Genomic DNA, 57,671 nt, shown 5'->3' with positions numbered 1-57,671 from the left:
CTTTCAAAAGCAGGTAACGTACCGTCTGGCAAGGGCACAAACCCTAAAAACAACCAATACCCTATTAAAATAAATGCAACTATACGCGCTAAAACTTTCCACTTAAAATTAAGGTATAACCATGAGGTTATAAAAAACACAACACCAATACGCTGCAAAACACCCGGAATACGTACTGTCTCCAGAGTTTCTATAAAAGGAGGTATTGGCGTAAACAGGTTTAAAAATAGTCCTAACCCTATTAGCTTTAAACTTCTAACAGCAATTTTCCTATAGGTAAGCCTGGTGGCTATTTTATTTTTATAGGCATAATAAATCGAAATCCCTACGATAAAAAGAAAAAACGGAAAGATTAAATCTGTAGGCGTTAAACCATGCCATTCCGCATGTAATAAAGGCGTATATACACTCCCCCAGTCGCCGGGTGTATTTACAAGTATCATAGCTGCAATGGTTATACCTCGTAAAAGATCTACAGACGCTATCCGTTGTTTCATTTCTTATAACTTAGGCTGTTTTCAATCCTATTTTGCGACCATAAACGGCAAAAAACAGAATAATTAAATAACACGGAATTAAAATCCAGTACCCCGAAGTTGCCGCATTAGCCATAGCTGTAGCTTGTTCTACACCCTCAGCCAATAACTCTTCTTTTTTAGAATCGACCAAAGCGCCATACAGTGGAGGTATAATTGCACCCCCAGAAATCGCCATGATAAGAAGCGCCGAAGCCGTCTTAGTAAATTTTCCCATCCCGTTTAAAGCCAGAGGCCATATGGCCGGCCATACTAAAGCATTGGAAATCCCTAAAGCCGCTACAAAAAGCACCGAAGTAAAACCTGTGGTAAACAATACACAAAGTGCAAAAATGACCCCTAGCACAGCACTTAATTTTAAAGCCAGCACCTGACTTATATATTTTGGAATTAAAAATACACCTAGAGCATAAGTGGCGACCATAGCCATTAAGGTCATTAAAGTAAACGATTTGGCCTGCTCGCCAGGCATACCTAAAGACAGTCCGTAAGAAATAATTGTGTCTCCCGCTATAACCTCAACACCAACATAAACAAAAAGTGCCAGCACACCCAACCACAAATGTGGAAACTGAAATATACTGGTCTTCTTGGTCTGTTCATCTTTAGCTGCTGTATCATCTTCAAGCGATTCGGCTTCAACATGCGGTAACGGAGCTTTAGTGATTAGAAAAGCAAGAATGAATAAAACAACCGCCATAATAATATAAGGCATTACTACACTATCGGCCATTTCGTTAAGCAAACTATTTTTTTCTTCTAGAGAAACCGAAGCCAACTGCTCCTGAATATCATCGATTCCGGATAATAATATAGCCCCAAAAATTAAAGACCCTAGGGCTCCGGCAACTTTATTTGCAATCCCCATAATGGCAATACGCTTTGCTGCACTTTCAAGTGGTCCTAAAATAGTTATATAAGGATTAGATGCCGTTTGTAATAAAGTCATTCCCAACCCTTGAATAAAGATACCGGTAAGAAACAAACCATACGTTCTGGCTTCTGCTGCAGGAATAAAAACTAATGCTCCTATCCCCATAATAGCTAAACCTATGGACATTCCTTTTCTATAGCCTACTTTTCCAATAATAAAGGAAGCCGGCAAAGCCATTACCACGAAAGAAATATAGGAAGCCGAAGCTACGAGATAAGACTGGGCATCGGTTAATTCGTTTATCGTTTTCATGAACGGAATTAGGGCGCCGTTTATCCAGGTTACAAAACCAAAAATAAAGAACAATCCGGCAATAATAAGTATGGGCACAAAAGCACTTTGCTTCTGTACCATCTGAGCTTCTAAAGTTTTAGACATGATGATTTAGTAAATAATGATTAAAAAATTGATTGGGTTATTTAAGTTTGAATATCTTCATTTTTAAAAATGCGCTCGCGTGTAAGCTTCACATAATTCCGTCCTATCGGGATTTTCCTGTTGGCAATTTCAACCATATTACCTTCTACAGAATTTACTTTATTTATGGAGATTGTGTACGAACGATGAACACGTAAAAAATTGGATTGTGGCAATTCTTCAGAAATGGCGGTCAGGGATTTGTGCACCACATAATCGCCCAATGTGGTTATAACTTTAATATAATCCTTAAGACTTTCAATAAAAAGAATGTCGTTTAAATTTACTTTTACCAGCTTCTTCCCTACTTTTAAAAAAATGTGGGGTTCCTGCTGAAATCCGAAATCGGCCGAAGCATTGTTAACATAAACCTGCTGATATACTTTATTTATGGTTTTTAAAAAGCGATTAAACGGAATGGGTTTTACCAGATAATCAAGTACATTCAATTCAAAACTTTTTACAGCATATTCGCGATAAGCCGTGGTTATAACAATTAAGGGCTTGTAACTTAAATTTTCTATAAAAGCAAAACCACTTAGTTGCGGCATATTAATATCCAGAAATATTACATCTATTTTTTCTTGTTCTAAAATGCCGTAAGCCTTGAGTGGATTGTTAAATGTAGCCACCACTTCTATATGGTCGAAGTTCTTTAAATGATCCTCAATAACCTTTATCGCTAAAGATTCATCGTCTATTATAACACACTTAATTTTCATCGAATGGGGATTTTTAAAAACAAGTTATACAGATTGTCTACGATATTTGTCTCCAATTTATAATCGTTAGAAAATAATAAATTTAACCTACGTTTGGTGTTAGACAGTCCTATACCTTCCTGATTCGTAATATTGGACTCCGGATTAAAACTATTACTTAAGCTAAACTCCAGATATTCTTTATTTACAATTTCAAAATTCATCTTAACCTTTACATGTTCACTATCCTTTAACCCGTGTTTAAAGCAATTTTCTATAAAGGTTAAAAATAATAAAGGCGGCACTTCTACATCTTCAATATCTCCCGTAATATTCATTTCGCAATCTATGGATTCATTAAAGCGCAGTCGGGCAATATCTATAAAGTTGTTAAGGTAATTAATTTCTTCTAACAAGTCGGCCTTGGAACTGTTAACCTCATAGAGCACATACTGCATCATATCAGAAATTTTAATAACCAGTTGCGGTGCATTATCAGACTTTGTTAGGGTTAAAGCATATAAATTATTTAAGGTGTTAAAAAAGAAGTGCGGCTGAATCTGGGTGCGTAAATATTTTAATTCGGTACTTAACTGTAGTTTCGCGAGTTCTTCGTTTCGGTGTTTTTCTATACTCCAGTCGATTAACAGTTTGATAGCAGATACAAATCCTATAACATATAACTCACCTAAAACCACGGCGATAATATGGTTTAATTCTAAAAATTTCCCGGCATTTTCTGCTTCCGGCCAGATATCTTTGGTTACCAACACATAGTTTAAACCCGTTCTTACCAGATATACCAAAGCCAGCATCGATATTAAAGCCAATAAATACTGTACATAGCGTTTTCGCAATACCAGTCGGGGTATTAAATAGTACACATTGATATATACTACTATTATATGAATAGGAAACTCTACCAGATTAGACTTTACCGAATACCAGTAGTCGTTAAAGTAACTCCCCCAGCGCAATACATTAAACAAAAAATATCCAAGCCAGAACAAGACATGATACTTTACTGATATAGACTGCTTTATATTAAATTTTAACAAGGAAAAAGATTTAAGTTATCGCAATGATTAAAGCAAAACACTAATAATAATTAAGCAATTTTAATAATATATTCATTAATTAACAATTAATTTACCTAATGTTTATTTTACAAAAAACGCTTATCGAAACCTCAATGTTATTTATATGTTAAATCATGTCGTTTAGATATTTTTTTTTAAAAGAAAATTATTTCGAAATATACTTGAATCAAATAACGAGACTAAACAATCAAATTATGAAACACTATTTAAGAATGACTTTCTTATGTTCTTTTCTGTTTTTTAGCGTGCAGCTGATGTTCGCTCAGGAAAAGGAAATTAAGGGAACTGTTACCTCTGTAGCCGACGGCATGCCACTTGCAGGGGTAAATGTGTTGGTAACAGGAACTACCAACGGTACACTTACAGATTTCGATGGAAATTACAGCATTTCTGCCAGTGTAGGCGATGTACTAACATTTTCGTACTTAGGTATGACCACCGTAAATGTTACCATTGCTGATTCCAGTATTTACAATGTACAACTTGCTGAAGACAGCGAGCAATTAAACGAGGTTGTAGTAACAGCCTTAGGGATTAAAAAGGAAAAGAAAGCCCTAACCTACTCTGCTCAGGAAGTTGGTGGCGACGAACTTACCCGTGTTAAACAAACCAACCCTATTAACAGTTTATCTGGTAAATCGGCAGGTTTAACAATCTCCAGAAGTTCTTCTGGTTTAGGAGGTGCTACAAAAGTAGTTTTAAGGGGAAATACCTCTACCACTAATAACGACCCGCTGTATGTAATAGACGGAATCCCGATGTTAAACAGTGGAAACGGTTCCAATGGGAATGAACCTGGCACCGACATTTTTGGAAGCCAGACTGGTAACCGTGACGGTGGAGACGCCATGTCTATGATTAACCCGGACGATATTGAAAGCATGACGGTTTTAAAAGGAGCATCTGCTTCTGCATTATACGGAAGCCAGGGGGCCAACGGGGTTATATTAATTACCACTAAAAAAGGTAAAGATGGCGCTCTTGCCGTTAACTTCAATTCCAGTTTTACGGTAGACAATGTTATGTCTTTACCTAAATTACAATCGGAATACCAGAGTGTTTCTGTTGGACAGCCTATCGCCGAAAATGGTCGTGTGGTTGACGCTAAATCCTGGGGTGCAAAAACAGATGGTTTAAGCAACGATGCCAAAGATTTTTTCCAGACAGGTTACACCTCTATTAATGCTTTATCCCTAACCGCGGGTAATGCAAAAGCACAAACCTATTTTTCTTATGCGAATACTATAGGCGAAGGCGTTATCCCGGAAAACCGTTTAACACGTAACAACCTTACCTTAAGAGAAACCGCAAAATTCTTAGATGATAAAATTGATGTTTCTGCAAGTATTAACTTATCAGACCAGCGTATCTGGAATCGTCCTACAAACGGTTTATACTCCAACCCGTTAACAGCTGTGTATTTACACCCTGTAGGCATAAGCAGGGATACCTATAAAGACAATTTCGAGTATTTTAATACCGAATTAAACCAGATGGATCAGTATGCTACGTCTTTCGACGAAAACATTCAGCAAAACCCATATTGGTTAATTTATCGCAGTCCTAGTAAAGATATCGCTCAACGTGTTTTTGCCAATGTTAATTTCAAATATCAAATTACCGAAGCTTTCTCTTTACAATCCAGAGGAAGTTTTGATAAAACATTCTTTACTTTCGACAAAAGACAATACGCCGGTACAGACCCTGTAAACTCGGGTGATAACGGACGTTACATTCTGGAAAAAACAGAAAACACGCAACAGTATTTAGACTTAATTGCCTCTTACAACACTAATTTCTCTGAAGACTTTACATTCTCTGCCTTATTAGGTACGAGTTTAACAAAATATAAAATTGGAGATCAGACCTACTTAGATTCTGGTCGTGATGGTGCTGGTTTAATTTACCCTAATGTATTTAACATTGCCAACTTTACTACAACTAACAACATAAGACAATCTGTTGGTAACAGAGAAGTACAATCTGTTTTCGGATCGTTGGATTTTGGATATAAAGACATGTTATTCTTAGATGTTACAGGTCGTTCCGACTGGTCTTCAACTTTAGTAAATACCGATTCTAAATCATTCTTCTACCCGTCTGCAGGTTTAACCGCAGTACTAACAGAAATGTTCGATATGGGAGATGGTATTTCATTTGCGAAAATTAGAGGATCTTACGCCGAGGTAGGTAAAGATATTCCGGTATACGCCACTATTCCCTTAAACACAATTAATAACACTAATACCGGTATAGGAACAGCTCCTTTTGCACCACTTGAAGGAGAAACTCTGGAGCCAGAAAAACAAAAAGGGTTTGAAATTGGTACGGAATGGCGCTTCTTCGGAAACCGTTTAGGATTAGATTTCACGTATTACAACACCAATACCTACAACCAGATTTTCTATATTCAAGCAGAACCAAACCCTAACGGATACGCTCAAAATATTGTAAATGCAGGAGAAATTTCCAGTAACGGTATCGAATTAGTAGTAAATGCGAAACCTGTGGTTACCGACAATTTCATCTGGGACACGGCAATCAACTTTGCACAAAACGACAACAAGGTAATTGCTGTACATCCATCATTACAGGACGGAGAAGCTATAGTTACCGCTCGCGGGGTAAACGGATACGAATATTCTTTAATTGAAGGCGAAGACTTTGGTAGTATTAAGGCCCGCTCTGTAGTTAGAGACGACAACGGTACGCCTGTAATTAATTCTTCTGGAACTTTAATGTCTACAGAATTTGAAACAGTAGCACACGCACAACCAGATTTTACTTTAGGCTGGAATAACAGTTTCGAAATTGGTGACTTCCATTTCAACTTCTTAATCGATGGAAAATTTGGCGGAGATGTGATGAGTGTTACCGAAGCTGTAAACGATAAATACGGTGTTTCTAAAGCAACTGCTAAAGCCAGAAATACTAATGGAGGAATGATTAATGTAGTTGATGAAAACGGAACAGCCGCTCAAATGGATGCTCAATCCTACTACAATGCTATTGGAGGTAGAGATGGTATGTTAGGAGAATATGTTTACGATGCTACAAACGTAAGTTTAAGAGAAGTTTCCATAGGCTACAGACTGGATTTAGGAAGCAGTGAATTTGTAGACAACATTAACTTCTCCTTAATCGCTAACAACCTGTTCTTTTTCTACAAAGATGCTCCATTCGACCCGAATATTGCTGCCAGTACAGGTATGGGATTACAAGGAGTAGATATTTATAACCAACCTTCTACAAGAAGTATCGGGTTAAACATTAACGTAAATTTCTAAGAAAGATGAAACATTTATTTAAATATACACTGGCTTCGGTTGTAGCCATAGGCTTAACAAACTGTACCGGAGATTTCGAAGATATTAACACCAATCCTTACGGAATTTCACAGGAAAGTTTAACACAGCAAAACAACCATATAGGCTCTCGATTTTCGCCATTGTTTTCGAACGTCATTCGAGTGGAACCTGCCTGGAACTACCAGTTACAGCAAAACCTAAACGCCGATGTATTTTCTGGATACATGACCGCTCCAACCCCTTTTGCAGGTAATATAAACAACCAGACTTATGCTTTGGTTAACGGATGGAACGGATTTATATGGAGTGATGCTTACGACTCTAATGATGGAAACGGGGTTATGCCTTATGCCAGAGAAATTAAGCAGCAAGTGGAATTATCTGGAGACGAAAACGGAATGAAGTTCGTGTATTTAGCCAACATCATTAAAGTTATGGCCATGCATCGTATTTCAGATGTGTTCGGACCAATTCGTTACTCCAAATACAACGACTACGATACTACAGGAGAATACGATTCGCAAGAAACAGCATATAAAGCATTTTTTACCGATTTAGACAATGCTATTTCCGGCCTGGAAGCATTTACTGAAGACACGCAGTTTGTGCCTTTCGACCAATCCAGTCTGGGAGGCGATATTGCACAATGGAGAGCTTTTGCTAATTCGCTTCGTTTACGTTTAGCCATTCGTGTGTCTAAGGTAGATCCTGCCTTAGCAAAAACCGAAGGAGAAAAGGCACTTGCCAGTAATGCCGGTTTACTAGACGCTACAAACATGCTGGTAGATATGGGTGGTTTCGTGCACCCAATTTTAACCATAAGCACCGTATGGGGCGATGTATGTATGAGTGCTGAAATGGAATCCATTTTAAAAGGATTTAACGACAACAGAATCTCTAAGTTCTTTAAGGCTCCTGCCGACCCTGCTCTGGGTGATTACAAAGGTGTGCGCATGGGAATAAAAATTGAAGCAAAATCAGAATACGGAAGCCATTCTTTTATTGGTGAAGCTGTAGAAGGCACCGATAAAATCTGGATGACCGCTGCCGAAGTTAATTTCTTAAAAGCAGAAGCTGCCCTTAGAGACTGGGCTGGCGCCGGAGATGCCAAAACAAATTACGAAGCTGGAGTACGTGCTTCCTTTGCTCAGTTCGGCGCTGGTGGTGTAGAAGCTTATCTGGCAGATAGCACGAGTTCACCTAACGATTTTGTGGACGCACTTAACCCCGCAAACAATTTTGTTTACCCTAGCAATGTTACAATTGCCTTTAACGACGCTGGCAGTAAAGAAGAGCAGCTAGAACAAATAATCACGCAAAAGTGGATTGCTATGTTCCCTGATGGTCAGGAGGCCTGGAGCGAATTCAGACGCACAGGATACCCAAGAGTGTTCCCTGTGGTTGTTAACAACAGCGGCGGCGAAATTGACACCGAAACACAAATTCGCAGAATCAATTTTGTAGACGTAGAAAAAAACACCAACGGTGCCAACGTAGATACAGCTATTGGCATGTTAAAAGGACCAGATAATGGTGGTACGAGACTTTGGTGGGACACTGGAGCATCTAATTTCTAAAACAGTATTCAGTTAGTTTTCAAACCAAATAAGTATTTGATTAGTTACCAAAGTAAACGGGATGACACGTCCCGTTTGCTTTATCAAAACCAATAAAAATGAGAGTGGATCAAACGGATTATAAAAGTATAGCCTATAAAGAGGCTGGAAAATTTGAAGAAACACGCTTCGAAAAAATTCACAATGTCATTTTCGATTCTTCAAATGAAGCATCAATTATCGTTGCTCAGGAAATTGCAACTTTAATCCAAGAGAAAGAGAAATTAAACAAACCCTGTGTTTTAGGGTTGGCTACCGGGTCTTCTCCTATAAAAGTTTACGAAGAACTGGTTAGAATGCATAAAGAAGAAGGCTTAAGCTTTTCCAATGTCGTAACCTTTAACCTGGACGAATACTACCCTATGGGCAAAGATAATATCCAGAGTTATTTTTACTTCATGCACGAGCATTTGTTCAACCATGTGGATATACTTCCGGAAAATATTAATATACCTAACGGTATGGTAAGTGCAGACGATTTATACCAGTATTGTATTGATTACGAAATGAAAATTAAATCGTACGGCGGACTGGATTTTCAATTATTAGGAATCGGCCGTACCGGGCATATCGGGTTTAACGAACCCGGTTCGCATTTAAATTCCGGCACCCGAAGTATAACTCTGGACCATTTAACCCGTGTAGATGCCGCTCCTGCCTTTTTAGGCATAGACAATGTTCCGCGAAAAGCCATTACCATGGGCATTGGTACTGTAAAAAGTGCCAAACGTATTGTTTTATTGGGTTGGGGATTGAATAAAGCCAAAATTTTAAAGAAGGCAATTGAAGGAGAAATGACATCTAACGTTCCTGCAACCTATTTACAGGAACACGACAATACCACCTTTGTTATAGACAGTGAAGCCTCATCGGAATTAACACGAGTAAAAACACCATGGTTAGTGACATCCTGTTTTTGGACTGAGCCTTTAAAATTAAAAGCGGTAGTCTGGCTTAGCGAATTACTGGGAAAACCCATTTTAAAATTAACCGATAAAGATTATAACGACAATGGTATGTCTGGCCTTTTAACTGAGGAAGGCACTGCTTACGACTTAAACATAAAAATGTTTAACAAAATGCAGCACACCATTACCGGCTGGCCTGGCGGAAAACCAAATGCCGACGATGGGTATCGTCCGGAACGTGCTACTCCAGCAAAAAAGCGTGTTATTATTTTTAGTCCGCATCCAGATGACGATGTTATTTCCATGGGAGGCACCTTCGACCGCCTGGTAGAACAAGGTCACGATGTACATATTGCTTACCAGACTTCGGGAAATATTGCCGTGTCTGATGAAGAAGCTTTAAAATTTGCTGAAATCAGCCTTAAACTTAACCCCAACGCTACCGAAGCTAAAAATATTATCGAATTTTTTCAAAACAAGACTGATAAGGATATTGACTCTGTAGAAGTTCGAAAACTAAAAGGTTTAATAAGACGAAGTGAATCTCTTGCCGCAACGCGGTATATGGGACTAAAAGATGAAAATGTTCACTTTTTAGATTTACCGTTTTACGAAACCGGTACCATTAAAAAAGGAAATCTTACTGAGACCGATATAGCCATTATCTGCGACCTGATAGACACTGTTAAACCTCACCAGATTTATGCTGCTGGAGATCTTGCAGATCCTCACGGCACACATAAAGTCTGTTTAGACGCTTTATTTAAAGCTTTAGACATCCTAAAACCAAAGGCCTATATGGATGACTGCTGGGTGTGGTTGTACCGTGGCGCCTGGCACGAATGGGAGTCTTATGAAATTGAAATGGCCGTACCTATGAGCCCTGACCAGGTACTTAAAAAACGACATGCTATTTTTTATCACCAATCTCAAAAAGACGGCGTGATGTTTCAGGGTGACGATTCCAGAGAATTCTGGGTGCGTGCTGAAGACCGCAATCGCTTAACAGCAAAAAAATACAATGATTTAGGCCTGGCAGATTACGCCGCTATTGAAGCCTTTAAACGCTATCATTTTTAATAGATGAAACACTTCTTCATATTCATATTTAGCTTGGTTGCATTAAGTTGCTGGTCTCAGAATATTTCTGAGGCCTTCAACCTGATGCCCTGGCCCAAAAACATTACTCAAAACAATCAGCCTTTTATTCTTAACGAAGCGTTTACGGTTTCGCTGGACGGTCCAGATTCTGAGCGTCTGAAATCTACCAGCGTTAATTTTTTAAGACGATTATCCGGAAGAACCGGCATATTTTTAAAAGCAGGATTTCCAGTTTCAGCCAAACAAAATAAGACTGCTGCTTTAAAAATTTCGTATAACGACATTGCTTCTTTAAATATTAACACAATCGAGGCTTATATTCTCGAGGTTTCCCCGGACCAAATTAGTATTAAAGCACAAACAGATATTGGCGCCTTAAGAGGGCTTGAAACAGTATTGCAATTAATCGACTTTAACGAATCGACCTACTTTATCCCCGGAGTTTCGATCACCGATGAGCCACGATTTGTATGGCGAGGACTCATGATTGACGTCTCCAGACACTTCCACCCAGTACATGTTATAAAACGCAATTTAGACGCCATGGCTGCCGTAAAAATGAATGTATTTCACTGGCATCTGGTGGACGACCAAGGTTTTAGAATTCAATCTAAAGTTTATCCGCAGTTAACAAAACTGGCTTCAGACGGGCTATTTTACACTCAGGAGCAAATACGCGATGTAGTGAATTACGCTTCTAACTTAGGAATACGCGTAATTCCTGAAATCGATGTCCCAGGGCATGCTTCTGCTATTTTAACAGCTTTTCCTAACCTTGGCAGTAAATCTGGTTACGAATATAGTGTTGAACGCAATTCCGGAGTGTTCGATCCTACTCTAGACCCAACAAACGACGACACTTATGTATTTTTAGAGAAGCTGTTTACTGAAATCGTCACCTTATTTCCCGATGACTATTTTCATATTGGAGGCGATGAAAACGAAGGCAGACACTGGGATGAGAATAAAGACATCCAAAAATTCAAAAAAGAACATAACTTAAAAACCAATCACGATCTTCAGACTTATTTCAATATTAAAGTTGAAAAGATTTTAAATAAACTGGGTAAAAAATTAGTTGGCTGGGACGAAATTTTAACCCCAAATATGCCCACTACAGCAGTAATACATTCCTGGAGAGGAGAAAACGAAGGACTTCCAAAAGGAGGCACTTTAATTGAAGCTGCTAAAAAAGGGTATAACACTATTTTATCTAACGGATTTTATATCGACCGTATGGAATCTATTGAAAAACATTATCTCACTGAGCCAATTGGCAACGTAAGTCTAACCGAAGCTGAACGCTCAAGAATACTAGGAGGCGAAGCTACAATGTGGAGCGAACTTACCACGCCATTAACCATAGATTCGAGAATCTGGCCAAGAACTATAGCCATTGCCGAACGTTTGTGGTCTGACAAATCTGTAAATGATGTGGCCAGTATGTTAAAACGCATTGCATCGGTTAGTTTCAGACTGGAAGAACTGGGGATTACACACATTAAAAACAGAGATGTTATTTTAAGAAATATGAGTAATAATCAAGATATTTCGTCTTTAATTACCCTACAGCAAATCTGCGAACCCTTAAAAATTTATGCGAGAAATAAAGATGGCATAGAATATCAAACGTACTCACCATTTACTCTTTTTGCTGATGCCTGTGTTGTAGACGCCTTAGACGCTGTACATTTTAATGCCTTGGTACGAATGCAGCAAACTAAACCTTCGCAGGAAAATCAGGCAAAAATTAAAAACTATCTGGAAAAATGGAGTAAAAATCATGAGCAGTTTTTAAAATTAACGCCAAGTCCCATTTTAACAGAGTTGACACCCTTATCGAAAAATCTATCTGAAGCCAGCAGCATTCTTTTAGAAAAATTAAATCAAAATAAAATTTCCAGCGCTTCGCAAGAACAGCTGGATAAAAACCTAAAGGTTTTAAAGCAAGACCATGTAGACGTAGAAGTCGCCATAATACAGGCTTTAGAAACTTTAGCTCACTAATTTTTAGTTAGTAATTTAATACGTTTGTTTGTGATTAAGCCCCGTACTTTTTTGTATTGGGCTTTTTCTTTTGAAGCCTGTTACAAAACTGGCGCCTTTATGTCACTTTCATTAATTACAGCATCATAAGATGCTTTTAAGGTTTTAACAACTGTTTTAATTTCCACCTCTTCTAGATGTCCAAACCCGAAACGTATGGCACAGGTATCTCTATCCTGATACAATATGGTTTTAGGAATAAATACGTCCTTAATTTCGGCAACTTCTGCCAGTTTAACCAGTGGAATTTCCGGTTTAAACCTTAACCAGATTGCGAGTCCGCCAGAAGGCACGTCCCATTGTATCGCATCTCCAAAACAGATCTTTAGTTCCTCACACAAACAATCGCGACGCTGTTTATAAACCAGACTGTTCTTTTTAATTAATCTATAAATTTCACCTTCCGAGATTAATTCAGCAAACATTTGCTTCTGAATTAAATCACCTTGCTGATCTAATAGTTGTAAATAATTTTTAGCCTCAGAAATAAGCGAATCTGGAGCCACTACAAAACCCGTCTGAAAACTTGGAAACAAAGACTGACCGAGTTTACCCAGATATATTACATGTCCACTAGCATCGGCACTGGCCAAAGGTAATTTAGCTGAACCTTCGTACTGAAAATCATAATCAAAATCATCTTCTATAACCGCAAACCCAAACGTTTTGGCCAACTGCAAAAGTTTTAACCGACGATCTGCACTTAAGGTTACCGTGGTAGGATAATCGCGTTGTGCACATAAATACACACAGCGGACACCCCCCTTTATAAAATGTGTTTTAATATAATCTACATCTAATCCGTCACCATCTACAGGAACCGTTTTAATACTAGCGCCCGCTTGCTGAAAAATCATATTAGCGGTATAATTACTTAACTGCCCTACCAATACAACATCGCCAGGTTTCAGCAATAGTTGTGAAACTACGTACAAACTCATTTCTGTACTTCGCGTACTAAGAATATTCCCAGGTTTAATATGAAAGCCACGGGTAGCATTTAAATAATTTGAAAGTTGCGCTTCGAATACCGAAAAAAGTGATTCGTCTGTGCGGTTCCACTTTTTTATTAATGATTTACGTTTCATAGCCGCACTATACCAGCGTGAAAACTGGTAAGTTGGATGAAGTCTTAAATCGGGCTTTCCATCGTTGATAACATATTTTGCCTGAGTAGCCTGCGCCGTTGACGCTAGATGAAAGGTCTTCTGAAATGCAAAACCGGTTTCTTCAGGACAGGCAAAGCTGGTGCTAACTGGATAAGATGCAGCTTTAATCTTGGTAATATTCTGCTCCGGAAACAATACAAATGTTCCTTTATTAGGCTGAATTTCTACCCAGCCCTGTGAGGCCAGTTCGTCGTAAATGGCTACAGCTGTATTTCTATGCACCGCTAATACCTTGCTTAAAATACGGGTTCCGGGCAATAAGGTTCCCTTTGTTATATAACCGCGTTGTATTAAATTTATAATCTGCTGGGCCACCTGTACATATACAGGTTTAGCATTCGATTTATCGAATTCAATTAACTTTTTAAATAGGGCAGAAACCGGACTATTCATAGTTTTAAAACTGGACTAGCGTAATAGTCCGCGAAGTTACGAATTTTGCACCGTTTTAAATTAACAACTATGACACCAACCAGAGTAATCACTTTATTAAGTATATTAACAACTGCCTTAGGATTTGCACAGGAACCTGTTGCCGAAGAACAACTCGACGAAGTCATTGTAACCTCAAGCCGCATTGAACTTCCATTCTCTAAAAATTCAAGATCAATAAACATCATTACATCAGAAACCATAAAAGCGTCTGCTGCTACCAATGTTGCGGATTTACTTCAACAGGTAGCCGGAGTAGATATCAGACGTCGTGGCACCGCCGGTATGCAGGCCGACTTATACATTCGTGGCGGAAGTTTCGACCAGACCTTATTATTAATAGATGGTATTAAGGTAGACGATGCACAAACCGGTCATCACACCATGAATATGGCTTTACCGCTTGAAGTTATAGAACGTATCGAAATCATTTCGGGGCCTGCAGCAAGAGTATTTGGCCAGAATGCCTTTACTGGCGCCATTAATATTGTTACTAAAAAACACACAGATACTAAAGTGTCTTTAGCAACCCAGATTGGATCTTTCGGAACGCTTAACGGCGAAGTAAATGCAGGAGCAGACTTAGAAGATTCAAATCATCTTGTTCACGTGTCCAGAAATACATCCGAAGGCTACAGACATAATACCGATTACGACAACCAGAATTATTTTATAAAAAGCACCTTCAATAAAAACCAATTACCAATTCACTTATTAGCTGCATTTTCTGAACGTAAATTTGGGGCAAACGGATTTTACTCCACTCCTTCTGCAACCGAGCAGTACGAAGAAACCCAAACCAGTTTAATAGGATTTTCAACTAAAATTAAAAGTAACGACTGGATTATTAAACCTCAGATTTACTGGAGACGTAATCAGGATATGTACGTCTTTTTAAGGAATGATCCTTCCGTGTACAGAAATCTTCATATCACTAATAAAATCGGAGCGGAAGTTAATGCCTCTTACACCTCCAATCTGGGAATTACAGGTTTTGGTGTAGATGCTGCCAAAGTATATTTATCGAGTAATAATTTAGGAGACAGAGATCGCTTAATGACGACTCTATTTTTAGAACATCAGTTTAAATTTTTTAACGACAAATTCGATGTTACCCCTGGAGTTGCCATGACATATTTTTCTGATTTTAAATTTCATGCTTTTCCGGGCGTTGACCTAGGATATGAAATTAACGAGCACTTTAAACTCTATGGAAATATGGGATACACATACAGAATCCCTACCTACACCGATTTGTATTACAGCGACCCAACAACTCTGGGTAGTGAAAATCTGGATCCTGAAGAAGCCATCGCTGAAGAAATTGGCTTAAAATTTAAAACCACCAACTTTAACGCCTCAATAGCTTTTTTTAATCGCGATTCTGAAAACCTGATTGACTATGTAAAGAACAATGAGGAAGACTTATGGCAGGCTACAAATATTCGAGAACTTAACACCAAAGGAATAGATATTTACGCCAATTACAATTTTAAAATCGGAGAATACACTCAAGGTCTAAACGCTACCTATACGTATCTGGACGACGAAATAAAAGATCTGGATTTAGATTTTTCCAGATATTCCATAAACTCGTTAAAACACCATTTTGTTACACGATTCACGTCTCAGTTCTTTAAAAATCTATCGCACTCCATAATTTATAAATACGCAGAACGCACAGCGGGTGAAAGTTATTCTGTTGTAGATGCAAGTATAAATTACACCTTTAAAAGTTTAGAGTTTTCGTGTATAGCCAATAACATTTTTAATACAGAATATACGGAAACAAATTTAGTACCTATGCCAAAAGGGAATCTGTTATTCGGTGTTAAATACAACTTTAAATAATTCAGTTAACAACAATTTATTAAATTGCAGGTTTAATTGATATATAATTTGAAGTTAAACCTGCAAGATATTCCTCGTGTAAAAACCATTACCAAAGAGGCATTTATATCCGACTATTTTAAACCGCAAAAACCGGTTGTTATAGAACGTTTTATAGAAGACTGGCCGGCCTATTCCAAATGGAATTTGGATTATATAAAAACTGTTGCCGGAGATAAAACGGTTCCGCTATATGACGACAGACCGGTCGATTATAAAGAAGGCTTTAACGAACCTCACGCCAAAATGAAAATGAGTGCGTATATTGATTTGTTAAAAAAGGAACCTACAAAGTTTAGAATTTTCCTCTGGAATATTTTAAAAGAAGTCCCGGAACTACAAAAAGACTTTAACTTTCCCGACTTTGGCTTACGACTTATGAAAGGGCTTCCCATGCTGTTCTTTGGAGGTCGGGACTCGTATACCTTTATGCATTACGACATCGATCTGGCAAATATCTTTCACTTTCATTTCGATGGAAAAAAAGAAATTATTTTATTCGATCAGAGTCAGAACAAATACCTGTATAAAGTACCACACGCCTTAATAACCCGGGAAGATATCGACTTTAATAATCCTGACTTAAAAAAATGGCCTGCCTTAAAACACGCCAAGGGATATAAAACCGAATTAAATCATGGCGAAGTACTGTATATGCCCGAAGGTTACTGGCATTACATGCGCTACGTTACACCTGGTTTTTCCATGAGTTTAAGGGCTATAGCCAGACATCCTAAAAATTTAGGAAAAGCCATTTACAATGTTTTTATCATGCGTAATTTCGATAATATTATGCGCAGAATAAAAGGACAAAACTGGATAGAATGGAAAAATGAACAGGCTATAAAAAGAACGTTGAAACATCAATCTTAAATCTAATTTTACAATTATAAGTTTATATTTACGCTCTAAATCAACATTTCCATGAAACACGTATTAACAATAGCATTTTTATTTATTGTCACATTTGCCAACGCACAAGCCTTCTCTGGTAAAGGAGATCAGAAATTTCAAATAGGAGCCAGTTTCCAGAATAACGGTAATGGCATTACCGGATCTTACGATTTTGGAGTTGGCGAAAACATTTCTTTTGGATTTACATCAACTTATGTGTTAGGCGTTAATGAAGACATTAATGCCGAATTTGAAGATCGATTTGATATTAAAGCCCGATTTAATGCTAACTTATCAAGCGTTATAGGAATGAGCGAATTCGATTTATATCCGGGATTAAGTTTTAGCTTAAGAAATTTTGGTGCCCATGTAAGAGCGCGTTATTTCTTTACCAGTGGATTTGGTGTATTTGCCGAAGCCGGTTTACCAATTGCTAAATACGATACAGGACATTTAACACCTGCTGAAGAATTAAACAATCAGTTTGTATTTAATTTAGGAGCCTCTTTTAACCTGTAACAAAAGCTTGAGCTTAAATTTAAGTAGTATCTTTAATCCAAAATCAACTTATACATGAAAAGTTTATTTTGGATTTTTTTATGCTGTTTTATTTCAATAGCAAATGCTCAAGACGCTTTTAAAGGAAAAGGCGATAAGAAATACCAGATAGGAACAAGTCTTCAGGACAATGGACTAGGCCTCATGGGAACTTTTGATATTGGTATTTCAAACAAATTCTCTGTGGGCGCCTACTCCTCTTATATTTTTATCTTAAATAAGGATTTAAACGCCGATTTTCAAGACAGATTTTCATTCAAAGCACGTGTAAATCTACATCTGGCACCAATGATGAGAAACTACAATTTTGATTTATATCCCGGATTGAATATTGGTTTAAAAAATGTTGGAGCCCATCTTGGAGCGCGCTACCTCATTTCAGAAAAAACAGGTGTATTTTTCGAAGCCAGTTTACCCATAACCAAATTTAACACCAATGAATTAACCCCCGAAGAAACCTTAAACAATCAACCCATTCTAAATTTAGGAGTAACATTTGACATCAGTTACTTATGGCATTAATGCCGTAACTTTTTCGTAAACCAGATTAGACTCCCAGCCTCTGTACAATAAAAAATCAGCTAATTTTTTCCTTTTTTTATATTTGTCAGACTCAGTAATTGTTTCAAATTTACGTTCTGCCAGGCTATCAAAAACACCGTAGTAATCTAATTCCTCCAATTCTTTAAGCGCTGTAGTAATATTAAATTTACTTATTTGCCTCCGCTTCAACTCCTGAGTTAGACGATTTCTACCCCAATTTTTATTTTTAAATTTCCCGCGAACATAAGCCTTGGCAAAACGTTCTTCATTTAAAAAATTGTGCTGTAATAAATGTAGAATCACCTCATCCACAGCTTCAGGTATCATTCGCATTTGGCGCAATTTATCTTGTACTTCCTGATGGCATCGTTCCTGATACACACAATAGCGTTCTAAAGTACGTTTCGCTTCTTCCAGAGTATATGTTTTATACGTGCTCATACGTATTTTTATGTAAAATATTGATTTTTAGCCAATTAACAAATAATGTTTCGTAACTTGAATTTCCCTAAAAACGAGGTCTAAATTACAATTAAAATTATGTCGACAAAAAAATCAGCTATTTTATCTCTATTTCTTTTACTTAGCTGTATTGGTTACGGACAATGTTTAAGCGACAATTTTAATATAGATTATGGCAACTGGACTGCTCTGGACACGTATTTAAACACAACTGCCGGTTTATCAGGTAATGGCGTGGGATTTAACACAGAAGATGACCAGCTTACAACCACAGCACCATTAACTAATCCCGAAACGATAAGCTTCTGGCTTAAACGCTCTTCCAGTTTATCTAACCGAACTCTAAGTATTCAATATGCCGAAACACTTACAGGTAGCTGGACGACCCAAAAAGACATTCTGGTAAGCGATGTTACCGAAACGCATCAGGAATTCACTATTCCCTTACAATTAACAGGTTTGTATTACATCCGGATTATTATGACACAACGCACTGCCGGTTCTTATTATCTGGACGATGTAAATATTTATTGCAATATTACAAACTCCCCAGAGCTACAACTCACCGATGACAATGGAGAAAATCAAAATTGTGGATATTTAATTTCCTTTGAAAGCATACCCGTTGGAAGCAACACAACTGAGCAATTTCTAATTAAAAATACGGGGGATATCGACTTAAGCATTTCTACAATCAACACATCGGGCGAATTCTCAATTCTTGATACCAGCTTTCCCTTGGATATCCCAGCCAGTTCTCAACAAACATTTACAATTGAATTTCACCCTATAGCTGCCCAAAATATTGAAACATCTTTAAGCATTCTAAACTCCGATACCGACGAAAGCACTTGCTTAATTAATTTAACTGCAGAGGCTTTCATCCCCGAGCCTGAAATAGATATTGAACGGAACACCGAAGCCTCTATTCCCTCTGGTTCTGTACCAAATATTGGGTACAATACCATTTTTGCTTCTACCGCAATTGGAGAGACCTCGGCTAAAAAATTATATTATATACATAACGAAGGAACAGCCAATCTAAATATTAACACCATAGAAAATTCGAATCCATCTGAGTTTCAAATTTTATCTAACCCCGGAAATCTCACCCTGACACCTGATGAAAAAATTGCATTCGAAATGCAATTTGCTCCAACAACTACCGGAGAGAGATTAACTACAATCAGTATTCCTAATTCCGATTCAGATGAAAATCCATATATTTTTCAAATCAAAGGGACAGGAATATGCTCCAGCACAGACATGGATGTATCTCCAACAAGTGGCCCTGTAGGAACAACTATAACTGCTTTTGGCAGCGATTTTGGCACAGAAACTTCTGCTATTCTTAATGATATTTCTCTTACTCCAAATGTAATTTCAAGCACAAAAATAGAGTTCCTTATTCCTGAAAATGGCACTTCGGGAAATTTATCTATTACTAACGATTTGGGATGCTCCTACTCTACCAACTTTAATTTAATATCGAGTACCATGACCGCTTGTGAAGGACACTCAGGAAACTCGATGTCCAATTTATTTATAAGCGAAGTCACTAAACACACTTCAGGGTCTCATACTTATATAGAGATTTTTAACGGAACAGAGAATGATGTCAATCTAGAAAATTATTCCATTCAAATTCACAATAACGGAAATTCGACACCTCAACATATTATCAATTTAAGTGGGATAATAAACAAAAACGACGTCTTTGTTCTGGCTATAGGAGGATCCGATGCCGAAGAAGAGTTATCAGAACACGGATATGATCTAGCCAGTGCGATAACCGGTATAAATACAAATGATAATATCCGTCTATTTGAAGGCTCAAACTGGATAGATCTTTGGGGAGACACTTCGGGAGACGATTTTACTCTGGTTAATAAAGGCTATGTGTACAGAAGAAAAAACAAAGATATCAATTTACCCAGCACGACCTGGAATAGTAGTGACTGGATAAGCTTCGGCAATATCGATTACACTAACATAGGAACATTTGATTACTCTACAGGAATACTACCTACCATTACCTCCCAACCGGATAATTCAGGCATAACATGCAAGATTAAAACAAATTACAACATTTCTGCTGTAGAAGGTCTTTCTGGTTCCAGTTCTTTACATTTTCAATGGTATTTTAAAGCACCTGAAAGTACTGCTTGGGAAATCGCTTCAGACAATTCCAATATCACCGGAACCTCAACGTCTTCTTTACAAATTTTAAATACGCTTGCATTGGAAAATTATCAGTTTTACTGTCTGGTTCAGGAACCCAACCAAAACTGCGCCGTTGCTTCGAATGTCCTTGCTATCACACTTGAAAAACGTAGCTGGAATGGCTCTTCCTGGGAAAACAACACGAAACCCACTATCAATTCAATCATACTTTTAGAAGGCGATTATACAACTTCAAATCACGGCAACCTATCCTCCTGTAGTCTAAAAATTGAAAAGAACAGCACCCTAACCGTTAATGCCGAAAATTATGTTAGTCTTTTACAGGATTTATATGTAGAAGGGAAAATCTTGGTAAAAAACCAGGGATCTTTTGTTCAGGAAGACAACGCCTCTATAGTCTCAAATTCCGGAACTATAACAATTGAAAAAGAAACAGCTAATTTAAATGCCTGGTACGAATACACCTATTGGAGTACACCTGTAGGTAATGAAACATTCGACAACACTTTTAAAAACTCTAAAAGATTATTTTGGTTTGATGCCAGTAATTTTGTTGATGTCTACAAAGAAGAAAACAATAATAACAATCTGATACCGGGACAGGATGATGTGGACGATAATGGAGATGCCTGGCAACGCATACAGGAAGGCGAAACTATTACAAGAAATGACAATTTACAGCCTGGAATAGGATATGCCGCAACACATACAAATGCTGATTTTGAAGCAGCAAACAACTTCACTTATACATTTACCGGAGACTTTAATAATGGAATTATAGAAACCCCAGTTTATAGAAATGATGAATCTAAAGCAGATAACAACTGGAATTTAATTGGTAATCCTTACCCCTCAGCAATTAGTGTAGATGCTTTTTTCGATGTCAATGTGTATTCGGCATCCAATCCATCGCAACCACTCGAAGGCATTATTTATTTGTGGTCTCATGAAACACCACCATCAAAATATAATAATGGAAATGAAGCCTATAATTTCAGTCAGTCGGATTATGCAATTATTAATGGTTCGGGGTCTGTTGCTGCACAAGATGGGTCTGGTAAAAAACCCACACGCTTTATTCCTTCCTGTCAGGGCTTTTTCGTAAAGTATTCAGATGCACATTCCGAATCGAATGCCGTAGTAAAATTCAATAACGCTATGCGGGTTACTGCAGAAAACACTCAGTTTTTCCGTAATGAGAACACAAATAGAATCTGGTTAAATCTGACCACGGAAAACGGAATATTCAGTCAGACCCTAATTGCCTATTTACCTGAAGCTACAAACGACTTTGACGGAAGCTATTTCGATGCCAAAACCATGATTTCAAAAAGCCTGCCCGCAAAATTATTTTCCACAATTTCGGATATAGAAGCTCCCTTTGTTATTCAAGGCAGATCATTTTCCAGATTAACAGACTCTGAAGTCATTCCTTTAGGCTTCTACTCATCAATCCAAAAATCTACACTTTTCAAAATATCATTAGACGATTTTGAAGGCTCCTTTTTTAACCAGCAAAACATAATTCTTAAGGACAATCTATTAAACACATATCACGACCTAAAACAATCGGCATATGCCTTTACAACAGAAAAAGGTTTATATAAGAATCGGTTTGAAGTTGTATTTTCCAACAGTACCCTAAGCACCGACGATTTACAGCATCAAACCGAAATTCAATTTATTAAGATAGATACTGAGTGGATTTTATTGCAATCAAATGCGGCTCAGTTTAAAACTATGGAATTCTATGATTTTCGTGGCCGTTTAATTTACCAATTTAAAGACCTTTTATCTGGTTCTATAATTAATATTTCTAAACTAAACAGCGCTCCTTTTTTAGTTAAAGCCACCCTTAAAAACGGAAGCTCTCTAACTCAAAAAGTAATACTTCACTAAATAATTACAACGTATATTGTACAGCTATTATAAAGTTTCTACCCGCTGCCGAAATTCCCGAAGAATACGGTCTGTAACGCTGGTCGGTAATATTTTCTAAACTGGCAGTAAACCTAAACGCTTCAGAAAGCTGATACTGCGTTCTTAAATTAAGTGTATACCAGGAAGGCGAGTATGGATTTCCATTTTCGTCGATGGCATACATATAATCTTTTCCTGTTTCTGATGGCGCTAAATCTTCAAAAGCAATTTCTTCGTTGTAATTAGCAAAAACATCTACCAAAAACTTTCCATAATTCCACTTAAGGTGCGTATTTCCAAAATTTGGTGCCGCATGCCTTAATGGTAATTTTTCATCTTCTTCCGTCTCATATCCACCTAAAATATTGTATTGAGAAGTTAACTTTAAATGTTCTGTAAAATTCACTTCTATCCCAGCTTCAAAGCCATAAATTCTGGCATCGGCTGCATTCTGAATAGCCTGAACACGACTCATTTCTCCGTTATATTCTATTTCAGTTTCACCATTTAAACTAAAATCTCTTCGAACTAGAGCATGATCTAAAATAGTATAATATGTTGCCGCATCAAGAATAACCACATTACTAAAATTAAGTCTCACTCCTAAATCTCCGGTATAAGCATACTCCGGTTTAATTCCATTATTAGGTACAACTACAGCACCTGGCTCAGAATCAAAAACCTTACCTATATCGTCCATATTAGGGGCCCTGAATGCGGTTGACAAATTCAGTTTCCATTGCATAAATTCTGAAGGCAACCAGCTTACCCCTGCAGAACCTGTTAAGGCTCCGGTATTAATTTCGGCTTCATCAAAAGGCAAATTTAAATACACATTATTCTCTGTAAAATCTGCATTAGCCAATACATAATTATAACGTAAACCAGCCTGTAACACAAATTGCTTTGAAGGCTTGTATTTTAGATTTGTATAAGCCGCGATAGAAGACCAATCTGAACCGTTTGGATATCTAGACAATGCAGAAATACTGGTATTATCGATTACATTTTCTTCCTTACCTTCAGAATGGATTTTATTATACACATATTCTAAACCATAAAATAACTGTGTTTTTAAACTCATGCTTTTTTCGAAATCGAAATTAGCAGAAACAGCATCTACGTTCTCTTTTGTAACGCTTCTGGTATCGGAATTTAAATTTCTATCCATTCTGCTTTCTTGAAAATTCTGATAAGCTACATTCGCCTGAAATTTATCGAATATTAAAGAGCTTGTACTTAATTTTGTAAGTTTCACATTGGACATAAACCAGCGCTGCGGACCATAATTCCATTCTGCCGAACGCAAATTATCACCCCTGTAGCGTATTAATCTGTCATAGCGCGAATAATCTGAAGTTGTAGTGTAGTGTAATCCTAAATCTAAATTCAGATTGTCCTGAACCTCATAACGCACTTTCTGCGTTAAATTAATTTGATTATATCCCGTTGGTTTCTGAATTTTAGGATTACTGTTTGCCACTATATTATCTACACCATTTTCGGTAACAACATATTCCGGTCTCAGATATTCTTCCGGTCCGTAACTTCCCATCCTCAAATCGTCAAAATCGGAATAGCTCACACTGGTTAAAAATGCCCATTTCTTTAAACCTATATTAAAATCGACATGACCGGTTTTCTCCTTATTTGCCGTAGCGTATCTCAAGGTAGAATTTGCTTTAAACAGTGTTCCTTTATCACCTGCTACCTCCGGTTCTTTAGTGTAAAAACTCATTACCCCTCCAATAGCATCGCTACCATAAACTACAGAACCTGCACCTAAAATAACTTCGGTTTGCTGAATACTGAATGGATCGATAGAAATTACATTCTGAAGATTTCCGCCTCTAAAAATCGCATTATTCATTCGAACGCCATCTACCGCAATTAGCAAACGATTTGTTGCCAGACCACGAATCATAGGACTTCCTCCTCCTAACTGACTTTTCTGAATATAAACATTCCCTGTATTCCCTAGTAAATCTGCACTGGTTTGCGGAGTATCGAAAGCAATCTCATCTGCTGTTAAAGTGATTATTTTCTGAGGGATATCTGTTCTAATCTGTTCAAATTTAGAGGCAGAAAGTACGACTTCATCTAAACCTTGAGTTAAAGGATCGAGATATATTACTTTAAACCCTTTAATTTTCGACTTTTCAATATTGAATTCCTGATAGGCCAGATGTTTAAAATTAATAATTTCAGAAACGGAAAATCCGTAAAGATCTACTATCCCATTTAAATCGGAAATATCGCTTTTGGAATGTTCTGTATTAAAAACCGCAACACCGGAAATAGGTTCTTCCGTCTGGCGATTTAACAGCTGAACATTTTGAGCATAATTGGAAATTGTACACAATAGGCAGAGGCCTAAAAGTAATTTTAGCTTCATAAAGATTTAGTAAGAATGTGTTAGTTAAAAATCTGACTAAAAATGTCGAGCGATTTCGGCTTTTTAAAATGTCCTAAATGCAACTCGTAATACAACATGAGCATTTCCAGGAAATTTTTACGTTGCATTGAGCTTATTTTAATCGTCGCTAAGTCATCAAACTTAATGCCAAATAAGCTTTTTAAAACCACAAATTCTTCTCCGGACACCGAATAAACACTAGTACTCTGTGGCTCAAAACTTCCGGAAGTTAAATTGAAATATTTATATTGATTGGAATGGGTAAAATCTGGAAAAAAACCTAAATACCGGGTTAGTTGAAATAGAAAATAAAGATGAAAATTTGCCACATTTTCATTTTTATCTACCCAGTTTAAGCCTTCTGTTAAAAATTGAAACAATTCCTGATTGGCTTCTTCCTCTTTAAGCGACATAACCAATACCTCTGCCAGAAACATACTAATTGTGCTTTTCACAACCTGCGTATGCAACGAGATATAAAATTCGTTAATTTTTACGTCCTTAATGGTATGTAAAGTTCTATTAGGCTTGTAGTCTATTACAATTTGAATTTGGGAAAGCCATTGAAAATACGCCGTTTTAGCACTTCCTTTTTTACTTTTTAAAACCCCGCGCAACAAGAAGCTAAGCACTCCAAAATCTTCGGTATAACAACTTACTATTAAATCGTTATCACGATATTTTAATTTAGATAAAACAATTGCATTAGTGGTATAAAACATCACCTAACAACCATTACTTTTAGCACTTTAGTCTCGAAAGTATCCAGATCAGAAAGCATAATTAAATACACGCCAGATCTCACAATATTATTGGCTAAATTTTTGCCATTCCAGTAAGCGGTTCCTCCATCAATCTCCAGATTATAACCATTATATCTTAAATTGATATTAGACTGAGCTTCGGCCACCAAATTCCCTTCTACATCGGTTATCTTAATATTAACATTATCTGTTACGCCTTTTATTTTTACTTTATCTTCTGTTATATTAAAACCAGGCCTTACCGGATTAGGATACACAAAAGCATCTGTAAAATCATCTGTTGTTTTAGAACTTCCCGATTTAAAGGCTACCAAACCTCCTTCTGTAGCTATATATACTTTTCCGTTAGAACTGTCTATGCTTATATCTAAAATATCATTGGACGGTAAAGGTGAATTATCGGTAGTAAAGTGAAAAATGGTTTCCTGCCCGTCCGAAGAAAAATAAAATACCCCGGAACCTATTGTGCCTACCCATTTATTATTAGAGCCATCAACTTCTATATCGGTAATATACTGTTGCGCCAGTAATTCTTTAGGAATACCATCATCTAAAACAACAATCTCATTTACTTGTACATTGCTATCTGTAAAAAAACTAGACGTATTATAGAGCACTCGTAACCCTCTACCTGTGCCAATCCATAATTGATTTCTGTTGTCTAAAGTAAGCGCTGTTACATTATTTGAAGGCAAGTTATGTTCTTCATCTTCAATTTTCTTTACTGTGGAATTATTATATCCTATTAGTCCATTTTTACCACTACCTATAAATTTTGTTCCTTGTGCATCTATTAAAATATCACTAAACCCTAACTCATCTGTAAGCGGATCTGCTATTACTGGTTTAAAACTATATGAATTCCACTTACCATTTTCAAATTTATTTAATGGACTATCCACCCTTCCATTCATTACCCATAACGCACCATTTGTATCATAAGCACCTTGCAAGGTTAAATATAAATTTCCTGTAAATGGGACTAAACTACTATTCTCTTTATTATATAATGCTGTAATTTTATCGCTATTAAATTCAATCAACCCCGAATAGTAAGAAGACACAAACACTTGGGAGGTTTTTAATGGATTAACCGTAATTTTTGATAAATATAAAGGGTTCTTTATTTCTTTAGCTATAGAATCATAATAAATATTCTTCCAATTTCCACCTTTAAAATGACTTATACCTGACCTTCCCACTCCTCCATTAAAATTATAACTAGCCGAATACCCTCCAAAAACAGCCCAAATTTCATTTGGTGGCGTTTTTAGTGAAAAGATTTTATTTAAGAGAGGTCCATCTGGGTGAATTTCTAAAAAACTTATAGGATTACTTAATGATGTTTTTAACACACCATAACCAGGTCTTCCAACATTTAGTTGCCCTTGTGTTCCAATATAAACATTGTCTAATGTATCTATTATCCCTGAAGTAAATGTTGTTTTATACTCGCTATTACTTATTATCCCTTTTACAGTCAAACCTTCCGCATATACCTCGACTTTTGTTGTGGTTGTAACAATTAAATTATTGTTAGATAATTTAACATCAACTATATCTTCAGAATAACCAAACAAATCATAGACCGTATTATTTTCAATTTCGTAAATTCTATTTGTATTACTAAAGGCATACAGTTCGTTACCCAATTTTTCTACAGCTTTAAAATCGCCATTAGTAATGTTCTGCCATTCATTAGCATTTATTAAATTAGGGTTAGTAATTAAAGCTCTTTTCACACCATTACTATCACCACAAGCTGCATAAATATAATTATTGTATACCGTAGTTTGATTTACCCGTGCATAAGAATTACCATTACCTATAAAATACGAATCACCAAATTCTAATCTGCCAAGATTATAAATACTTATACCATAATCTGCAGAAATGTAAACTACGCCATCAACTTCGTTAAAATCATTGATTCCTTTTCTATCTGAAGGAATCGTTGTTTTGTTAAGTATGTCTACAACCGAATGTGTTTCATCATTTTGCAAAACCAATTCAATAAGGCCATTGGAGTAGCCCACCATTAAAACATCGTAAACTTCACTATAGTATATTGTTGAAATAATTCCACCCGAAAGCCCATTTACAGTAGAAATGGTTTCAAGTTCTTGCGTATTTATATCATAAATAAAAATAGAGTTTTCTGCTGCTGCATAAATCTTTTCATGTCCCAAAACCAAATCTTTAATATCTAAATAGGAAAAATAACTACTCCATGATGATGAGTAATCTTGAGAAAAAATCGAAATTGTAAATAACAAAAAAAAAGAATATAAACACTTTTTACAAATCTCCATAAACCATATATTCTATTTAAATTTAGAAATCAAAAATAACATAAATTTGTTGTACTTTGCAGGCTAAATTGAATTAGTTACATGTTATTTAGTAGCCCCATTTTTTTATTTCTTTTCCTTCCTCTTGCTCTAATTTCATATTATCTTATCCCTAAAAAACTAAAAAACTGCCACCTACTTTTACTAAGTATTTTTTTTTATACATGGGGAGAAAAAGAATTAATTATATTTTTAATTGCTTCAACTATAATTGATTTTTGCTCAGGCTTAATTATAAACAAGGGGTATAAAAAACTAGGATTAGCACTTTCTGTTATTTTTAATTTAAGCCTTCTAATTTATTTTAAGTATGCTCAATTTATTTATAACAATTTAACCGAATTACTACTAAACTTTAATATCTCAACAGAAAAAGCTACAACATTCTCTAATATAGTACTACCCTTAGGTATTAGCTTTTATACTTTTCAGACGATGTCTTATACTATAGATGTTTATAGAGGGCAAGTAAAAGCTACAAAAAATTTTATCGATTTTGCTACATACACTACACTTTTCCCTCAATTAGTTGCAGGACCAATTGTAAGATATAAATCTATTGAATCCGAGTTAAAACACAGAACAACAAACTTACAGCAAATTACAGCAGGTATATCCAGATTTGTTATTGGTCTAGCCAAAAAACTTATAATTTCAAACAATTGTGGCTTTCTTGCTGATAATATTTTTAGCTTACATAAAGAAGACCTTTCAAGCCCCCTTGCCTGGTTAGGGATAATTGCCTACAGCTTACAAATATATTTTGATTTTTCAGGGTATACAGACATGGCTATAGGTCTTGGCAAAATGTTTGGATTTAATTTCCCTGAAAACTTTAATATTCCATATTCCGCCAAAACAGTTAGAGAATTCTGGAAACGTTGGCATATTACTTTATCTCAATGGTTTAGAGATTACATTTATATTCCTTTAGGAGGAAATAGAACAAGTAATTTAAGAACGTATTTTAACCTGTTTATAGTATTTTTTCTAACAGGTTTATGGCATGGAGCAAACTGGACATTTATAATTTGGGGAATAATCCATGGCATTTTTATTATTAGCGAAAAATTAGGCTTAGCAACTTACTTGTCTAAATTACCTAATTTTGTAGCCCACATGTACTTACTCCTAATTGTTTTATTTTCTTGGGTATTTTTTAGAAGTGATACTATTAACGATGCCTTAAATTATATTAACGCTATGCTAAGTTTTAATACAAAAACGAATATGGCTTTTTTAAATTACTACCTAACCTTTGAGGTTGGTTTATCATTACTTTTAGCCATATTTTTTGCAACACCCTTACCTCAAAAACTTATCTTGAACATAAAAACATCAATTTCACAAAAAACGTATAACAGCGTTAAACTCTTTAGTCTAATCTCATTATACATACTTTGCTTTTTTTATATCTCCATAGATGCTTATAATCCTTTTATTTATTTTAGATTTTAATGCAAAAACAATTTAAAATACTCATTACTTTATTTGTACTTGTATTATTACTCCCTAATATTGTAATGATTTTAGGTATTGAAAAAGAGAACAATAATGAAAATAGAAAATTTAAATCCTTACCAGAATTTAATATTTCTACCCCAAAAAAATCTATTAAAGACTTAAAACAATATTACGAAGAAAACTACGGCCTTAAACAATCCTTTGTAAACACATATATTGCTATAAAAAACAATTTTAATTCCTTTCCAATTCCAAACAGAGTTGTTAAAGGAACCAATAACTGGTATTTTCTAGGAAACGATTTTAACAATTATTTAAATGACACTTTCGGAAACTCCCCTTTTACAAACCGAGAATTAGATTTAATTACCGAAAAAATAAAAACATATCAAACCTATTTAAATTCAAAAAACATTGCTTTCTTTCTTGTAGTACCACCTAACAAAAGCAGCATTTATAAGAATCAGCTTCCATATTCACTCTCTCTAAATAATACTAAACTAGATCAATTAATATTTCATTTAAAAAAAGAAATTAATTTTGATATTATAGATTTACGAACATTTCTTATTTCCAACGCAAAAGACAACCTCCTTTACCTAAAATCAGACACACATTGGAATGAATACGGAGCCTATTTGGGTTATAAAAAAACAATGGAAACAATTAAGGAACATTTTGATTTAAATCTAGCTAAATTAGACGAATTTCATTTAGAACAAATTAAAGCACAGGGAGACATAACTGCAATGATAAACGATTCTGAATTAGAAGTTACTAATATTTATACCTCAAAAAACAAGAACATTAAAGCTTATCATCAGGATACTCATTACGTAAAATTTAAAAACCCTAATACAAAACTTAAATTACTAATGTATCATGATTCATTTTCCTATGCATGGATGAACTATTTTAATTATAGTTTTGGCGAAAGTATTTATATTCATGACAACAAACTAAACAAAACTATTATTGAAAAAACTAAACCTGACATTGTTATTCTTGAAATTGTTGAACGCAATTTAATCCATTTAACTGATTAAAAATTGAACTTTTAACCTTCAAAATCCATATCATCGCCGCCTTCTCCGCGACCACCGCGTTCCTGTCTTTTCTTTTGCTGGTTTATTCTATACGTAAATGCTAAATTAAAACTGCGCTGACGCCATTGAAATTCACTATCGCTAATGTAAGTATCTGTAGTTGATACCATCTGACGTTTTCTGGAATTAAACAAGTCACTCACATTAAATGTAATAGAACCGTTCTTTTTAAACACATCTTTACTAAAAGCAAGATCTACCGAAAACATACCATCTCTTTTTGTCTGAGCATCTTCGCTAGGCCCCATATACATAGCTCTGGTTTGCCACTCAATTTCGGCTGGTAAGGTTATCTTGTTATTGAAACGGATAAACCAACTCAAATTATCAGCATCAAAATTAACTCCATTATAATCTCCTCGCGTTATAGAATTAAAGAAATTAAAATTGGCATTCATATTCCATTTCTTAGTTGGCTTATATGTAGTTGTAAATTCAAAACCATAACGATCATTAGTCGCTAAATTTACAGGACCTCTTCTAATAACCGGAACTTCTGTTCCTCCAACGATTACGGTTTCTCCTGTAGCTTCAGTAATAAACGTAAACACATTGGTAGCATGCTGATAATACACAGAAGTATTCAAAGTTAATTTTCCTAAGTCGTTTAAATATCCTAAATCAACCGCATCAGAATAACTCGGATCTAAGTCTGGATTTCCCTGAAACAGATTCGTGGCACTACTACGGGATGGAAAAGGATTAATAAAACGAGATCTCGGTCTTTGTATACGTCTGTTATACCCTAACATAATACTTTGGTCTTCTGAAATCTCATAACCAAGATTTACTGTAGGAAAAAGTCCAACATAATTTTTCTTTTCATAATCTCCACTGGTTACCTGATCGATTATTATTCTTGTAGCTTCCATTCTAAGCCCAAATAAAAACGAGAATTTTTCCTTTATTTTATTCCCATATTGCGAATATAAAGCATTAACATGCTCAGTATACACCAGATTATTGCTCACTCTCTCGTCTTCTACAAAATCGTCGTTTTCTCTAAATGCCAGACTGTAATCTGTATCTAGTTTATTAAAATTCCCACGATATCCAAATTCAAACTGCCCGTTTTCCTTTATTGGTAACACGTAATCTGATTGCAATAAGATTCGATCCTGTTTTTCCAGTGTTCTTACTTTTTCAGTATCGACTCCATTTTCTGAAATTAAAGAGTTTTCATCTTCTTCAGAGTTCTCCAACTGAAATTCAAAAGTTAATTTATGCCCCGGTTTATCATCAAACTGCTTATCGAAATTTAAGGAATACTGCATCGTATGGTCGTCTTCCTTTTCCGGATCAAATCTTAAGGTTCTGTTTATTATATCTCCCGAATTATTCAACTCGTAAATCTTGTTTGCAGTATTACTTTCGTTATCACTTTTTCTATAAAATACAGCAGTTGTAATCGACGTATTGTCTGTAACATACCACTCTACACCTAAATTGGTATTCAGCCCTTTTCTAATACGATCAAAATCTCTGTATTCATTTAAATAGGTGTTTGGCAGGTCTTCTATAAGATTTCCATCGTCGTCAAACTCTTCATTAAAATATTCTGTTTTAGTAGTAGAATTACCTGGAGCTTCTCTATAAGAATATCCTGTTGTATTAAAAATATTAAACGCTCCAGTTCTGTAATTTATATTTCCGGAAATCCCGGCAGTATTAGGATACCCGCCATTTGCGGTAACAGAACCATTAAACCCTTGTAATTTACTGCGACGTAAAATAATATTTAAAATTCCCCCTGTACCTTCTGCATCGTATCTGGCCGAAGGTGATGTAATTACCTCTACGCGTTCTATTGCATCTGCCGGTAACTGACGTAAGGCTTCAGTAGAATCTAAACCAACCAGCCCCGATGGCTTTCCGTTTATTAAAATCGTAACGTTTTCGTTTCCTCTAAGCGCCACATTTCCCTCAACATCTACAGAAACCGATGGCACATTATCCAAGACATCACTAACTGTTCCGCCACTTACAGTTAAATCCTGCCCTACATTATAAATTTTCTTATCCAGCTTTATATCCACCGTAGTTTTTTCGGCAATAATTTCTACCTCATCCAGCGTCGCAGTATCCATTTGTAAAGAAATAGTCCCCAGATTAGAATCTCCCGTCAGATTTCTGCTTTTAAGAATTTGTTTTTTAAAAGAAATGTATTCAAAAGAAATATTATAAGTTCCTGCTGCAACTTTAATATTAAAATGCCCGTCCATATCGGTAATTCCACCGGTTACAACACTATTATCTGCGGGATTTAAAAAGGCTACAGTGGCGTATTCCAGAGGTTGCCCTGTTTCTGCTTCTATTACTTTTCCTTTAATATTTACCTCTCTCTGCGCATAGGCCTGAGCACAAAAGGCCGAGAGTAAGAACAGCAATTTAAAAGCAACTAATTTTCTAAGATTCATGTATTCTATTTTTTTGAAGATAAGACCGCTAAAATAGAATTAGGTTTAGTCGCGTTTCGTTAAAACTATGTTAAATAGAAAAAAACCACTTTGATTAGTCATCAAAGTGATTTTTAAATTTTTTAAATAATATCTAAAACCTGTTGCGGGGGCCTGCCTATAACGGCTTTCTCCCCATTTACAACTATCGGTCTCTCAATCAATTTTGGATACTTAACCATGACATCGATTAATGCTTCATCCGATAAATTTTCCTGTTTAAAATTTTCTTTCCACACAGATTCGTTCTTTCTAACTAAATCTATTGGGCGGATATCTAATAGATCGACTATCTGTTCCAGTTCTTCCTTTGTAGGTACATCTTCTAAATATTTAATCACTTCAAAAGGCTTTCCGGAAGCTTCGAGAAGCTGCAATGCTTCCCTCGATTTACTGCATCTGTTATTATGATAAATTTTAATCATAGCACTAGAATTTATAAATTATTTGACTCTTCAGTTTTTTGTCCCATCATCATTAAATAGGCTTTTAAAAACGGCTCTACATTTCCATCCATCACGGCATCTACATTTCCTGTTTCGTGACCAGTACGCACATCTTTAACCAATTTATAAGGATGCATAACATAATTGCGAATCTGGCTTCCCCATTCAATTTTCATTTTCCCTGCTTCGATATCATTTCTGGCTTCCATTTGCTTTTGAAGCTCAATCTCATACAACTGAGACTTTAACATCTGTAATGCACGTGTACGGTTATCGTGCTGCGATCGTGTTTCTGAACATGAAATCTGGATTCCTGTAGGTTTATGCGTTAACTGTACTTTGGTTTCCACCTTGTTAACATTCTGCCCTCCAGCACCACTGGAACGCGCTGTAGTGATTTCAATATCGGCCGGATTAATTTCAATTTCTATAGTATCGTCTACCAAAGGATACACGTAAACCGAAGCAAAACTAGTGTGTCGCTTGGCATTACTATCAAACGGAGAGATTCGCACGAGTCGATGCACACCATTTTCACCCTTCAGCCAGCCAAAAGCAAAGTCACCCTCAATTTCCAGAGTTACGGTTTTTATCCCTGCAACATCACCTTCCTGATAGTTGAGCTCTTTTACTTTAAATCCGTTCTTCTCGGCGTACATAAGATACATCCGCATTAACATACTTGCCCAGTCACAGCTCTCAGTCCCTCCTGCTCCGGCTGTAATCTGAAGCACAGCACTTAAGGCATCGCCTTCTTCGGATAACATATTTTTAAATTCGATATCCTCTAAAAAGTCCTGAGTTTTATTAAACTGTTCGGTTACTTCTTCGAGTGTAGTATCTCCTTCTTTATAGAATTCGAACAACACCTCTAGATCTCCAAATAGCGTATGAGCTGTATTAAAATCTTCTACCCATTTCTTTTTAACACGCAACGATTTCATTATCGCCTCTGCGGCTTTGGAATCGTTCCAGAAATTAGGATCGAAGGTCTGCTCTTCTTCGTTTTGTATTTCTATAAGTTTGACATCTATGTCAAAGATATTGCCTTAACGCATTAAGGCGACGTGAAAGATCTTTAATCTGATCTGTAGTTATCATAATCTGAAATTTTATTCAAAAGTACTATACTTTTTCCAAAAAGGAAATCGGAAGCTTTAATATTACTGACTCTAAACCTCAAATAATACAATCACAAACAGTTAAAACAGTCAGAATTAAAAAACTAAAGATAGAAGTATTCATTTTCCAGTTTCGTCCCAATTTGCACCAAAGTAGACAACGTTTGATTTATAAATCCTTTAACATCGCCTTCCACTTCTTCTACCGTTTTATACTTATAATCGCAATGCATTTTGTTTATTAAAAATGCAGCCGATTCTTTCGAGCTAACTTTTGCAGGATCTAACCTGTTTATATATTTACTCATTTGATGCAAGCTGTAAATTACAGATTTTGTGCAATGTGGATTTACAATTAAAAACTCTAAAGCCGTTAACTGTGTTGGTGTTTTTTTATACAATCTTCTATTTAAATCGTAAGCTCCTGCACATTTTAATAAAGTAATCCACTCGAAACTGTTTTTCATCGGGTTTTTCTTTTTCTTTTCTACCGTTTGCTCAACATCTTCGTATTTCGCTTTTATAATACGGGTTACCTGTGTAGCACGCTCCATATTTATCCCTACCTTGATTATAGAATAAATATCGTCATGCAACAATGTACTTCGCATTTTACCTTTTAATACAGAAGTCTGATTTGTTACATGTGAGGTAAAATCGTGCAAACCCCGCTGTTTAAAATAGTCTTTAGGGTAGTTCATGACAAAGTGATAAAACTTATTTAAAGCTTCATACAACTCCGAAGACACCAAATCACGAGAAGTGTTTGCATTCTCTCTAGCATATTTTACACAATTTAATATAGAATTTGGATTTTCAGGATTTAAAACCGCATTAAATAACACCTCTTCTTCTACCAGATTTTTTTTGTCACACTCTATCCCTCCAACCATTTCACAGATTGAGTGTAAAACAAATTGCCGGTCTCTGGACAGTTTATCCGGAGCATCCAAGGAAGAAAAATAATTAACATTAATAAAACGGGCCAAATGCTCTGCCCGCTCTATATATCGTCCCATCCAAAATAAGTTATTCGCTATTCTTGCTAACATAAATATTCTTTTACTTTTTAAGTACCCAGGTATCTTTGGAGCCCCCACCCTGAGATGAATTTACTATTAAATTCCCTTTCTTTAAAGCAACTCGTGTTAAGCCTCCTTTAAGAACGAATTCCTTTTTATCTCCCAAAAGCGTAAACGTCCTTAAATCAACATGGCGCTGCTCAAAAGATTTTGTTTCCTCTATATAAGTTGCATGTACAGACAAGGACATTATAGGCTGTGCAATGTATTTTCTAGGATGTTCCTGCACCACTTTTTTTACAGCCTCAATTTCAGCTTTTGTTAATTTATTCCCGATGGAGATGCCATATCCACCAGCTTCATCCACGGGTTTAATGACCAGTTCAGAAATATGTTCGAGCACATATTTTAAATCATCAGCTCTGCTGCAATGATACGTATGCACATTATTTAAAATTGGTTTTTCTCCTAGATAAAACTGAATAATTTCAGGCATGTAAGTATAAATGGCCTTATCGTCTGCCACTCCTGTTCCAGGAGCATTCACAAGAGTTACATTTCCTTTCTTATATACTTCAAACAAACCGGAAACACCAAGCGCTGAATCGGGTCTAAACACCAAAGGATCCAGAAACGTATCATCCACACGTCTGTAAATGACATCTACTTTTCTAAGACCACGAATGGTTTTCACATAAACAAAATCATTTTCAACTATTAAATCACGACCTTCAACCAGTTGAATTCCCATGGTTTTAGCAAGAAAAGCATGCTCGTAATACGCCGAATTACATACCCCCGGTGTTAATATGACACAATTTGGAATATCTACACCTTTTGGTTTTACCGATTCTAAAATCTCCAGTAAATTTTCTCCGTAATTGGTAACCGTATGAATTTGATAATGATTAAACACCCCGAATAAAGCACGCTTTAAGGCATTTCTATTCCCTACAACATAACTCACTCCGGAAGGACATCTTATATTATCTTCAAGAACATAGTACTGCCCATCGGAATGTTTTATTAAATCGGTACCTGAAATATGATTATAAATACCTCCAGGCGGATCGAGTCGCATCATCTGCCCCAGATAATTAGACGACGAATTTATTAACTCAAAAGGCACGATACCTGACTTTAAAATATGTTTTTCGTGATAAACATCCCGAATAAATAAGTTTAAGGCCTTACTTCTTTGCAAGACCCCTTGCTCGATTGTTTGCCACTCCATTGCATCTATGATTCTGGGAAACAAATCGAATGGAAATATTTTTTCCTGTCCGCCACTCCCCTCATTATACACCTGAAAAGTAACCCCTTGATCAAAAAATGATGATTTTGATTTGTTATGCAGATTCATAAAATCCTCTATGGGATGCCCGCTGTACAATTCAAAAATTTTATCATACATGGGTCTAACCTTATGATCTTTATCGAAAATTTCATCAAAAAACTCTGATTTCTGATCATATTCAGAAAATAGATGCTTAAAGGTTCCTGCATTCATAGTAATTCCATTTTCCCTAAAATAATCATAATTATTAAGAATTTTACCACTAAAAACCTATTAATAAACGCAATACATAAAAATAAAATCAATTATTCAGACTTTTAAATACGAATAATGCAATATAAAATTAGAACCTAAATCATTTTAAATTAACAAAACAGAAATTCCTTGTATTCTATTATGTAACTTAAGACCTCGAAATAAAAAACTGCACAATGCAATGAAAATAGACTTAAGAAGCGATACCGTAACGGTACCAACTTCCGACATGCTTGAAGCTATGTTTGCTGCCAAAGTAGGAGACGATGTTTATAAGGAAGACGAAACAATTAACGCTCTGGAATCGAAGATAGCATCCATGTTCGGAAAATCGCATGCCTTATTTTTTCCTAGTGGCACCATGGCAAATCAAACAGCTATAAAGCTACACACGCAACCTGGAGAACAGGTCATTTGCGATAAATATGCCCATATTTACAATTACGAAGGAGGCGGCGCCTCTTTTAACAGTGGCGTTTCCTGCAAATTGCTTGACGGTAATCGCGGCATGTTTACTGCCAAAGCTGTAGAAGCAGCCATTAACCCTCCTGAATTTTACCACAGTCCGCTAACTTCTCTGGTTGAGATTGAAAATACCACGAACAAAGGCGGAGGCGCCTGCTGGGATTACAAAGAATTAGAAAAAATAAAATCGATCTGTACCAATTACAATCTGGGATATCACCTGGATGGTGCGCGGTTATGGAATGCTCTAATTGCCAAAAAAGAAACTGCGGCACAATATGGAGCCATCTTCGATACCATTTCAGTTTGCCTGAGCAAAGGCCTTGGCTGCCCTATCGGCTCAGTTCTTGTGGGTGATGAAAAATTAATGAAACATGCTTTGCGTATTCGGAAAATTCTTGGCGGAGGCATGCGTCAAGCCGGCTATCTGGCAGCTGCCGGACTTTATGCTTTAGAACACCATATAGAACGACTGGAAGAAGACCACAAGAAAGCAAAAGAACTCGCTTCGCATCTAAAAACCCTTTCCTACATCAAACAAGTAGAACCTACCGAGACCAATATTGTTATTTTTGAACTGGAGGACACTATTGATAGCAAAAGTTTTATTCAAAAACTAACCGCTGATCATATTTTAATCAGTGATATGGGACAAGGTAAACTCAGGTTAGTTACCCATTTAAATTATACCGACGATATGCACACGGAAGTTTTAAAATATTTAAACAATACACTTATATAACAAAAAAAACCTTCAGCAGATACTGAAGGTTTTTTTATATTAAGATTTAGCTTTTTATTACACTACACCTTGTGCTAACATAGCATCGGCAACTTTTACGAAACCGGCTATATTTGCTCCCTTTACGTAATCTACATAACCATCTTCTTCCGTTCCGTAAGTCACACATGCTTCATGAATATTATTCATAATATCGTGTAACTTAGCATCAACCTCTTCTCTGGTCCAGTTTAGACGTAATGAATTCTGACTCATCTCTAAACCAGAAGTAGCAACACCTCCAGCATTAGATGCTTTACCCGGAGAGAATAATACTTTGGCATTATGGAATACAGCAATTGCTTCTGGAGTACAAGGCATGTTAGCACCTTCTGCCACAGCAATTATGTTATTAGCAACAAGTGCTTCTGCTTCGTTTTCGTTTAATTCGTTTTGAGTTGCACATGGAAGAGCAATATCGCAATTTATTCCCCATGGTCTCTCATTGGCAAAAAATGTAGCCGAAGGATAAGTATCTACATACTCACTAATACGTCCGCGCTTTTCATTTTTAAGTTCCATAACGAAAGCTAATTTTTCTGCATCTATACCATCTGCATCGTAAATGTATCCAGATGAATCAGACATAGTAACTACTTTAGCTCCTAGTTCTGTAGCTTTTTGACACGCATATTGTGCTACGTTACCAGATCCTGAAATTACAACTGTTTTACCTTCGAAAGACTCATTTTTTGTAGCCAGCATATTTTTAGCAAAATATACAGTACCATAACCTGTTGCTTCCGGTCTGATTAAAGATCCTCCATAAGATAAACCTTTACCGGTTAACACTCCGGTAAATTCGTTTCTTAATCTTTTATATTGACCAAATAAATACCCTATTTCACGGCCACCAACTCCTATATCTCCAGCTGGCACATCTGTATTCGGGCCGATATGACGACTTAATTCCGACATAAAAGACTGGCAAAAACGCATAACCTCATTATCGCTCTTTCCTTTTGGATCGAAATCACTTCCTCCTTTTCCTCCACCCATAGGCAAAGTCGTTAGCGAATTTTTAAAAGTTTGCTCGAAACCTAAAAATTTTAAGATGCTCAAATTTACAGATGGATGAAAGCGAAGCCCCCCTTTGTAAGGTCCGATAGCCGAATTAAATTCAACTCTAAACCCTCTGTTAACCTGAGTATTCCCCTGGTCATCTGTCCAAGGCACTCTAAAAATGATAGTGCGTTCTGGCTCTACCATACGCTCTAACAGCATTTTATCTTTATATTTTGGATTATTTTCAATAAACGGAATTACAGTTTCTGCAACTTCGTGAACAGCCTGTAAAAACTCTGGTTCATGACCATCCTTCTCTGAAACAAGCTTTAAAAATGCATCGATTTTATTTTTCATTTTTATAGAAATTATGATACTATCAAATTTGTAATCATTTAACAGTGCAAATATACATTATCTTTAAAATTCCAACGCTTTTTTATTTAATTTCGTAATGAAAAAAATCATTTTTGTATTTTTAACATTTCCAAGCGATTTATTTGATTCTCAGCACCTATTTTTTATATTTGTTAATACCCACATCTTCTAAAGACCTGCTGTTATGTATTAACCTATAAAATGCTAAACAACCTTAAACCATTAATCCTCTTATTTTTAAGCGCGATTTCCTATACCTCGTTTGCTCAAACAGGTCATGAAGTCGGGTTATACACAGGACCTGTTCAAATGCGAGGAGATTTTGGCCTGCGAGGCGATCACGATACCAACAAAAGCAATATAGGTTTTGGAATAGGCCTTATGTACGATCTGAACCCGATGGAATGGGGTCGCGGATTTAGTAAATTCGGAAAACACTTTCTGGAACACTCCAAGTTAAGAGCCGATATTGCCTACAACAAAACCAGTATGAAACACTACGGAAAATTTGTTGCACCCGACCGTATAAGTGAAGATTCGGAAAAACTAAGAGCCCAGCGCGGCACTTCTAGCAATTTTGATTTCGGCATAAATTACGAATATTACCCCCTAAGTTTAATGCACTTTTATTACCGGTTCTTTCATTTTGCGCCTTATTTTATTTTTGGCGTACACGGTACATATGCAAATCCGGGCGCCCGAACAGATTATGGAGACCAGGATATTACAAACCCTGATAATTTTTACGGTCCATGGGAAGATGGTTCTATAGATACATCTTCATTTTTCACCATGTCTATTTTGCCCGGCATAGGAGTTAGATACAAACTGGATGCTTTTTCAGATTTTATGTTTGAAGTAAAATGGCAGTTTTTCAACACCGACTGGATAGACGGTCTCGACCACCAGCTGAGCTACAATAAATACAAAGACTCTCAGGTTTGGTTTAATTTTGGATACATTTACTACATTAATTAAAACAGCTTATTTTAATTAATTATCTTTATTCATTAAAATACAAATCACACCAGTCATTCCGTAAATATCATTAATGATATGTCTTTAAAATCAAGTCTTTTAGCTGCACTTATCAGTCTTACTCTATTTTCCTGCAGTAGAGAATTTAAACCTATTGCTTTCGAAGAAAAAAACATTACAACAGCCAGCAACACTATAGTTGAAATAAATATCCCGGAAGCTATAGGCTCGGGTATGGCTTCTAAAAATATTAATAGTACGCTGCTTGAAAAGACAGCACTGGCATTACAAACCAACCAGGATAGTATACAAAATATCGATATTGAAAAAAACATAAATACATTTAACAAGGCCTATACTGAGTTTAAAACTGACTTTCCAGAAACAGCTTTAGAATGGGAAGCTCAAATAGACGGCGAAGTTATGTTCCAGTCTCCGGAAGTGCTTAGTATTGCACTTACATCCTACACCAATACAGGTGGTGCACATGGCATCCTCGTAATTTCATTTTTAAATTTCGATGCGAAATCGGGCCTACTCCTTGATAACCAAAAATTGTTTACCGACTTCGAGTCCTTTAAAAAGTTAGCTAAATCCTATTTCGACAAAGAAATTGAGGACAAAAAAGACTTATATTTTGATCCTGACACTTTTGTACTTCCTCAAAACATAGGTTATAGTCCTGATGGGCTAACACTACTATACAACAGTTATGAAATTGCTCCATATTCCACAGGGATTACAGAATTTGTAATTCCGTTTTCTGAAGCCGATTCGTATTTAAAATTTAACGGACTTTGATAAACCCTTAACTACACCAAAATGTAAGCCTTCATGAAATAAAGCGAATTGCATAGCTTCCTCTAAAGTACGCAGAGCATTCCCCGTAGTTTGCACTGTATAAGGCATAAAAGTTTTAAATACGCTTTTCTTATAATCCATTTTAGACTGCTCCAGCGTAGTGAATAATAAAGATTTTAATTCATTTACCTCTTCTAAAGTTACAGGCTGCTCTGGCTTGGTTCCCTTTTGATATTTCTGAATAAGAGTTTCAGAAATCGGCACAGGTAACCCTGACAACTTATACATTAAAACTTGTTGTGTTACCACAATATGCCCGATATTCCAAATTATGTTATTATTAAATCCATGAGGTATCGTATTGAGTTCGTCCAGAGTATGACTCTCTAGGAGAGATTTAAAAATATCTCTGGATTTTTCTAAAACACTAAATATAAAATCCATCACATTTAAATTTTCAATAAATATAAAGCATACCTCGTTTAAAACCTGTTATTTTGCAGGTAAATTAAATAGCCATGAAAAAATTCTATTATCTGAAAACCTGCAATACCTGCATGAGAATTTTAAAAGAATTGAACTTACCGGACGATGTCGTTTTACAAGACATAAAAGAAAGCCCTATAACTGTAAAGCAACTGGAAGAGATACATAGTTTATCCGGAAGTTATGAGGCTTTATTTAGTAAGCGGGCAAAACTTTACAAGGAAATGGATTTAAAAAATCAAAATCTTGAAGCGGCCGATTACAAGCAATACATTCTGGAACACTACACTTTTTTAAGCAGACCAGTGCTTATTTACAACAATCAGATATTTATTGGAAACAGCAAAAAAACAGTAGCTGCTGCTAAATTAGCTATTCATGAGTAAACGCCTGCTGGCCTTAATAGCGGCATTTTTCGTACAGATATTTTATGGCCTGAATTATACTTTTGCCAACGATGTTATTGATGGTGGTTACATAAAACCCTTCGGTTTTATTCTTCTAAGGTTAATAGGCACCACCCTGTTATTCTGGATATTCGACTTTTTAGTTCCAAAACAAAAGATAGACAAAAAGGATTTTTTAATCTTTTTAGCTGCTTCCTTTTTCGGGATGTGCGTTAACATGCTATCCTTTTTTAAAGGCCTGGAATACACCACTCCCATACATGCTTCGGTAATAATGACTATTATTCCGATAGTGGTTTTAATACTATCCGCAATCTATTTAAAAGAAAAAGTGTCCAAACTCAATATTGCCGGTATATTTCTTGGGTTTGCCGGTGCACTTGTTTTAAGCATTTACGGTAAGGCTACGCACTCTGGAGATAATATTTTCCTGGGAAATCTACTAATTATGCTTAACGCAACCACATTTAGTATTTACTTAATAATAATTAAAAAGTTAACCGAAAAATACCATCCGTTCACCTTTTTAAAATGGTTATTTTTGTTTGGTCTGATTATGACTGCTCCCTTTAGTTACAAAGACGTATTAGAAATACAGTGGCAGACTTTCCCGAACTATATCTGGTTTGCTTTAAGTTTTGTTATTGTATTCGCAACGTACGGCACCTATGTTTTAAATCCTTTAGCTTTAACTCAGTTACGTGCTTCGACGGTAAGTACTTTTGTATACATACAGCCAGTAATTGCGGCTATTTTTGCACAAATTCTGGGAGCAGATCAAATTAATTCGGTAAAAATTATCGCTGCTGCTTTAATTTTCACAGGAGTTTATCTGGTGACTAAAAAACCCAAGAATGCTTAAATATTCATTGGTTTAGGCATTTTACTGTTTACTCGGGTATCTTCTTTTGTCAACACCTTAAATTCTTCGGATTTTGGGAACATTTCACTTAATTTCAATAATTCGCCAGGTAACTCTGTAAGTCTCCTTTCTTTTAGATTTATCCAGCCCCCTAACATTTCACAATGCGCAATATTTTCGCCTTTGGGATTGTAAAAATTATGTTCGAATTTAAAAAACTTACCATCCTCACTCAAGCCTGTAATTTCTAGTCCCACTTTAATAGTTTGTCCTAAAAAAGCTTCTTTAAAATAATACATGTGTTCGTAAAACACTACCGGACCTATATTAAATTTACCCAATTCCTGAGAAGAAAAACCATACTCCATTAAAAAAGCCATTCGGGCATGACTCATAAAATTAGTATAAGCAGAATTAGCTAAATGTCTGTTAGCATCGGTATCGCTCCATCGTATTTCAAATTCCTTTACGTACATCTTAAGTATTTTATATACAAACTTAAAAAATTATATTATGCATGCATAACATTAAATAGTATTTTCTAAACCTTTACTTTTAATTACCTTTGTACAACTTTAAAATACGCTTATGATATATTCAATGACAGGTTATGGTAAATCGGTATTACAGTTACCAACCAAAAAAATTTCAATAGAAATAAAATCTCTTAACAGTAAAAATCTGGATTTGAATACGCGTATGCCTTCATTCTACAGAGAGAAGGAATTAGAACTTAGAAAAATTATTGCTGATCGTTTAGAGCGTGGTAAAATTGATTTTTCGCTTTTTGTAGAAGTTACCGGTGAAGAAACCTCTACTCAGATTAACAAACCTGTGGTTAAACAATATCTAAAACAATTACAGGATATAGTAGACGGTGATGCTACTGAACTTTTAAAAATGGCTGTTCGTTTTCCTGATGCCTTGACAACCGATAGAGAAGAAATTGATGAAAACGAATGGAATGCTGTTTTAAAAGAAGTACAGGATGCTTTAAATGCCATCTCTCAATATCGTCTGGATGAAGGTAAAGTTCTGGAACAGGATTTTAAGAACCGAATCACCAATATTGAAGCTTTATTAGAATCTGTTATTGCCATAGATCCAGAGCGTGTAGAAGCCGTGAGAGACCGTCTTCGTAAAGGTGTGGAAGATCTAAAAGAAAAAGTTGATGAAAACCGTTTTGAACAGGAACTTGTTTATTACATAGAAAAATACGATATCACTGAAGAAAAAGTGCGTTTAAAAAACCATTTGGAATACTTTATTTCAGCTTTAAACTCTGCCGATTCTAATGGTAAAAAACTAGGATTTATCACTCAGGAAATGGGACGCGAGATAAACACCATCGGTTCAAAAAGCAACTATGCCCCTATGCAGCAACTGGTAGTACAGATGAAAGACGAGCTGGAAAAAATTAAAGAACAATTACTAAACGTATTATAACATGTCTCAAGGAAAACTTATCGTATTCTCTGCCCCATCAGGATCTGGAAAAACCACTATAGTAAGACATTTATTAGGCATAGACGCCCTTAATCTGGAATTTTCAATCTCTGCAACTTCCAGAGAAAAGCGCGGAGAAGAAGTCCATGGCAAAGACTACTATTTCCTTTCATTGGAAGAGTTTAAAAACAATATAAAAAACGACGCTTTTCTGGAATGGGAAGAAGTATATCGCGATAATTTTTACGGCACATTAAAGAGCGAAGTCGAACGCATCTGGGCCAAAGGAAAACATGTGATCTTTGATATTGATGTTTCCGGAGGCTTACGTATTAAACGAAAATTCCCGGAACAGACCCTTTCTATCTTTGTAAAACCACCAAGTATAGACGAATTAAAAATCAGACTAAAAAAGCGCAAAACAGAGTCTGAAGACAAGATAAATATGCGTGTAGCCAAAGCCTCTGCCGAATTAGCCACGGCACCTTTATTCGATCGCATTATTGAAAACGACAACCTCGAACACGCACTGGAAGAAGCAGAAAAAGCAGTTGCAGACTTTATAAAGCACTAGTTAATATTCATGAAAGTCGGATTATATTTCGGGACCTTTAACCCCATTCATATGGGTCATATTATAATTGCCAACCATATGGCTGAATACAGCGACCTGGACGAAATCTGGATGGTCGTTACACCTCATAATCCATTTAAAAAAAAGAGTTCACTTTTAGACAATCACCACCGATTGGAAATGGTGTATTTGGCTACTCAGGACTTTGAAAAACTAAAACCCTGCGATATAGAATTCAAACTCCCACAACCTAATTACACTATAAATACTTTAGTCCATTTACAAGAAAAATACCCAAACCACAAGTTTTCTTTAATTATGGGAGAAGACAATTTAAAAGGCTTTCATAAATGGAAAAATCATGAATTGATTTTAGAAGCACACGACATTTATGTATATCCAAGACTTTCTGAAGGAGTAACAGAGACTCAATTAAAAGATCACCCGAAAATTCACCCTGTTAATGCTCCTATTATGGAGATTTCTTCTACGGCTATTAGAAAAGCTATTTCAGAACATAAAAACTGTAAGCCTCTTTTGGCTCCACCTGTATGGAACTATATAGACGAAATGAATTTTTACAAATAACAAAAAAGCCACTTTAAAAGTGGCTTTTTTGTTCTATTATAAGACTTATTCCAGGACTGGTATACGTAATACCTGCCCCGGATATATTTTATCGGGATCTTTTAACATCGGTTTATTTGCTTCAAATATCTCTGGATATTTCATAGCATTACCATAATACGTTTTTGCTATTTTACCTAAAGTATCACCGCTAACTACTGTATGAAATTTGGCTTCAGGCTCTGGATTTTCCACCGTCATCTGGTCATCTACTGTAGCAATCCCCGCCGAATTACCAACTACCAGAACCACCTTTTCCTTGGTAGCCTGATCGTAGGCTGCACCGGTAACCGTTGCCCGGTCGCCCTGGATAACGATATCCAATCCACTAACTTTAAGACTTAAATCTGAAACAGTCTCTTTTAATTTTGCGGCTGCTGCAGTTTCTGCGGCCAATTTTGCATCGGCAGCTTCCTCGGCTGTACTTTTTCCGATTCCAAAAATATTGGCACCGGCATCTTTAATAAATGAAAATAAACCCATAATTAATTTATATTTAAACAGTTAATTCAACACTATTGTAAAGTTTAAAAAAACTTTAGTCAATTCCAATTAAAAACAGGGTTTAAATCCGTCGTTATCAGACATAAAAAAACTGCTCACAGATTACTATAACCTACAAGCAGTTTTAATTAATTAACCAACCAAAAATCTTATTTACATCTATATAAAACTTACACTTAAAAATCACCTGTCAAGACTAAACAATACTTTAAAAGTCTTGCCGCCCCGACAGGGATATTTAAAATAAATCTTAGCATGCCTACAACGGTAAAAACCGTACCATAATTACTTTTTCAATCCTAATGTATTGTTAAAATTCTAAAAAACAGATGATTACATATTTTTCTGATAGAAATAAGTAGGATTAATTACATGTTTGTTTGTCAATTATTATTTTAACTTTGTTCAGGATCATATTTATACATTTAACTTTAACCAGTTACTCAGAATTTACCACATTCTCCCTAAGTAACAAGAATTTAAAATGGGATTATGACATTTAACTCCATGAAGCGCAGGCTGAGCAATTTTGAACAAATCCCTTCTTTAATCTATCTTTTAAAATGGTTAGGGATTTGCACCTTAATAGGAGCAGCTGCAGGCAGTATTTCGGCCTTTTTCTTAACCAGTTTAAGCTGGGCAACAAACTGGAGAGAATCTCATTTATGGATTATTGCCCTTTTACCTATAGGAGGCTTTATTATAGGCTTATCATATCATTTATACGGCAACAGTGTAGTTAAAGGCAACAACTTACTACTGGAAGAATTTCATTCACCCAAAAAGATTATCCCTTTCAGAATGGCTCCTTTGGTGCTTTTCGGAACCATATTAACACATTTCTTTGGGGGCTCTGCCGGTCGTGAAGGTACCGCTGTACAAATAGGAGGCGCTGTAGCTGATCGATTCACTGCGGTTTTCAACCTTTCCAAACGAGATCGTAAAATTATTTTAATTGCCGGTATCAGCGCAGGTTTTGCCTCAGTATTCGGAACACCCCTGGCTGGTGGTATTTTCGCTATTGAAGTTTTAATTCTGGGTCGTATTCGTCTGGATGCCATAGTACCCAGTTTTTTAGCCGCCGTGTTAGCAAATTACTTCTGTGAAATCTGGAATGTCCCACATACGCATTACCATATCAATCAGGTTGCCGAAATGAATCCGGTAAATTTATTATGGGCCTTACTGGCTGGTATCATTTTCGGACTTGTAGCGATGCTTTTTTCTAAAACCACTCATTTCTGGAGCAACTTGTTTAATAAACACATTAAATATCCGCCGTTACGCCCATTTATAGGTGGTATTATTCTGGCGCTTATAATTTTTAGTATAGGCACCACAAAATACATTGGTCTGGGCGTGCCGGTTATCGTAGACGCTTTCAGTATCAAAATGAATTCTTACGACTTTCTGGCTAAATTATTGTTTACCTCATTTACTCTGGGCGCAGGATTTAAAGGCGGAGAAGTTACCCCGTTATTCTACATAGGTGCCACTCTGGGCAATGTTTTAATCTGGTTTATTCCATTACCCATGGGACTAATGGCAGGCATGGGATTTGTAGCCGTATTTGCCGGAGCAACCAATACACCAATAGCCTGTACGGTTATGGGTATTGAGTTATTTGGCATAGAAGCCGGCGTATTTATAGCCATCGCCTGCAGTACAGCTTATTTATTTTCTGGTCACACAGGAGTGTATTCCTCACAAATCATAGGAAGCCCGAAAAACACAAGTTTTTTCAGAGAAAAAGGACTGCATTTATCTGAAATAAAAAACAAAAGAGAAAAGAAAATTCCTGATTCGTAAATAATCCTCGATTTTAATCACCCTTTTCATACATATTCGTTTAAAACTTCGGCTTTAATAACATTTCTTTAATTATGTGAACCGTGAATTTATTGTACTTTTGAACCCCATTAGATTGACTTTATGAATAACGAATTAAAATATGCCGTCTTTGGTGCCGGAAGTTGGGCTACTGCCATAGTAAAAATGTTATGCGAGAATTTAGATGAAGTCGGTTGGTATATGCGCAGCGTTTATACCAAAGAACATTTATTAAAAGAGCAGCACAACCCTAATTATTTGAGTTCTGTTGAATTCCATATTGATCAGCTTAAATTAAGCAATGATATTAATGAAATTGCCAACTATGCCGATGTGCTTATTTTTGCCATTCCGTCGGCATTTATGCATAGTGAATTACAAAAATTAACTACAGATATCACGTCTAAAACTGTTGTATCGGCCGTAAAAGGTATTATTCCTGAATCTGGCTTGCTGGTTGGCGAGCATTTTCATGACTTATACGACATTCCGTTTACTAATATTGCAGTAATTGCGGGACCGTGTCATGCCGAAGAAGTTGCACTGGAACGCTTATCATATTTAACGATTTCCTGTGCCGATTCCAAAAAGGCAAAGACCATAGCCAAAAGTCTTTCAAGCAACTACATAAAAACTAAAATAAGTGATGATATTGTCGGCACCGAATACGCCGTAATGCTCAAAAACATATATGCCATTGCCGCAGGAATAGCACATGGATTAGGCTACGGAGATAACTTCCAGAGTGTCCTTATGAGTAATGCCATTCGCGAAATGAAACGCTTTATTAAGAAAATGCATAAAATGAAGCGCAACATTAATAATTCGGCATATCTGGGCGATTTACTGGTTACCGGCTACTCTGTATTTTCCAGAAACCGCATGTTTGGAAACATGATAGGAAAAGGCTACACGGTAAAATCTGCACAAATGGAAATGAGCATGGTTGCCGAAGGATATTATGCTACTAAAAGTGCCCATTTATTGAATGAGAAAAATGAGCGCAAAACCAAAGTGCCTATAATAAATGCCGTATACGAAATTTTATACGAAGGAAAAGACCCGAAAAAGACCTTTGCTAAACTAACAGAAAAACTAGACTAGAATTACTTAACCAACACCCCTTTTACGCCGATTACCGGTATGTCCTGAAGTGCTTTCTCGTTGATAGTATTAGCTTTAAACTCAAAGGTTTTATCGTACATGGTACTGCCTTCAAAAAAAGTAACTTTAAACGTATTGTTTAAGGCCAGAACATCATCCTGAAGGTATTCTATCTTAGCGTAACTTTTAGCCGGTAAAGCATCCAGTTTATGACGCATTAAAGATGTTTCCTTATCTTTTAAGGCGCCCTTACTAACAATCAGCACCATATCTAAATCGACTGCTTTATCGTTCACAATATAAGCCGTCCACTCCTCAACGTTCAAGGATTCATTAAACACCTTAACAGCGGCTACGTAAACACCTTCAACCTTAGGAATGTCAATATCCTTTTTCATGTATTTAGATTGTAGATTTAAACTGCTCTAAGAAACGCACGTCATTTTCACTCAATAAACGAATATCGTTAATCTGGTGTAATAACATAGCAATACGATCGATACCAACACCAAAGGCAAAACCAGAATACTCCTTAGAATCTATTTTACAATTTTCTAAAACATTAGGATCTACCATTCCACAACCTCCAATTTCTAACCAGCCAGTTCCTTTGGTAATACGGTAATCAGACTCTGTTTCCAAGCCCCAGTACACATCAATTTCTGCACTTGGTTCTGTAAACGGGAAATACGACGGACGTAAACGAATTTTAGATTTACCGAACATTTCGGTCGTAAAATATTGCAATGTTTGCTTTAAATCGGCAAAGCTCACATCCTTATCTATATACAAGCCTTCCACCTGATGGAAGAAACAATGTGAACGTGCAGAAATGGCTTCATTTCTGTAAACTCTTCCCGGAGAAATGGTTCTGATCGGTGGTTTATTATTTTCCATATAACGCACCTGTACCGAACTGGTATGTGTTCTTAACAATACATCTGGATTCGTCTGAATAAAAAACGTATCCTGCATATCGCGCGCCGGATGATATTCCGGTAAATTTAAAGCCGTAAAGTTATGCCAGTCGTCTTCGATTTCCGGACCTTCACTTACATTAAACCCTATGCGAGAAAATATATCGATAATCTGATTTTTCACTATAGATATTGGATGACGAGCACCAATAGAAACAGGCTCTCCCGGTCTGGACAAATCACCATAAACACCCTTAACTTCTTCTTTACTTTCTAATTCAGCCTTTAATGCATCTACGCGTTCCTGAGCTGTATTTTTAAGCTGATTTATAGCCTGACCAAATTCTTTTTTCTGATCGTTTGCTACATTTTTAAATTCAGCAAAGAAATCATTCAATAATCCCTTTTTCCCTAAATATTTAATTCGGAACGCCTCAACCTCTTCTTTAGATTGCGCTTTAAACGCCTCAGCTTCAGCAATAAGTTCTTTAATCTTGTCTATCATGATGTCCACATTTTACTCACCTGGTGAGATTTGAATATTGCAGGATTTATCTTGAAACCCCTACTGATTTTAAATGCCAGTTTTCAATGAAAAATCCAGTCTCTAAATCGACCGCAAAGTAAAGAAATTATTTTCAAATTCTCTATGAGAAACCTAACTCTTATCAATGTTCGCCATAACCAACATCGTCCATTTTCCCTCGGAATACCCTGTACTGAATAACGAAATATACAATTACAAGAACTGCAGCTATAAAAAACCAGTACATCCCTACCGACAAACCATATTCATGTGCCGCAACATTGTATAAAGTTAAGGAGGGATTTATGTTGTTTGTAGACGGTAACAGATTAGGAAATATAGATGCCACCGTTGACGCCAACCCGCCTATTAAAAACAGACTTGAAAACAAAAATCCAATACCGTCCTTTTTAAAGCGCTTCACATTAAAATGGCCAAACAAACCTGTAAATGTTATTAATGGAAAACACCAAAGCAAGGGGTGTTCTATAAAATTTTTAAACGGATTAGCCTCTATTAAATGCCAGATAAGAATAGAAACAATTACTAATACCACTAACACTAAGTTTAGATTAAACACCACCGATTTTAATTTTGCATTTATGCCTGAATTGGTTTTAAAAATAATCCAGTTAGCGCCGTGAATAGTTAAAGCCACAACACTTATTATACCCAGCAACAACGTAAACCAATCTATAATTCCCAGATGTTCGGCATGCGGACTAAAAGTTGGGTTCCATAATGGAAGAAAAAAATAGTGTGCTTCCTGGGTAGACACACCGTTTTCTACCATTCCCAGGTTTACACCTCTCACAACATTCCCCAGCGCAATACCAAAAAACAAGGCCAAGAACAGACTCGCCATTCCAAAAGCCTTATCCCAGACATTTTCCCATAGTTTGTTATGTATTTGCCCCCTTAACTCCAGGCCAATTGCCCGAAATATAAGCAGCCATAAAATCATTATTAACGGTAAATAAAATCCACTAAACGAAGAGGCGTACAAAGTAGGGAAAGCAAAAAACAAAACGCCACCAGCGGCAATTAACCAGACTTCATTCGCGTCCCAAAAAGGACCTATCGCATTCGTTACAGCCTTTTTATCTTTTTCTGTTTTCGCAAAAAACAAATGTACTATGCCCGCTCCAAAATCGTAACCATCCAATACGACATAAACTGCAAGCATAATTACCAAAACAATGTACCAGAATAACTCCATATTTAATGTATTTTCGGATGTGGTCCTTTTCTAATTATTTTCCCAATTAACAATGCAAATAGTAAACCTAAAAGCGCATACAAACCAATAAAGCCTAACAGGGTAAATAAGGTGTTTCCTGAGGACACTGTGGGAGACGCTCCAGACGCTGTGCGTAATAAATTATAAACCAACCAGGGTTGTCTACCTAACTCCGAAGTATACCAGCCTGCCGTATTGGCGATGTAGGGAAAAGGCATAATAAAAATTAAAACCCACAAAATCCACTGTGTGGAATATAGTTTTCTTCTTATCAATTGAAACGCAGAAATCATCATTAAGCCAATAAACACAGTACCTAAACCTACCATAATATGATAAGCATAATACAACATAGGTATATTAGTAGGATGCACGTCTTCCGGATATGCTTCAAGGCCTTTGACTTCCTGATCCCAGTTACCATAAGTTAAAAAACTCAACACATTAGGCACCGCAATTTTATTATCCAGTTTTTTATTTTTCATATCCGGCTGGCCTATTAAAACAATTTCTGACCCTCCGGGTTCGGTATGAAAAATCCCTTCCATGGCCGCAAAAGTAGCCGGCTGATGTTTTACAACATTCTTAGCTAGCAGATCACCAGTTGGTGCCGCAACAATTATGGAAGATACCAAACCAAATGTAATGCCGGTTTTTAAAAACAGTTTACCAAATTCTTCATATTTATTATTGAGTAAATACAATGCACCAATGCCCGACACCACAAATGAACTGGTAACCATAGACGCTGCCTGATTATGCAAATAGGAAGGCCATAACCAGGGATTAGAAAACAATGCTCCGAAATTATTAAGCACAAATTTACCATTTGCCAGAATTTCGTACCCTACAGGATTTTGCATCCAGGAATGTGTAGCAATAATTAAAAAACCACTGGCCCAAGATCCCAGAAACACCAGAAATCCGGTTAAAAAGTGAAGTTTATGTCCTAATAGTTTTTCGCCAAAAAGGAATAATCCTAAAAATGAAGATTCCAGAAAAAAGGAAAACATCCCCTCCATGGCCAAAGTCTGGCCTATAATACCGCCTGTTAATTCGGAAAATTTAGCCCAATTCGTACCAAACTGAAATTCCATTGGAATTCCTGTTACCACCCCCATAGCAAAATTCAAAGCAAAAATACGCATCCAGAATTTTGCAGCATCATTATATTTCGGGATTTCAGTTTTTAGGAATTTCCACTTAAAATACACAATAATCAGGGACAAACCCATGGTAAGTTGCGGAAACAGGTAGTGAAAGGTAATCGTGAATGCAAACTGCATTCTGTCGTAAAATAACATGTCTTCCATTGCGACGCTTTATTTACACAAAAATAAGGAACAGCTGTTAAAATTACCCTGTTTAAACCAGCAAATTTACTGATTATAAACACAAAAAGGGATTCAGTATCAGAAACCTTTAAGTTCTGAACCTCTTCCCTTTCTAAATACATTATAGCTTTGAAAATGCTTCGATTTCCTATGGAACTATTTTATAAATTCAGTTTCCAGAAAATAATTTACAATCGCTTCTTTCATTAAAACACTTTGCTCACCCGCCTTTAAATTTGGCAATTGTTCTTTTACGGTATAATGCGGCCAGCCATCATCATCTACAAAATCAAACTCGTAATAACCATATGGCGTTAATAATTTACAAATAGCAATATGCATTAAATCTAATTTATGATCTTTTTTAAATCTTCTGTCGAACTGCCCCAATTCCTGCACCCCAATAAGATATATTATGGCATCAAGATCTAAAGTATCGCCATCGGCAAACTGATTCGATAATCTGGAAACCACCTCGTCCCAACGTGTTTTTAATTGTTCGTCTCTAGACATTACTTCTTAGATTAATATTTCAAGGCGCAAAGTTAAAGATTAGAAAAATTAAACGGGCTAAACAATGCTTAAAATATAGGAGTACCAATTTTAATATTATATTTGAATCACCAACTTATTACTTATGACAACAATAGACATAATCCTCGCTGTATTATTACTTTTTGGTCTTATTAAGGGATTTTTTAACGGCCTTTTTGTTGAAATTGCATCGCTTCTATCTCTTATTGTCGGGGTTTACGGTGCTATTCATTTCAGCAATTTTACAGCATCTTTATTTGAAGACAAGGTAGACTGGGACGAACATTATGTTAATATTGTTGCCTTTGCCATTACCTTTATCGTCATAGTATTAGCGATAGTCCTGGCAGGAAAAGCCTTTACGAAACTCGCTAATTTTGCAGCACTTGGCATAGTAAATAAATTACTTGGAGCGCTTTTTGGTGGATTAAAAATAGCCATGATATTAAGTATAGTATTAAACATTTTTGATAAAATGAATAACACTATACCTTTTGTAGACGAAGAAGACATGGAAAAGTCTATGCTTTACACACCGGTTAAATCTTTGTTTACATCCATATATCCTGCCTTTAGCGAAGATTTAGAAGAGAAAAAAGACGAAATCCTGGATAGTTAATAACAATCTAATTTTAACTGCCCTCTGTTTTTATAATAGCTTAAAGACTTATCTAATTGTGTGTTACAAATTTCTTCCAATACTAACAGCACGCCTTTTTGCATAGCGATAGAACCACAAATCATTATTATCCCCTTACCACTTAAAACTTCAGCCACCTGACTCGCATCTCTCTGCAGTAAATCCTGAACATACACCTTAAAATGAGCCTCTTTAGAATAGGCTATTTCCAGACGATTCAGTTTTTTATTTTTCAATGCGTGTTCTATTATCGGTTTATAAATATTGAAGGAACGCTCCTGTCTGCCACCCCAGTAAAGTTGCATATTTTTACCATTAGTATTCTGATCTATCATTCCAAGAAAAGGTGCAATCCCTGTCCCGTTGGCAATCATTATAACCTGCCTGGCTGACTTTGGAAGCCTGAATTCCTTATTCTTAACAAGTCTTGCCTTCAAACCTTCACCTTCGTGCAACTGATTTAAAAAATTAGAGCATAAACCTAACTCCTGTCTTTTAATACTAAGAAAAACATCGTTATTAACTTTTCCTACCGAATATAAGCGTTCCGCACTGTTTTCCTCAGGTTGTATCGCCAGTAAATCGCCCGACTGAAATCTTGCCAATCCTAAAACAGGCTTTAACTGCATCGTGAACGTATCGTCCGGGTTTTCCTTTGCCTGAGTTTTAGCTACTATTTTAAATGTTCTTTTTTTCTTTTTACGCTGCATGGCATCCCCTGGCAACTGAATAGACAACCCGACTTTTTTAGACCAGGCATTTACCCATTTAGTATAACTTTCGAAAGATTTATCATGAATAGTGTACGGCTCTAAAAGTTGTAAAGCATTTGCACTATTTTGCAGCGTTTCGTTTACAGTAAAAGCATATTTACAAAAATCAGGATAGGCTAAGGAACCAAATCCCACAACTGAGAAACTAAAAGCCTTATTTGTTTTTACTGCCTTAAAAAGTTCGGTAAATCTGGAGGCATTTTCCGGAGGCTCCCCTTCACCATAAGTTGCTGTAATTACCACCAAATGCTCGAGTTTATGGTAGATTGAATAGTCATTTAATTCTGCAATAAAGGTTTTCTGTCCCAGCTTAATTAATTGCTTATACAACTGATTGGCATAATGTAATGTACTTCCGTTTTCGGATCCTACCAGAATAACAAATTTACAATCGTCCTTTTTAAATGCATTTTTCAGTTTGGCCCGTCTGCGTTTAAAGGTCATTGCAAAACCGGAATACACAAAAAACAGAATATTGACACAGGCTACAGCCAGAATTAAAGACCACAGAATACTGCCTTGCCCGGTATGCAAATTAATACTCCAGCGCGAAGCCAAAGCTATAAAGGGATATTTGGATTCACTTAAAATCGCACCGGTATATTGATTTACTAATACTTCCCGGTCTTGCAACTGAAGTGTAAAATAATCCTCAACATCCTCTGAAAACGGAAATTCCACCTGTCTCACTTCTGCCAGTCTGGTATTTTTAAAGATTGTCTGTGCTCCTAATTCCAAACGGGGTTCATCTGTAATTTCATCATAATTAAAGTCGTGCTTCAATGTTTCTTTCGGCAACAATTCAAAACGATAGAGAGACAAATACACTCCTGTAAGTGTTATAATAAGAATAGGAACAAGAGACAAACGTCCTAATACCACATGATAATACTGAGCAAAATTCTCGTTTACTATTGTCTTAAAAAACTGCTTTATACCACGTTGTCGTTTTAAAATTAACACGGTCCCGGTAAGTGCTATAACCAACAATAAAAAAGACGTTATTCCCACAAAAATTCGTCCTATAGTCTTCAGGAATAATGATCTGTGAAAATTTGTTGCCCAATTAAAAAAAGGCGTTTTCTCTATTAATGCTCCCAGCTTTTCTCCCGTTCTGGGATTGATGTAAAATTGGTCAGCATCTCCCTCATTAGTAATTACAGATGCCGAAACAAACGAATTTACATCAACTTTAAGTTCTAAAACTTCCGGATATACCTGCTTTAACTTCGTAAGTGTTTCACCTAAATAAATATCATCAAAACGCTCTGCTTTATAAGGTTGAACCTGGTTCGAAATAGGTTCGAACGCCAGAATTACCCCCGTTAAAGCGGCCAGTACTATAAAAACAAAAGAAGATACAGCCAACGCTAAGTGGCTATATCTCCATATTGAAATTGTCATGTAGTAAAACTATTTAATTTGGTATCATACGTACATAACGTATAAATCCTTTCCCTTCAACTTTACTTTTTACGCTTTCAGAAGTTAACTCAAACTGAACATCCTGTTCGTAATATTCCTGATCTTCAACCGAGGATTCAAAACGAATGCTATACCCCGCATTTATTTTAGCATCTTCAATCTCAATAACATTAATACTGCGTTGTCCACCAGCAACCGTTGCTCCGGTAATTGCATCTATGTTATTTCGTTTTTTTCCGTAAAACTTCCACCACGAGGTTATATCGTTATACCACTCGCTATCGTCTCCTTGCACATACAAGGTTTTTTCGTATTCCCCATTTGGATTAATTAACGAAATGACTACATAAGCGCCTTCGCCGGTATAATTCGTCATCTGTACCATACATTTGTATTTGGTTGCAGGGCTTACCGGTTTAAATGAATATAAGGTAAATATTACAAGTGCCAACGCACTAAAAGTCTTTATAATTGAAAATTTCTTCATGCGTACTATTTTAAGAAATTAATATTAATCTTATTGGCCTTTAAAAGTTCATTTTCATTAGCCAGATCAAAGGCTGTCTCGTCGAAATCTGTAGTTATCGATTTATCAGCTCCAACACCTATTAAATACT

The 57,671-nt window shown here is 36.2% G+C and carries 48 protein-coding genes (2 of these 48 cut by a window edge); 22 read left to right on the top strand and 26 right to left on the bottom strand.

Translation table 11 applies throughout. The annotated features are described in order from the left end of the window. The 4 genes in view from I3217_RS06240 to I3217_RS06225 are tightly spaced (at most 41 nt apart) and all read right to left on the bottom strand, a layout consistent with a single transcriptional unit that may run on beyond the window. A protein-coding gene (locus I3217_RS06240) for an acyltransferase family protein (protein ID WP_435048895.1) crosses the window boundary here: on the bottom strand, positions 1-497 show its beginning. It extends 595 nt beyond the left edge of the window; only the first 497 of its 1,092 coding nucleotides appear in the window; the start codon lies at positions 495-497; the stop codon falls past the left edge of the window. Between the two features lie 10 nt (positions 498-507). After that, complete coding sequence (locus I3217_RS06235; protein ID WP_435048894.1) at positions 508-1,848, bottom strand: sugar MFS transporter; 1,341 nt, start codon at positions 1,846-1,848, stop codon at positions 508-510. Positions 1,849-1,889: 41 nt separating this feature from the next. After that, entirely contained in the window at positions 1,890-2,609 is a 720-nt protein-coding gene (locus I3217_RS06230; protein WP_435048893.1) for a LytR/AlgR family response regulator transcription factor, read from the bottom strand. After that, positions 2,606-3,646: a sensor histidine kinase gene (locus I3217_RS06225; protein ID WP_435048892.1), complete on the bottom strand. Its 1,041-nt coding sequence runs from the start codon at positions 3,644-3,646 to the stop codon at positions 2,606-2,608. Before I3217_RS06225 ends, I3217_RS06230 begins: the two co-directional genes overlap by 4 nt. A gap of 236 nt (positions 3,647-3,882) precedes the next feature. Between I3217_RS06225 and I3217_RS06220 the strand changes: the two genes are divergently transcribed. The 4 genes from I3217_RS06220 (at position 3,883) to I3217_RS06205 (ending at position 12,628) form a co-directional block, all read left to right on the top strand. Beyond that, positions 3,883-6,975, top strand: a complete 3,093-nt coding sequence (locus I3217_RS06220) for a SusC/RagA family TonB-linked outer membrane protein (RefSeq protein WP_435048891.1) — start codon at positions 3,883-3,885, stop codon at positions 6,973-6,975. A 5-nt stretch (positions 6,976-6,980) separates the two neighbouring features. Then, complete coding sequence (locus tag I3217_RS06215) at positions 6,981-8,573, top strand: RagB/SusD family nutrient uptake outer membrane protein (protein WP_435048890.1); 1,593 nt, start codon at positions 6,981-6,983, stop codon at positions 8,571-8,573. 98 nt (positions 8,574-8,671) lie between these two features. Next, on the top strand, positions 8,672-10,600 hold the full coding sequence (gene nagB, locus I3217_RS06210) for a glucosamine-6-phosphate deaminase (RefSeq protein WP_435048889.1): 1,929 nt from the start codon (positions 8,672-8,674) through the stop codon (positions 10,598-10,600). Positions 10,601-10,603: 3 nt separating this feature from the next. Further along, positions 10,604-12,628 carry a beta-N-acetylhexosaminidase gene (locus tag I3217_RS06205; protein WP_435048888.1) on the top strand — a complete coding sequence of 675 codons (2,025 nt, stop codon included), beginning with the start codon at positions 10,604-10,606 and terminating at the stop codon, positions 12,626-12,628. An 80-nt stretch (positions 12,629-12,708) separates the two neighbouring features. Here the strand turns inward: I3217_RS06205 and I3217_RS06200 are convergent, their stop codons facing one another. Then, entirely contained in the window at positions 12,709-14,229 is a 1,521-nt protein-coding gene (locus tag I3217_RS06200; RefSeq protein ID WP_435048887.1) for a PLP-dependent aminotransferase family protein, read from the bottom strand. Positions 14,230-14,298: 69 nt separating this feature from the next. Between I3217_RS06200 and I3217_RS06195 the strand changes: the two genes are divergently transcribed. The 4 genes from I3217_RS06195 to I3217_RS06180 are packed head-to-tail and all read left to right on the top strand — an operon-like array spanning position 14,299 to position 18,132. After that, positions 14,299-16,119 carry a TonB-dependent receptor plug domain-containing protein gene (locus I3217_RS06195; protein WP_435048886.1) on the top strand — a complete coding sequence of 607 codons (1,821 nt, stop codon included), beginning with the start codon at positions 14,299-14,301 and terminating at the stop codon, positions 16,117-16,119. Positions 16,120-16,167: 48 nt separating this feature from the next. Beyond that, the gene (locus I3217_RS06190) at positions 16,168-17,031 is read left to right on the top strand and encodes a cupin-like domain-containing protein (RefSeq protein ID WP_435048885.1); all 864 of its coding nucleotides are present in this window, start codon (positions 16,168-16,170) and stop codon (positions 17,029-17,031) included. Positions 17,032-17,082: 51 nt separating this feature from the next. Next, a complete protein-coding gene (locus I3217_RS06185; protein WP_435048884.1) occupies positions 17,083-17,571 on the top strand; it encodes a DUF6646 family protein in 489 nt (162 codons plus the stop codon). Between the two features lie 54 nt (positions 17,572-17,625). Beyond that, entirely contained in the window at positions 17,626-18,132 is a 507-nt protein-coding gene (locus I3217_RS06180) for a DUF6646 family protein (RefSeq protein ID WP_435048883.1), read from the top strand. Here the strand turns inward: I3217_RS06180 and I3217_RS06175 are convergent. Beyond that, positions 18,121-18,594, bottom strand: a complete 474-nt coding sequence (locus tag I3217_RS06175) for a regulatory protein RecX (RefSeq protein ID WP_435048882.1) — start codon at positions 18,592-18,594, stop codon at positions 18,121-18,123. The genes I3217_RS06180 and I3217_RS06175 overlap by 12 nt on opposite strands. Positions 18,595-18,693: 99 nt before the next feature. Here I3217_RS06175 and I3217_RS06170 point away from each other — a divergent pair, with 99 nt between their 5' ends. Continuing rightward, positions 18,694-22,698 (top strand): choice-of-anchor D domain-containing protein, encoded by a 4,005-nt coding sequence (locus I3217_RS06170; RefSeq protein WP_435048881.1) that lies wholly within the window; start codon positions 18,694-18,696, stop codon positions 22,696-22,698. A gap of 4 nt (positions 22,699-22,702) precedes the next feature. Here the strand turns inward: I3217_RS06170 and I3217_RS06165 are convergent, their stop codons facing one another. From I3217_RS06165 to I3217_RS06155, 3 genes are read right to left on the bottom strand one after another with little or no spacing between them, the layout of a single operon-like run. Beyond that, positions 22,703-25,114: a TonB-dependent receptor plug domain-containing protein gene (locus I3217_RS06165; protein WP_435048880.1), complete on the bottom strand. Its 2,412-nt coding sequence runs from the start codon at positions 25,112-25,114 to the stop codon at positions 22,703-22,705. Between the two features lie 20 nt (positions 25,115-25,134). Then, complete coding sequence (recO, locus tag I3217_RS06160; RefSeq protein WP_435049136.1) at positions 25,135-25,857, bottom strand: DNA repair protein RecO; 723 nt, start codon at positions 25,855-25,857, stop codon at positions 25,135-25,137. After that, positions 25,857-28,175, bottom strand: a complete 2,319-nt coding sequence (locus I3217_RS06155) for a two-component regulator propeller domain-containing protein (protein WP_435048879.1) — start codon at positions 28,173-28,175, stop codon at positions 25,857-25,859. Before I3217_RS06155 ends, recO begins: the two co-directional genes overlap by 1 nt. A gap of 510 nt (positions 28,176-28,685) precedes the next feature. Here I3217_RS06155 and I3217_RS06150 point away from each other — a divergent pair. Together I3217_RS06150 and I3217_RS06145 are read left to right on the top strand one after the other, a co-directional pair. Continuing rightward, positions 28,686-29,708: an MBOAT family O-acyltransferase gene (locus I3217_RS06150; RefSeq protein WP_435048878.1), complete on the top strand. Its 1,023-nt coding sequence runs from the start codon at positions 28,686-28,688 to the stop codon at positions 29,706-29,708. Continuing rightward, on the top strand, positions 29,708-30,760 hold the full coding sequence (locus I3217_RS06145; protein WP_435048877.1) for an alginate O-acetyltransferase AlgX-related protein: 1,053 nt from the start codon (positions 29,708-29,710) through the stop codon (positions 30,758-30,760). The genes I3217_RS06150 and I3217_RS06145 overlap by 1 nt, the downstream gene beginning before the upstream one ends. 11 nt (positions 30,761-30,771) lie before the next feature. Here I3217_RS06145 and I3217_RS06140 read toward each other — a convergent pair whose 3' ends face one another. The 5 genes from I3217_RS06140 to I3217_RS06120 form a co-directional block, all read right to left on the bottom strand. Next, the gene (locus tag I3217_RS06140; protein WP_435048876.1) at positions 30,772-33,237 is read right to left on the bottom strand and encodes a TonB-dependent receptor domain-containing protein; all 2,466 of its coding nucleotides are present in this window, start codon (positions 33,235-33,237) and stop codon (positions 30,772-30,774) included. A 122-nt stretch (positions 33,238-33,359) separates the two neighbouring features. Further along, the gene (gene arsC, locus I3217_RS06135) at positions 33,360-33,701 is read right to left on the bottom strand and encodes an arsenate reductase (glutaredoxin) (RefSeq protein ID WP_435048875.1); all 342 of its coding nucleotides are present in this window, start codon (positions 33,699-33,701) and stop codon (positions 33,360-33,362) included. 11 nt (positions 33,702-33,712) lie between these two features. Further along, positions 33,713-34,823 (bottom strand): peptide chain release factor 2 gene (gene prfB / locus I3217_RS06130; RefSeq protein WP_435048874.1). Its coding sequence is split into 2 segments (ribosomal slippage): positions 33,713-34,759 and positions 34,761-34,823, totalling 1,110 coding nucleotides; the frame shifts between segments, so codons are not numbered across the junction. A 124-nt stretch (positions 34,824-34,947) separates the two neighbouring features. Further along, positions 34,948-35,895 (bottom strand): alpha-E domain-containing protein, encoded by a 948-nt coding sequence (locus tag I3217_RS06125; RefSeq protein ID WP_435048873.1) that lies wholly within the window; start codon positions 35,893-35,895, stop codon positions 34,948-34,950. 10 nt (positions 35,896-35,905) lie between these two features. After that, positions 35,906-37,375, bottom strand: coding sequence for a circularly permuted type 2 ATP-grasp protein (locus tag I3217_RS06120; protein WP_435048872.1), 1,470 nt, complete (start codon positions 37,373-37,375; stop codon positions 35,906-35,908). Between the two features lie 223 nt (positions 37,376-37,598). Between I3217_RS06120 and I3217_RS06115 the strand changes: the two genes are divergently transcribed. Then, on the top strand, positions 37,599-38,624 hold the full coding sequence (locus I3217_RS06115; protein ID WP_435048871.1) for a threonine aldolase family protein: 1,026 nt from the start codon (positions 37,599-37,601) through the stop codon (positions 38,622-38,624). 57 nt (positions 38,625-38,681) lie between these two features. On the opposite strand, the gene gdhA is transcribed toward I3217_RS06115, so the two are convergent. After that, the gene (gene gdhA / locus I3217_RS06110) at positions 38,682-40,025 is read right to left on the bottom strand and encodes an NADP-specific glutamate dehydrogenase (protein ID WP_435048870.1); all 1,344 of its coding nucleotides are present in this window, start codon (positions 40,023-40,025) and stop codon (positions 38,682-38,684) included. Positions 40,026-40,247: 222 nt separating this feature from the next. On the opposite strand from gdhA, the gene I3217_RS06105 reads away from it, so the two are divergent. Together I3217_RS06105 and I3217_RS06100 are read left to right on the top strand one after the other, a co-directional pair. Further along, entirely contained in the window at positions 40,248-41,024 is a 777-nt protein-coding gene (locus I3217_RS06105; protein WP_435048869.1) for a THC0290_0291 family protein, read from the top strand. A 78-nt stretch (positions 41,025-41,102) separates the two neighbouring features. Then, complete coding sequence (locus I3217_RS06100) at positions 41,103-41,825, top strand: DUF3298 and DUF4163 domain-containing protein (RefSeq protein WP_435048868.1); 723 nt, start codon at positions 41,103-41,105, stop codon at positions 41,823-41,825. Here the strand turns inward: I3217_RS06100 and I3217_RS06095 are convergent. Further along, a complete protein-coding gene (locus I3217_RS06095) occupies positions 41,805-42,269 on the bottom strand; it encodes a DinB family protein (protein WP_435048867.1) in 465 nt (154 codons plus the stop codon). The genes I3217_RS06100 and I3217_RS06095 overlap by 21 nt on opposite strands. 74 nt (positions 42,270-42,343) lie before the next feature. Here I3217_RS06095 and I3217_RS06090 point away from each other — a divergent pair, with 74 nt between their 5' ends. After that, positions 42,344-42,697: an arsenate reductase family protein gene (locus I3217_RS06090; protein WP_435048866.1), complete on the top strand. Its 354-nt coding sequence runs from the start codon at positions 42,344-42,346 to the stop codon at positions 42,695-42,697. Further along, positions 42,690-43,580, top strand: a complete 891-nt coding sequence (locus I3217_RS06085; protein WP_435048865.1) for a DMT family transporter — start codon at positions 42,690-42,692, stop codon at positions 43,578-43,580. Before I3217_RS06090 ends, I3217_RS06085 begins: the two co-directional genes overlap by 8 nt. Here the strand turns inward: I3217_RS06085 and I3217_RS06080 are convergent. Continuing rightward, positions 43,577-44,056 (bottom strand): acyl-CoA thioesterase, encoded by a 480-nt coding sequence (locus I3217_RS06080; protein WP_435048864.1) that lies wholly within the window; start codon positions 44,054-44,056, stop codon positions 43,577-43,579. The genes I3217_RS06085 and I3217_RS06080 overlap by 4 nt on opposite strands. A 112-nt stretch (positions 44,057-44,168) precedes the next feature. Here I3217_RS06080 and I3217_RS06075 point away from each other — a divergent pair, with 112 nt between their 5' ends. The 3 genes from I3217_RS06075 to nadD are packed head-to-tail and all read left to right on the top strand — an operon-like array spanning position 44,169 to position 46,188. Beyond that, the gene (locus I3217_RS06075; RefSeq protein WP_435048863.1) at positions 44,169-45,026 is read left to right on the top strand and encodes a YicC/YloC family endoribonuclease; all 858 of its coding nucleotides are present in this window, start codon (positions 44,169-44,171) and stop codon (positions 45,024-45,026) included. A gap of 1 nt (position 45,027) precedes the next feature. Continuing rightward, positions 45,028-45,600: a guanylate kinase gene (gmk, locus tag I3217_RS06070; protein ID WP_435048862.1), complete on the top strand. Its 573-nt coding sequence runs from the start codon at positions 45,028-45,030 to the stop codon at positions 45,598-45,600. A gap of 9 nt (positions 45,601-45,609) precedes the next feature. Next, positions 45,610-46,188 (top strand): nicotinate (nicotinamide) nucleotide adenylyltransferase, encoded by a 579-nt coding sequence (nadD, locus tag I3217_RS06065; RefSeq protein WP_435048861.1) that lies wholly within the window; start codon positions 45,610-45,612, stop codon positions 46,186-46,188. A 45-nt stretch (positions 46,189-46,233) separates the two neighbouring features. Here the strand turns inward: nadD and lysM are convergent, their stop codons facing one another. Next, a complete protein-coding gene (lysM, locus tag I3217_RS06060) occupies positions 46,234-46,710 on the bottom strand; it encodes a peptidoglycan-binding protein LysM (RefSeq protein ID WP_435048860.1) in 477 nt (158 codons plus the stop codon). A gap of 513 nt (positions 46,711-47,223) precedes the next feature. Between lysM and I3217_RS06055 the strand changes: the two genes are divergently transcribed. Together I3217_RS06055 and I3217_RS06050 are read left to right on the top strand one after the other, a co-directional pair. Then, on the top strand, positions 47,224-48,540 hold the full coding sequence (locus tag I3217_RS06055) for a voltage-gated chloride channel family protein (protein ID WP_435048859.1): 1,317 nt from the start codon (positions 47,224-47,226) through the stop codon (positions 48,538-48,540). Positions 48,541-48,663: 123 nt separating this feature from the next. After that, entirely contained in the window at positions 48,664-49,665 is a 1,002-nt protein-coding gene (locus I3217_RS06050) for an NAD(P)H-dependent glycerol-3-phosphate dehydrogenase (RefSeq protein WP_435048858.1), read from the top strand. A 2-nt stretch (positions 49,666-49,667) separates the two neighbouring features. On the opposite strand, the gene I3217_RS06045 is transcribed toward I3217_RS06050, so the two are convergent. From I3217_RS06045 to I3217_RS06025, 5 genes are all read right to left on the bottom strand, one after another. Continuing rightward, positions 49,668-50,063 carry a hypothetical protein gene (locus tag I3217_RS06045; protein ID WP_435048857.1) on the bottom strand — a complete coding sequence of 132 codons (396 nt, stop codon included), beginning with the start codon at positions 50,061-50,063 and terminating at the stop codon, positions 49,668-49,670. 4 nt (positions 50,064-50,067) lie between these two features. After that, on the bottom strand, positions 50,068-51,087 hold the full coding sequence (gene pheS / locus I3217_RS06040; RefSeq protein ID WP_435048856.1) for a phenylalanine--tRNA ligase subunit alpha: 1,020 nt from the start codon (positions 51,085-51,087) through the stop codon (positions 50,068-50,070). Between the two features lie 163 nt (positions 51,088-51,250). Then, complete coding sequence (cydB, locus tag I3217_RS06035; RefSeq protein WP_435048855.1) at positions 51,251-52,327, bottom strand: cytochrome d ubiquinol oxidase subunit II; 1,077 nt, start codon at positions 52,325-52,327, stop codon at positions 51,251-51,253. A gap of 2 nt (positions 52,328-52,329) precedes the next feature. Further along, a complete protein-coding gene (locus tag I3217_RS06030) occupies positions 52,330-53,661 on the bottom strand; it encodes a cytochrome ubiquinol oxidase subunit I (RefSeq protein ID WP_435048854.1) in 1,332 nt (443 codons plus the stop codon). Positions 53,662-53,838: 177 nt separating this feature from the next. Continuing rightward, positions 53,839-54,195, bottom strand: a complete 357-nt coding sequence (locus I3217_RS06025) for a hypothetical protein (RefSeq protein ID WP_435048853.1) — start codon at positions 54,193-54,195, stop codon at positions 53,839-53,841. 124 nt (positions 54,196-54,319) lie between these two features. Here I3217_RS06025 and I3217_RS06020 point away from each other — a divergent pair, with 124 nt between their 5' ends. Beyond that, complete coding sequence (locus I3217_RS06020) at positions 54,320-54,835, top strand: CvpA family protein (protein WP_435048852.1); 516 nt, start codon at positions 54,320-54,322, stop codon at positions 54,833-54,835. Here I3217_RS06020 and I3217_RS06015 read toward each other — a convergent pair. The 3 genes in view from I3217_RS06015 to I3217_RS06005 are tightly spaced (at most 13 nt apart) and all read right to left on the bottom strand, a layout consistent with a single transcriptional unit that may run on beyond the window. Further along, complete coding sequence (locus I3217_RS06015; RefSeq protein WP_435048851.1) at positions 54,832-57,033, bottom strand: PepSY domain-containing protein; 2,202 nt, start codon at positions 57,031-57,033, stop codon at positions 54,832-54,834. The genes I3217_RS06020 and I3217_RS06015 overlap by 4 nt on opposite strands. A gap of 13 nt (positions 57,034-57,046) precedes the next feature. Next, positions 57,047-57,541 (bottom strand): DUF2271 domain-containing protein, encoded by a 495-nt coding sequence (locus I3217_RS06010; protein ID WP_435048850.1) that lies wholly within the window; start codon positions 57,539-57,541, stop codon positions 57,047-57,049. A 5-nt stretch (positions 57,542-57,546) separates the two neighbouring features. Next, positions 57,547-57,671, bottom strand: the end of a protein-coding gene (locus I3217_RS06005; RefSeq protein WP_435048849.1) for an ankyrin repeat domain-containing protein. 1,381 nt of this gene lie beyond the right edge of the window; 125 of the gene's 1,506 nt are visible here — the last part of the coding sequence; its start codon lies beyond the right edge, outside the window — the gene reads right to left on this strand; it ends in the stop codon at positions 57,547-57,549.

This window comes from Formosa sp. S-31, assembly GCF_051172795.1.
GTDB lineage: Bacteria > Bacteroidota > Bacteroidia > Flavobacteriales > Flavobacteriaceae > Formosa.
This window is presented reverse-complemented; position numbering and strand designations above follow the sequence as displayed.

Bases quoted from the DNA above. Each gene is read 5' to 3' on its own strand.
- I3217_RS06015 (WP_435048851.1), bottom strand. From the start codon at position 57,033: ATGACAATTTCAATATGGAGATATAGCCACTTAGCGTTGGCTGTATCT.
- I3217_RS06230 (WP_435048893.1), bottom strand. From the start codon at position 2,609: ATGAAAATTAAGTGTGTTATAATAGACGATGAATCTTTAGCGATAAAG.
- I3217_RS06045 (WP_435048857.1), bottom strand. From the start codon at position 50,063: ATGAAAAAGGATATTGACATTCCTAAGGTTGAAGGTGTTTACGTAGCC.
- lysM (WP_435048860.1), bottom strand. From the start codon at position 46,710: ATGGGTTTATTTTCATTTATTAAAGATGCCGGTGCCAATATTTTTGGA.
- arsC (WP_435048875.1), bottom strand. From the start codon at position 33,701: ATGATTAAAATTTATCATAATAACAGATGCAGTAAATCGAGGGAAGCA.
- I3217_RS06095 (WP_435048867.1), bottom strand. From the start codon at position 42,269: ATGGATTTTATATTTAGTGTTTTAGAAAAATCCAGAGATATTTTTAAA.
- I3217_RS06235 (WP_435048894.1), bottom strand. From the start codon at position 1,848: ATGTCTAAAACTTTAGAAGCTCAGATGGTACAGAAGCAAAGTGCTTTT.
- gmk (WP_435048862.1), top strand. From the start codon at position 45,028: ATGTCTCAAGGAAAACTTATCGTATTCTCTGCCCCATCAGGATCTGGA.
- I3217_RS06055 (WP_435048859.1), top strand. From the start codon at position 47,224: ATGACATTTAACTCCATGAAGCGCAGGCTGAGCAATTTTGAACAAATC.
- I3217_RS06165 (WP_435048880.1), bottom strand. From the start codon at position 25,114: ATGAAGCTAAAATTACTTTTAGGCCTCTGCCTATTGTGTACAATTTCC.
- I3217_RS06185 (WP_435048884.1), top strand. From the start codon at position 17,083: ATGAAACACGTATTAACAATAGCATTTTTATTTATTGTCACATTTGCC.
- I3217_RS06025 (WP_435048853.1), bottom strand. From the start codon at position 54,195: ATGTCTAGAGACGAACAATTAAAAACACGTTGGGACGAGGTGGTTTCC.
- I3217_RS06050 (WP_435048858.1), top strand. From the start codon at position 48,664: ATGAATAACGAATTAAAATATGCCGTCTTTGGTGCCGGAAGTTGGGCT.
- gdhA (WP_435048870.1), bottom strand. From the start codon at position 40,025: ATGAAAAATAAAATCGATGCATTTTTAAAGCTTGTTTCAGAGAAGGAT.
- I3217_RS06085 (WP_435048865.1), top strand. From the start codon at position 42,690: ATGAGTAAACGCCTGCTGGCCTTAATAGCGGCATTTTTCGTACAGATA.
- I3217_RS06115 (WP_435048871.1), top strand. From the start codon at position 37,599: ATGAAAATAGACTTAAGAAGCGATACCGTAACGGTACCAACTTCCGAC.
- I3217_RS06220 (WP_435048891.1), top strand. From the start codon at position 3,883: ATGAAACACTATTTAAGAATGACTTTCTTATGTTCTTTTCTGTTTTTT.
- I3217_RS06120 (WP_435048872.1), bottom strand. From the start codon at position 37,375: ATGAATGCAGGAACCTTTAAGCATCTATTTTCTGAATATGATCAGAAA.
- I3217_RS06075 (WP_435048863.1), top strand. From the start codon at position 44,169: ATGATATATTCAATGACAGGTTATGGTAAATCGGTATTACAGTTACCA.
- I3217_RS06200 (WP_435048887.1), bottom strand. From the start codon at position 14,229: ATGAATAGTCCGGTTTCTGCCCTATTTAAAAAGTTAATTGAATTCGAT.
- I3217_RS06145 (WP_435048877.1), top strand. From the start codon at position 29,708: ATGCAAAAACAATTTAAAATACTCATTACTTTATTTGTACTTGTATTA.
- I3217_RS06170 (WP_435048881.1), top strand. From the start codon at position 18,694: ATGTCGACAAAAAAATCAGCTATTTTATCTCTATTTCTTTTACTTAGC.
- nagB (WP_435048889.1), top strand. From the start codon at position 8,672: ATGAGAGTGGATCAAACGGATTATAAAAGTATAGCCTATAAAGAGGCT.
- pheS (WP_435048856.1), bottom strand. From the start codon at position 51,087: ATGATAGACAAGATTAAAGAACTTATTGCTGAAGCTGAGGCGTTTAAA.
- I3217_RS06100 (WP_435048868.1), top strand. From the start codon at position 41,103: ATGTCTTTAAAATCAAGTCTTTTAGCTGCACTTATCAGTCTTACTCTA.
- I3217_RS06020 (WP_435048852.1), top strand. From the start codon at position 54,320: ATGACAACAATAGACATAATCCTCGCTGTATTATTACTTTTTGGTCTT.
- I3217_RS06140 (WP_435048876.1), bottom strand. From the start codon at position 33,237: ATGAATCTTAGAAAATTAGTTGCTTTTAAATTGCTGTTCTTACTCTCG.
- I3217_RS06150 (WP_435048878.1), top strand. From the start codon at position 28,686: ATGTCTTATACTATAGATGTTTATAGAGGGCAAGTAAAAGCTACAAAA.
- I3217_RS06125 (WP_435048873.1), bottom strand. From the start codon at position 35,895: ATGTTAGCAAGAATAGCGAATAACTTATTTTGGATGGGACGATATATA.
- I3217_RS06090 (WP_435048866.1), top strand. From the start codon at position 42,344: ATGAAAAAATTCTATTATCTGAAAACCTGCAATACCTGCATGAGAATT.
- cydB (WP_435048855.1), bottom strand. From the start codon at position 52,327: ATGGAGTTATTCTGGTACATTGTTTTGGTAATTATGCTTGCAGTTTAT.
- nadD (WP_435048861.1), top strand. From the start codon at position 45,610: ATGAAAGTCGGATTATATTTCGGGACCTTTAACCCCATTCATATGGGT.
- I3217_RS06010 (WP_435048850.1), bottom strand. From the start codon at position 57,541: ATGAAGAAATTTTCAATTATAAAGACTTTTAGTGCGTTGGCACTTGTA.
- I3217_RS06175 (WP_435048882.1), bottom strand. From the start codon at position 18,594: ATGAGCACGTATAAAACATATACTCTGGAAGAAGCGAAACGTACTTTA.
- I3217_RS06215 (WP_435048890.1), top strand. From the start codon at position 6,981: ATGAAACATTTATTTAAATATACACTGGCTTCGGTTGTAGCCATAGGC.
- I3217_RS06105 (WP_435048869.1), top strand. From the start codon at position 40,248: ATGCTAAACAACCTTAAACCATTAATCCTCTTATTTTTAAGCGCGATT.
- I3217_RS06195 (WP_435048886.1), top strand. From the start codon at position 14,299: ATGACACCAACCAGAGTAATCACTTTATTAAGTATATTAACAACTGCC.
- recO (WP_435049136.1), bottom strand. From the start codon at position 25,857: ATGTTTTATACCACTAATGCAATTGTTTTATCTAAATTAAAATATCGT.
- I3217_RS06180 (WP_435048883.1), top strand. From the start codon at position 17,626: ATGAAAAGTTTATTTTGGATTTTTTTATGCTGTTTTATTTCAATAGCA.
- I3217_RS06205 (WP_435048888.1), top strand. From the start codon at position 10,604: ATGAAACACTTCTTCATATTCATATTTAGCTTGGTTGCATTAAGTTGC.
- I3217_RS06080 (WP_435048864.1), bottom strand. From the start codon at position 44,056: ATGTACGTAAAGGAATTTGAAATACGATGGAGCGATACCGATGCTAAC.
- I3217_RS06030 (WP_435048854.1), bottom strand. From the start codon at position 53,661: ATGGAAGACATGTTATTTTACGACAGAATGCAGTTTGCATTCACGATT.